The organism is Parabacteroides sp. HGS0025 (assembly GCF_000969845.1).
GTDB classification, from domain to species: Bacteria; Bacteroidota; Bacteroidia; order Bacteroidales; family Tannerellaceae; genus Parabacteroides; species Parabacteroides gordonii.
This window is the reverse complement of the sequence record NZ_KQ033902.1, coordinates 1,876,009-1,933,679: the sequence shown is the minus strand read 5'-3', so window position 1 is coordinate 1,933,679 and position 57,671 is coordinate 1,876,009. Positions and strand designations below refer to the sequence as shown.

Annotated in this window: 42 protein-coding genes and 2 tRNA genes (2 of these 44 only partly in view); 18 read left to right on the top strand and 26 right to left on the bottom strand. The window is 48.6% G+C overall.

Going from position 1 to position 57,671, the window contains the following annotated elements:
- Positions 1 to 867: the 5' portion of a YeiH family protein gene (locus HMPREF1212_RS07425; protein ID WP_046148934.1), read on the bottom strand. The gene continues 189 nt to the left of window position 1, outside the view; only the first 867 of its 1,056 coding nucleotides appear in the window; the start codon lies at positions 865 to 867; its stop codon lies off the left edge, out of view.
- 373 nt (positions 868 to 1,240) lie between these two features.
- Here HMPREF1212_RS07425 and HMPREF1212_RS07420 point away from each other — a divergent pair, with 373 nt between their 5' ends.
- Both HMPREF1212_RS07420 and HMPREF1212_RS27115 read left to right on the top strand, forming a co-directional pair.
- A complete protein-coding gene (locus HMPREF1212_RS07420) occupies positions 1,241 to 2,023 on the top strand; it encodes a DUF4469 domain-containing protein (RefSeq protein WP_046148933.1) in 783 nt (260 codons plus the stop codon).
- Positions 2,024 to 2,181: 158 nt separating this feature from the next.
- The gene (locus tag HMPREF1212_RS27115) at positions 2,182 to 4,857 is read left to right on the top strand and encodes a DUF6383 domain-containing protein (RefSeq protein ID WP_198293257.1); all 2,676 of its coding nucleotides are present in this window, start codon (positions 2,182 to 2,184) and stop codon (positions 4,855 to 4,857) included.
- A 47-nt stretch (positions 4,858 to 4,904) separates the two neighbouring features.
- On the opposite strand, the gene HMPREF1212_RS07410 is transcribed toward HMPREF1212_RS27115, so the two are convergent.
- Complete coding sequence (locus HMPREF1212_RS07410; RefSeq protein ID WP_028728424.1) at positions 4,905 to 5,789, bottom strand: LysR family transcriptional regulator; 885 nt, start codon at positions 5,787 to 5,789, stop codon at positions 4,905 to 4,907.
- A gap of 87 nt (positions 5,790 to 5,876) precedes the next feature.
- Here HMPREF1212_RS07410 and HMPREF1212_RS07405 point away from each other — a divergent pair, with 87 nt between their 5' ends.
- The gene (locus tag HMPREF1212_RS07405) at positions 5,877 to 9,170 is read left to right on the top strand and encodes an AsmA-like C-terminal region-containing protein (RefSeq protein ID WP_046148931.1); all 3,294 of its coding nucleotides are present in this window, start codon (positions 5,877 to 5,879) and stop codon (positions 9,168 to 9,170) included.
- Here the strand turns inward: HMPREF1212_RS07405 and rfbB are convergent, their stop codons facing one another.
- Together rfbB and rfbC are read right to left on the bottom strand one after the other, a co-directional pair.
- A complete protein-coding gene (rfbB, locus tag HMPREF1212_RS07400) occupies positions 9,171 to 10,310 on the bottom strand; it encodes a dTDP-glucose 4,6-dehydratase (RefSeq protein ID WP_046148930.1) in 1,140 nt (379 codons plus the stop codon). It lies immediately after the preceding gene.
- A gap of 8 nt (positions 10,311 to 10,318) precedes the next feature.
- Entirely contained in the window at positions 10,319 to 10,879 is a 561-nt protein-coding gene (rfbC, locus tag HMPREF1212_RS07395) for a dTDP-4-dehydrorhamnose 3,5-epimerase (protein ID WP_028728421.1), read from the bottom strand.
- Between the two features lie 157 nt (positions 10,880 to 11,036).
- On the opposite strand from rfbC, the gene HMPREF1212_RS07390 reads away from it, so the two are divergent.
- Both HMPREF1212_RS07390 and HMPREF1212_RS07385 read left to right on the top strand, forming a co-directional pair.
- Positions 11,037 to 11,108 (top strand) — tRNA-Cys (locus tag HMPREF1212_RS07390).
- Positions 11,109 to 11,143: 35 nt separating this feature from the next.
- Positions 11,144 to 11,215, top strand: a tRNA-Cys gene (locus tag HMPREF1212_RS07385).
- Between the two features lie 77 nt (positions 11,216 to 11,292).
- Here the strand turns inward: HMPREF1212_RS07385 and HMPREF1212_RS07380 are convergent.
- Entirely contained in the window at positions 11,293 to 11,595 is a 303-nt protein-coding gene (locus HMPREF1212_RS07380; protein WP_046148929.1) for a hypothetical protein, read from the bottom strand.
- Positions 11,596 to 11,615: 20 nt separating this feature from the next.
- Positions 11,616 to 12,206, bottom strand: coding sequence for a protease inhibitor I42 family protein (locus tag HMPREF1212_RS26280; protein ID WP_157316956.1), 591 nt, complete (start codon positions 12,204 to 12,206; stop codon positions 11,616 to 11,618).
- Between the two features lie 328 nt (positions 12,207 to 12,534).
- Here HMPREF1212_RS26280 and HMPREF1212_RS07370 point away from each other — a divergent pair, with 328 nt between their 5' ends.
- Together HMPREF1212_RS07370 and HMPREF1212_RS07365 are read left to right on the top strand one after the other, a co-directional pair.
- Positions 12,535 to 14,007 (top strand): RimK family protein, encoded by a 1,473-nt coding sequence (locus tag HMPREF1212_RS07370; RefSeq protein WP_028728418.1) that lies wholly within the window; start codon positions 12,535 to 12,537, stop codon positions 14,005 to 14,007.
- A 4-nt stretch (positions 14,008 to 14,011) separates the two neighbouring features.
- Positions 14,012 to 14,479, top strand: a complete 468-nt coding sequence (locus HMPREF1212_RS07365; RefSeq protein ID WP_028728417.1) for a GNAT family N-acetyltransferase — start codon at positions 14,012 to 14,014, stop codon at positions 14,477 to 14,479.
- Between the two features lie 21 nt (positions 14,480 to 14,500).
- Here HMPREF1212_RS07365 and HMPREF1212_RS07360 read toward each other — a convergent pair whose 3' ends face one another.
- Complete coding sequence (locus HMPREF1212_RS07360; RefSeq protein ID WP_046148928.1) at positions 14,501 to 16,489, bottom strand: glycoside hydrolase family 97 protein; 1,989 nt, start codon at positions 16,487 to 16,489, stop codon at positions 14,501 to 14,503.
- A 122-nt stretch (positions 16,490 to 16,611) separates the two neighbouring features.
- Here HMPREF1212_RS07360 and HMPREF1212_RS07355 point away from each other — a divergent pair, with 122 nt between their 5' ends.
- Positions 16,612 to 18,342 carry an SGNH/GDSL hydrolase family protein gene (locus tag HMPREF1212_RS07355; protein ID WP_046148927.1) on the top strand — a complete coding sequence of 577 codons (1,731 nt, stop codon included), beginning with the start codon at positions 16,612 to 16,614 and terminating at the stop codon, positions 18,340 to 18,342.
- 8 nt (positions 18,343 to 18,350) lie between these two features.
- A complete protein-coding gene (locus HMPREF1212_RS07350; RefSeq protein ID WP_046148926.1) occupies positions 18,351 to 19,208 on the top strand; it encodes a BRO-N domain-containing protein in 858 nt (285 codons plus the stop codon).
- Positions 19,209 to 19,226: 18 nt separating this feature from the next.
- Here HMPREF1212_RS07350 and HMPREF1212_RS07345 read toward each other — a convergent pair whose 3' ends face one another.
- From HMPREF1212_RS07345 to tsaD, 4 genes are all read right to left on the bottom strand, one after another.
- Positions 19,227 to 20,579 carry an MATE family efflux transporter gene (locus tag HMPREF1212_RS07345; protein WP_046148925.1) on the bottom strand — a complete coding sequence of 451 codons (1,353 nt, stop codon included), beginning with the start codon at positions 20,577 to 20,579 and terminating at the stop codon, positions 19,227 to 19,229.
- Between the two features lie 88 nt (positions 20,580 to 20,667).
- The gene (locus tag HMPREF1212_RS07340) at positions 20,668 to 21,222 is read right to left on the bottom strand and encodes a Crp/Fnr family transcriptional regulator (RefSeq protein WP_028728413.1); all 555 of its coding nucleotides are present in this window, start codon (positions 21,220 to 21,222) and stop codon (positions 20,668 to 20,670) included.
- Positions 21,215 to 21,703 carry a CinA family protein gene (locus HMPREF1212_RS07335; RefSeq protein ID WP_046148924.1) on the bottom strand — a complete coding sequence of 163 codons (489 nt, stop codon included), beginning with the start codon at positions 21,701 to 21,703 and terminating at the stop codon, positions 21,215 to 21,217. Before HMPREF1212_RS07335 ends, HMPREF1212_RS07340 begins: the two co-directional genes overlap by 8 nt.
- 388 nt (positions 21,704 to 22,091) lie before the next feature.
- Entirely contained in the window at positions 22,092 to 23,111 is a 1,020-nt protein-coding gene (gene tsaD / locus HMPREF1212_RS07330; protein WP_028728411.1) for a tRNA (adenosine(37)-N6)-threonylcarbamoyltransferase complex transferase subunit TsaD, read from the bottom strand.
- Between the two features lie 142 nt (positions 23,112 to 23,253).
- On the opposite strand from tsaD, the gene HMPREF1212_RS07325 reads away from it, so the two are divergent.
- Complete coding sequence (locus HMPREF1212_RS07325; protein ID WP_198293256.1) at positions 23,254 to 27,738, top strand: translocation/assembly module TamB domain-containing protein; 4,485 nt, start codon at positions 23,254 to 23,256, stop codon at positions 27,736 to 27,738.
- Here the strand turns inward: HMPREF1212_RS07325 and HMPREF1212_RS07320 are convergent.
- The 3 genes from HMPREF1212_RS07320 to mtgA are packed head-to-tail and all read right to left on the bottom strand — an operon-like array spanning position 27,695 to position 30,035.
- The gene (locus HMPREF1212_RS07320) at positions 27,695 to 28,630 is read right to left on the bottom strand and encodes a tRNA dihydrouridine synthase (protein WP_046148922.1); all 936 of its coding nucleotides are present in this window, start codon (positions 28,628 to 28,630) and stop codon (positions 27,695 to 27,697) included. The genes HMPREF1212_RS07325 and HMPREF1212_RS07320 overlap by 44 nt on opposite strands.
- Positions 28,630 to 29,295, bottom strand: coding sequence for a lipoyl(octanoyl) transferase LipB (lipB, locus tag HMPREF1212_RS07315; protein WP_046148921.1), 666 nt, complete (start codon positions 29,293 to 29,295; stop codon positions 28,630 to 28,632). The genes HMPREF1212_RS07320 and lipB overlap by 1 nt, the downstream gene beginning before the upstream one ends.
- On the bottom strand, positions 29,241 to 30,035 hold the full coding sequence (gene mtgA, locus HMPREF1212_RS07310) for a monofunctional biosynthetic peptidoglycan transglycosylase (RefSeq protein ID WP_046148920.1): 795 nt from the start codon (positions 30,033 to 30,035) through the stop codon (positions 29,241 to 29,243). The genes lipB and mtgA overlap by 55 nt, the downstream gene beginning before the upstream one ends.
- 333 nt (positions 30,036 to 30,368) lie before the next feature.
- On the opposite strand from mtgA, the gene HMPREF1212_RS07305 reads away from it, so the two are divergent.
- Positions 30,369 to 31,925 carry an ATP-binding protein gene (locus tag HMPREF1212_RS07305; protein WP_046148919.1) on the top strand — a complete coding sequence of 519 codons (1,557 nt, stop codon included), beginning with the start codon at positions 30,369 to 30,371 and terminating at the stop codon, positions 31,923 to 31,925.
- Between the two features lie 165 nt (positions 31,926 to 32,090).
- Here HMPREF1212_RS07305 and HMPREF1212_RS26275 read toward each other — a convergent pair whose 3' ends face one another.
- From HMPREF1212_RS26275 to HMPREF1212_RS07280, 5 genes are all read right to left on the bottom strand, one after another.
- The gene (locus HMPREF1212_RS26275; RefSeq protein ID WP_052724934.1) at positions 32,091 to 35,090 is read right to left on the bottom strand and encodes a GLUG motif-containing protein; all 3,000 of its coding nucleotides are present in this window, start codon (positions 35,088 to 35,090) and stop codon (positions 32,091 to 32,093) included.
- A gap of 3 nt (positions 35,091 to 35,093) precedes the next feature.
- Positions 35,094 to 37,937 carry an alkyl/aryl-sulfatase gene (locus HMPREF1212_RS26270; protein ID WP_052724933.1) on the bottom strand — a complete coding sequence of 948 codons (2,844 nt, stop codon included), beginning with the start codon at positions 37,935 to 37,937 and terminating at the stop codon, positions 35,094 to 35,096.
- A gap of 35 nt (positions 37,938 to 37,972) precedes the next feature.
- Complete coding sequence (locus tag HMPREF1212_RS07290) at positions 37,973 to 39,958, bottom strand: GLUG motif-containing protein (protein WP_046148918.1); 1,986 nt, start codon at positions 39,956 to 39,958, stop codon at positions 37,973 to 37,975.
- 250 nt (positions 39,959 to 40,208) lie between these two features.
- Positions 40,209 to 40,997 carry a DUF4469 domain-containing protein gene (locus HMPREF1212_RS07285; protein ID WP_046148917.1) on the bottom strand — a complete coding sequence of 263 codons (789 nt, stop codon included), beginning with the start codon at positions 40,995 to 40,997 and terminating at the stop codon, positions 40,209 to 40,211.
- A gap of 45 nt (positions 40,998 to 41,042) precedes the next feature.
- Positions 41,043 to 41,240, bottom strand: coding sequence for a hypothetical protein (locus HMPREF1212_RS07280; RefSeq protein ID WP_028728403.1), 198 nt, complete (start codon positions 41,238 to 41,240; stop codon positions 41,043 to 41,045).
- A 149-nt stretch (positions 41,241 to 41,389) separates the two neighbouring features.
- Here HMPREF1212_RS07280 and HMPREF1212_RS07275 point away from each other — a divergent pair, with 149 nt between their 5' ends.
- Genes HMPREF1212_RS07275 through HMPREF1212_RS07260 form a run of 4 tightly spaced genes read left to right on the top strand, consistent with a single transcriptional unit; the run spans position 41,390 to position 44,009 of the window.
- Positions 41,390 to 42,940, top strand: a complete 1,551-nt coding sequence (locus tag HMPREF1212_RS07275; protein ID WP_046148916.1) for an ATP-binding protein — start codon at positions 41,390 to 41,392, stop codon at positions 42,938 to 42,940.
- A 24-nt stretch (positions 42,941 to 42,964) separates the two neighbouring features.
- Entirely contained in the window at positions 42,965 to 43,273 is a 309-nt protein-coding gene (locus HMPREF1212_RS07270) for a DUF3791 domain-containing protein (RefSeq protein WP_046148915.1), read from the top strand.
- Positions 43,267 to 43,785, top strand: a complete 519-nt coding sequence (locus HMPREF1212_RS07265; protein WP_046148914.1) for a DUF3990 domain-containing protein — start codon at positions 43,267 to 43,269, stop codon at positions 43,783 to 43,785. The genes HMPREF1212_RS07270 and HMPREF1212_RS07265 overlap by 7 nt, the downstream gene beginning before the upstream one ends.
- On the top strand, positions 43,782 to 44,009 hold the full coding sequence (locus HMPREF1212_RS07260; protein WP_046148913.1) for a DUF3791 domain-containing protein: 228 nt from the start codon (positions 43,782 to 43,784) through the stop codon (positions 44,007 to 44,009). Before HMPREF1212_RS07265 ends, HMPREF1212_RS07260 begins: the two co-directional genes overlap by 4 nt.
- Before the next feature lie 15 nt (positions 44,010 to 44,024).
- Here the strand turns inward: HMPREF1212_RS07260 and HMPREF1212_RS07255 are convergent, their stop codons facing one another.
- The 5 genes from HMPREF1212_RS07255 to HMPREF1212_RS07235 form a co-directional block, all read right to left on the bottom strand.
- Positions 44,025 to 45,848 carry a helix-turn-helix transcriptional regulator gene (locus tag HMPREF1212_RS07255; RefSeq protein ID WP_046148912.1) on the bottom strand — a complete coding sequence of 608 codons (1,824 nt, stop codon included), beginning with the start codon at positions 45,846 to 45,848 and terminating at the stop codon, positions 44,025 to 44,027.
- Between the two features lie 91 nt (positions 45,849 to 45,939).
- Positions 45,940 to 47,487: a D-xylose transporter XylE gene (xylE, locus tag HMPREF1212_RS07250; RefSeq protein WP_028728400.1), complete on the bottom strand. Its 1,548-nt coding sequence runs from the start codon at positions 47,485 to 47,487 to the stop codon at positions 45,940 to 45,942.
- Between the two features lie 133 nt (positions 47,488 to 47,620).
- Entirely contained in the window at positions 47,621 to 48,949 is a 1,329-nt protein-coding gene (xylA, locus tag HMPREF1212_RS07245; protein WP_046148911.1) for a xylose isomerase, read from the bottom strand.
- 25 nt (positions 48,950 to 48,974) lie between these two features.
- Positions 48,975 to 50,480 (bottom strand): xylulokinase, encoded by a 1,506-nt coding sequence (locus tag HMPREF1212_RS07240; protein WP_046148910.1) that lies wholly within the window; start codon positions 50,478 to 50,480, stop codon positions 48,975 to 48,977.
- 11 nt (positions 50,481 to 50,491) lie between these two features.
- Positions 50,492 to 51,232, bottom strand: a complete 741-nt coding sequence (locus HMPREF1212_RS07235) for an NUDIX hydrolase (RefSeq protein WP_028728397.1) — start codon at positions 51,230 to 51,232, stop codon at positions 50,492 to 50,494.
- A gap of 267 nt (positions 51,233 to 51,499) precedes the next feature.
- Between HMPREF1212_RS07235 and HMPREF1212_RS07230 the strand changes: the two genes are divergently transcribed.
- Both HMPREF1212_RS07230 and HMPREF1212_RS07225 read left to right on the top strand, forming a co-directional pair.
- Positions 51,500 to 53,323: a TrkH family potassium uptake protein gene (locus HMPREF1212_RS07230; RefSeq protein WP_028728396.1), complete on the top strand. Its 1,824-nt coding sequence runs from the start codon at positions 51,500 to 51,502 to the stop codon at positions 53,321 to 53,323.
- Positions 53,324 to 53,336: 13 nt separating this feature from the next.
- The gene (locus HMPREF1212_RS07225; RefSeq protein WP_028728395.1) at positions 53,337 to 54,023 is read left to right on the top strand and encodes a potassium channel family protein; all 687 of its coding nucleotides are present in this window, start codon (positions 53,337 to 53,339) and stop codon (positions 54,021 to 54,023) included.
- Positions 54,024 to 54,072: 49 nt separating this feature from the next.
- On the opposite strand, the gene HMPREF1212_RS07220 is transcribed toward HMPREF1212_RS07225, so the two are convergent.
- Positions 54,073 to 55,341, bottom strand: coding sequence for a hemolysin family protein (locus HMPREF1212_RS07220; RefSeq protein ID WP_046148909.1), 1,269 nt, complete (start codon positions 55,339 to 55,341; stop codon positions 54,073 to 54,075).
- Between the two features lie 96 nt (positions 55,342 to 55,437).
- Between HMPREF1212_RS07220 and HMPREF1212_RS07215 the strand changes: the two genes are divergently transcribed.
- A complete protein-coding gene (locus HMPREF1212_RS07215) occupies positions 55,438 to 56,559 on the top strand; it encodes a Card1-like endonuclease domain-containing protein (RefSeq protein ID WP_046150274.1) in 1,122 nt (373 codons plus the stop codon).
- Between the two features lie 395 nt (positions 56,560 to 56,954).
- Here HMPREF1212_RS07215 and HMPREF1212_RS07210 read toward each other — a convergent pair whose 3' ends face one another.
- Positions 56,955 to 57,671 carry the 3' portion of a sugar phosphate isomerase/epimerase family protein gene (locus HMPREF1212_RS07210; RefSeq protein WP_028728392.1) on the bottom strand. 219 nt of this gene lie beyond the right edge of the window, so only the last 717 of its 936 coding nucleotides appear in the window; its start codon lies beyond the right edge, outside the window; its stop codon occupies positions 56,955 to 56,957.

The window sequence follows — 57,671 nt, the reverse complement described above, 5'->3', positions numbered from 1 at the left end:
GGCATGGGGAAGCAGGTCGAACGAATTGAAACCGATCACGGCCAGGAACCCGAAAGCAAACCAAGGTATAGTAATCTTACCACGTTTAGCCGCAACAGTTCCATTACCTTTCACTGCTCCGGCCACAGCCTTCACGCCCGTACGAGCCAAAGCAAAGCTCATGATCACCAACACCGGAGCCAACATCATCACGCGGATCATCTTTACGATAACAGCCGCATCCGATATTTCCTTTCCCATCGCATTACCGGCTCCCACCACGTGGGCCACCTCATGCAAAGTCGACCCTGTATAGACACCCATCTGTTGCGGGTCTAAATCCAGAAAACCGGCACGGTATAAAGCAGGATAAAGAAACATGGAAATCGTACCGAAGATAACCACCGTCGAAACAGCAACCGCCGTCTTATGCGGCTCGCTCTTCACAACCGGTTCGGCACCCAGTACAGCCGCCGCACCACAAATGGCACTACCTGTAGCCGTCAGCAACGACAGGTCTTTATCCATCTTCAACAACTTACCGAGCAACATACCGATCCCGATCGTAGCCCCTACAATGATCACATCCACCAAGATAGCCGGTAAGCCGATCGCCACCACACTCTGGAAGGTCAAACGGAAACCATACAACACGATACCCGCCCGAAGCACCTGTTTCGTACAGAAAAGGATACCCGGAACCCAGGTTTCCGGCAAATGATTACGCAGGCTGTTGGCATACAACATACCCAGGATAATACCCACGATGAGCGGGCTGAATGAAAGATCTTTGATAAACTGGAACTCTGCAATATAGAAAGCAGAGAAAGAAAAAAGGGCGATCAACAGGACGCCATGAAGCACATTACTCCGTTTTTCACTAAACATATCATTTATTATTTAATATATAACTTGCTTAACCGCCGGCAAAAGTAAAGGTTTTTTACAGGATAACATCTTTATTATTTTTTATGGATCATAACCCCTAGTTATCAGCTAAAATTTGATTTCACGTAATACTAATATAATGAAGATATTAGATGAATAGTAAATGGAGTGAGTTCGGGAAGAACTACGTTAATTATGGTCGCAAAGATAGGTATTTATGCCAAAAATAAGCATAAATAGCACTTGATTTTTAAGCTTCATGTAAAACATATACGAAAAAAGGAGATATTTAGCTGTTTGAACCACTTGTTTCTGACAGAAAATATCTTTTTCTCACCCTAGTTCTTCCCGAACTAATCAAATTCAAAGCATCATGGCAAACAATGAACCAAAGAAACGCAGCATCATCGGTAATCTGACACCGAACAAGATGACAGAACGTGAAGATGACTTCACATTCAACACTATTTACGTAGCCAACCGTACGATAAAAGACCTTTGCCGACTCGCAGCCGCCAATAAAAGCAAGTTCAGCGCAACCGAACTCGAAAGTGCTTACAACGATTTATACGCTCAGGCGAAGGAAGAGCTCTACTCTGCTTCTACCGTAGAATTCGGTTTCAGCAACAATTCATTGAGCGCAGACGGGTCCTTTATCGGCCCCGAAGCCAAGTTTAATCCTGAGGTCAATCACGTTGTTTTACATAGCTCTCCGCGTGCCGAGATACGCGATGAGATGAAAACGATAGACGTGATCGTGAATAAGGTGGAAGAAGGCATGCCGACCATTATCAAAGTTACCGACGTGGTTACCGGCGCGATAAATGGCAAAATAACTGCCGGCGGTAACCTCAACGGCGAAGGCAAGCGTGTCCGCATTGCCGGAGAAGAAGGAAAGCCGGTCGGTTTCTTCTTCATTGCCGAACAAGACGACACAAAAACAGCCGTTCCGATGACGTCGGTTTCACGTAACGAACCGACACATTTCTCGTTCACGATCCCGGCACTGGCCGACGGAAAGTATTATCTCGAAATAGCCACCCAGGCCGGAAGCAACAGCAAGACCCTCGTCAAAGAGGTGCGCCGCAGTCGTTTCCCCTATGTGCTTACCGTAGGTGCCGGTAGTGGCGAAGACGACCGTCCGGTCATCGAGTAACCCATCCTCATCTCCCCTCTCCACACAGACGGTAGCCGTCTCCGAGGGGAGATGCCACCCGTCTCCGGTCGCAGACGCTTGTCGTCTCCCCTCGGAGACGGGTGACGTAAATTTTAGTAATCAATTTTCAATCATATATGCAAAAAGAATTTATAGGTATGAAACAACAGATGCGATCGATAACTTTATTTTGTCTGCTGATGCTTTTATACACAGGGAAAGGCTATGGACAAGCAAAACTAAAGACAAATATCGGAGATTCAGGCCTGACAATAGTCACCGAAGGGAGCAGTCCGGATGATTATGAATATACATTAACAACAGATGACTTTTATCACGTAAATGTATTAACGATTAAAAGTAGCAAACCGATAACTATTTCGGGAACTTCGTCCGATAATATAACAATAGCAGGAGGTGTAATAGCAAATGTAACAATCGATGGGCTATCGATCAAGAATGGCAAACAGGATGGCCCGTTCTCTGTTTCTCCCGATGCCACACTAAACTTAACGCTGAAAGGCAAAAACGAATTAACCGCAGAAAATCCGGACAAAAGCGGTCTCAGTGTTCCCGAAGGAGCTACATTATTCATCCGGGGAGAGGGGGAATTAACGGCAATAGGATGTTCGAGCGGTGCCGGAATCGGAGGAAATTACGATACAAGCTGCGGCAATATTACTATTGAAAGCGGAACGATTACGGCTAAAAATACCGACGATGGACCTGGTATTGGTGGGAGCTATAACAGGTCAACTAACACAAACAATGGTTCCATAACAATAACCGGAGGAAATATTACAGCTATAGGAGGATCTAAGTCAGCCTGTATAGGAGGATATGGTGGATATAATGGAGCGGGGACTGCCGGGGCCGGAACCATCCTGATCACCGGTGGAGTGATCACGGCCTTGGGAAATGGCATCGGTGGAGGTGACAATAACACAGATGGTAAAATCACTATCTCCGGAAATCCCGTCATCAAGACAGGGAAGATTAATGCGACAAATACAGAGAAAAATGGCGGTATTTTGTTTATTGGCGATAATGAGACAGAGTTAAAGAATGGATCTGTATACGGTAATACTATTCTTCCTGATGGCTATATAAACGAAGAAGGGACTACACTTACAATACAGGATGGAGCTTCTTTAATTATTGAGAATGACAAAACGCTGGTTAATAACGGGACAATAAAAACAGAGGGAAGTGGAACACTAACTAACAATGGTACAATCCATAACACAGGGACAGTTCCCAACGGTGTTGATGGAGTGTTATCCCCCTATCCCACTATAAAAATAAACGATATTCTACCGGCGAGCTATACTTATATCGGATTAGCTATCGAACCGACACCTACAGTAACCGACCAAAATAGTGGTAATACGTTAACACTGAATACTGATTATGTACTTACTTATTCCAATAACGTAAATGTAGGGACTGCAACGGTAATAATTGCTCCCCAAAAGAATAAATACTTCGGTGGCAGTTCCGTTGAAAAGCAATTTACAATCACCGCAGGAACCCTCACTGTCACCCCGGAAGACGGACAGGTTCTTTATCAGGATGAGTCCACCACTTATTTTCCAACCTATACTTATAGCGGTCAGGTCAGCGGAGAAACTCCCGCGTTTACCGATCATCTGAAATGGGACAACAGCGACAAGAAAATTAAAAGCGGCAATCTGGCACTTGCCGACAACAATGCCGGAAACTTCAAAGCATCCAATTATACACTAACGGTTGATGAAACCAAATCATTCACTCTGATTGCCGAGAATATAGCAGATAAAGAAGCTACTCCGGAAGCCGAAACCGGAAGCTCGAAGGTCGGCGATTGGTACACCGGAAATGTCATTATCAAAGCCCCTACCGACTTCAAGATCAAACAGACCGGAGTTACGGAGTTACGCAGTACAGACGACTGGACAGCCACCTCCCTCACCTTCGACCGGGAAGGCAAGCACACCGTCCGCTACCAATTGAAACGCGACGGACGCACCAATCCCCTTACCGAGAAGTCTGTCGATATCAATCTCGATAAGTCCGCCCCTACCATCGGTGAACCCGTAAAAGGTGCAGACGGCAAGAGTTTTACCCTCGAAGTGGGTGATGCATATAGCGGCATCGCTTCTATCACCTACAATCTAAACAGCGCAGGCGAAACAACCGTCAGCGACTTTACACAAGGTGACAAGAGCTATACACTTTCCCTCACCCCGCTGGACTACGGCACGCATAGTATAGCGGTAACCGTTACCGATGTGGCCGGACATTCGACCACCGACACCCGCAGTATCGAACTGAAAAAACCGGGGAATTCCGATCAACCGGTAGTGAAACCCGACCCAATCTACTATACCGTAACGATCCCGGCTGTTGAAGGAGCCACGACCGACCCGGTGGCGGGTGAGTATCAGGTGGAGTCATGGAGTAGTTTCCGCTTTTATCTCACCCTCGATAGCGATTATAACCAATCGGAACCCGTTGTAACAACCGACCGCGGTGAAACGCTGATACCGCGCACTTCCGATGGTGCCTACATTGTGAAATACGTGCGTGATAATGTAGCGATATCTATCGACGGCATCGTGAAGAACCCCGATCCGGTAGCGAATGAGGAGTTACAGACGGAAGGTATCCGTATCTATGCCGGAGGCGGTTATCTGCATATACAAACGCCGAAGCCTGAAAAAGTGTATATCTTTACGCCCGACGGACGTTTGAAAACAATGCTACCTGTTACCGATAGCGGGGAACGGATAGCATTACCGAAAGGTGTCTATTTCGTAAAGGCAGGAGAAAGAGTATATAAAACGGTATTGTAAAGCCGAAATCTATAAATAAAGAAGGGGCTGTTGAAACAGCTCCTTCTTTATTTATAGGTCTCCGTATACCGCATAAAGCTCTCTTCCAATCCCCCACTCTGCCCCATCAGTTGCACAAAAGAGAACATCCGCTCGGCAGAGAAATCAGTCACATCGATCACCTTAAATACTCCCGACATCAGTTCGCGGGCTACGGCACGCACCGAAACGATTGCCAGCGCATCCGAATTCTCCAGGAAAAGCTTGATACTCTCCGTGCTTCCCAGCTGCATTAATACTTTCAAGTGGGATAATTTGATCTGATGTTCGCCTAAAGCCGACTCCAATACGGCCAACGTACCCGAACCATTCTCACGAAGCACGAGGGGAAGGGTACATAACTGTTCGAGCGTCAGCTCCTCGTAATGAGCCAGTTTGCTTCCGGTATGGGTGATCACCACTAGTTCATCTTTCATGAAAGGGGTATAATGGAGCGAACTCTGACGGGCATATCCTTCCACCAGCCCCAGCGTGATCTTTCCGTCGCGGAGAGCCTTTTCTATATCATGGCTGTTCCCGTTAAGCAGCGACACGCGGATATCCGGGAACTTGCGGACAAAGGACGACAGGATAGGCGGCAGCACATATTGCGCGATCGTGGTACTGGCTCCCAGACGCAACTCTCCACAGACATTATCCGTAAGCAGGTTCATTTCAAAATCCAGTTGCCGGTAGGCGGCCAGCAGTGTATTGGTGTGCGACAATAACAGTTCCCCGGCACGGGTCAGCACAATGCGGTTGCCTGTACGGTCGAAAAGCGGGGTTTTATATTGCACTTCCAGTTCATGAATATGTTTGCTTATGGCAGGTTGACTGATAAACAATTCCTTCGACGCTTTTGTAAAGCTCAGGTTAGTCGCTACGCTATAAAATACCTTCAGGCGAAAATCCATATCCCTTATAATTTTTAAATAAACTTATCAGGGACAAAGATATGAGTTTATTTACATACTTTTGTATGACCATAACATGAAGGCATTATGAAGATAAGCAAAAAAGCACTAACAATCGTCGCAATCATTCTCGTTACCCTGTTCTTTATCCTTCCGGGTATCGGATTCAGTATACTTAACTGGGGAGTTCTTCCACCGGAGAGGTTAACTCCACTCGTTATCGAACAAACGAACAAATTCCTCGACGCCCATCTGGACTGCGAGCGGATCGAGCTGACCTATTTCGAAACGTACCCGCACCTGGGGATCAAACTGATCAACGGGCACCTGATCTCGCATGCCGCCGAAGACTCGACCGCCCATGTCGAGGAACTGGCTATCCCGTCCGACTCGCTGCTGGCATTTAAGAAAGCAATCATTTCGCTCCGCCCAACCGACTATCTGTTCGGGGGCAAGATCACGATCGGCGAAATAAATATAGAAGAACCCCGCTTTTATGGCTATGTCAACAAAAAAGGAGCCGCCAACTGGGACATTTATTCGAGTGAACCCGACTCTACCGAAACCGATAAGAAGCCTTTACCACCTATCGACCTGCAGAAAGTACGCATCACCAACGGCCGTTTCACCTACGACGACCACCAGGGCGACCTGTTTGCCGAAATAAACGGCTTCTTCCTCAACCTGGACGGTTCGCTGACCAATGGGGAAAACAAACTGGATATCGAAACCGGCTCCACTTCCATCCTCTTTAGTAGCCCGACCTATACATTAGAGAATAAACTGGCATTGAAACTGAAAAGCCAGCTCCTGCTCTCGGACAACTTCAACACAGTTACCCTGAATAATGCCGAGTTGCTGGTAAACAACCTGCCTTTCACCGCCGACGGTTCCATCAGCAGCCTGCCCCTGCTGAAACAGACCCGGATCGATATGGAAGTCGGGCTTAAGATATCCGATATGAACGACCTGCTTCATTTCATCCCCGATGCTTATTTCCAAAACCGGGACAAGACACTGGCGAAAGGTTCTATTATTATGGAAGGGAATATACATGGCTTCCTGGGCGACAGTATCGCGCCGTCCGTCAACCTGTGTTGCAAGATTGAGAACGGTTCTTATCATATGAAAGGGCTCAAACAGGGTATCGACACCCTGCAAATGGATATGGATCTGCATCTGAACGGGCTGTACCCCGACTCCTCGTTCGTCTCTCTCGAACAACTGACACTGAAAGGCTTAACAACCTCTCTCGATATGCAGGGCAAAGTCACCAACCTGCTCACCTCACCGAATGTTGATGCCAATATAAAGGGAAAGATCGACTTTACCCGCCTGGCGAAAGAGTTCCTCAACCCGGATACATTGCTTGTACAAGGTGTAATGGATGCCGACCTTTCCGCATCGTTCAATGTGGACGATCTGTTGAACAGCCAGTACGGAAAGATACATGCCTCCGGCCGGCTGAATATAGATACGCTGAAAGCTTACAGCCAACCGCTGGGGATGGATGTATTCATCACCAAGGCTCATTTTTCTGTCGACTCTACCGGGGCGAGCAGTTCTTACCTGGATAACAAAGACCTGCTAAGCATGTCGATGTCGGTCGATAGCCTGAACGTTAAATATCAGGAAGCCATCAGTACCAATATAAGTAAGTTGGCCATACAGGCAAAGACCTCTCCTGTAATAGACACGACCGCCGTTATCCCGATGACGGGACAAATCAGGTTCGACTACCTGCGTACCCGGTTACCGGACTCTGTATTGCTGGTTGCCGGACGGACGGTATTGAAGGGGGGAATCAAATCTTCGGACTCCGACAAGCGGATACCAACGGTCGGAGCCACGATCTCTGTCGATACCCTCCGTTATTTCAGTATCCCGATGCGCACCGGTATGATACTCTCTGAAAATACGTTTAACCTGCAGGCTTTACCTTATCGCGATGCCATGCGCCAGCGTAGGCTTGCCCGGACAGACACCACGCGCATTAACACGACAAGACGTGTACGCCGTCCCCGGACGGCAGGCAACCCGGCCCAAACAGATTCAACCGACGTCACCACCCAGTTGTTACGGCAATGGGAAGTACGCGGCAGCCTGTCATTCAAACAAATGCGCGGATTCAGCCGTATGATGCCTATTCCTATAAAAATAGATCAGACTACGATGAAGTTCAACACCAACGACATCACTCTCACCGATGCCCGCCTGCATCTGGGTAAGAGTAATTTCGTGTTGAACGGAGAGATCAATAAGATACGCCAGGCGATGTTGCGGGGCGGCAAGCTGAAAGGAAAGTTCTCCCTTACCTCCGATTATATCGATTGCAACCAGCTAATAAAAGCCATGAACTCCGGAATGCAATATGCCGAACAGCACGGTTCCACAGATCAGGAAAGCCTGAGTGCAGAAAGCCTGGCTACGCTGGATACCCACACCTTGCAGGATTCCATAACGGTAGCCTCGCTCGACACGACCGACCAGGTATTTGTCATCCCGGCCTACCTGGATATGACGCTTCATACCGATGCCAAAAGGATAGACTTCAAAGATGCGGAACTTAGCAATGTTGAAGGTGAAATAATTATCCGCGACCAAAGCATCAACCTGAGCAACCTGGCCATGAATTCGAATATCGGCCGTGGTAACATGACGATGTTCTATACGGCAAAAGATAACAGCGGTGCCTCCGCCGGGTTCGATCTCGATATGGAGGATGTTATGGTCGAAAAATTGATCAGCCTCTATCCCGCTATCGACACATTGGTTCCGATGCTTCGTTCGTTCGAAGGGGTCGTAGACTGTCAGATCACGGCTACCTGTAAGATGGACTCTACCATGTCGATCGAACTGCCGTCATTGCATTCGGCCTGTTACCTGCATGGAGAGAATATGGTGTTGCTGGATGGCGAAACATTCACCGAGATTTCAAAAACGCTTATGTTTAAGAATAAGAAACGTAACGTGATAGATAGTATTTCCGTCGACCTGGCTATCAAGGATAACAAGATAGAAGTATTCCCTTTCCTCGTCGAAATGGATCGTTACAAAGTAGCCGTCGGGGGGACGCACAACCTGGATATGACATTCAACTACCATCTGTCGGTATTGAAATCGCCTGTCCCGTTCAAGCTCGGTATAGACATAACCGGCAATCTGGACGACTTCAAATATAAGATCGTGAAATGCCGTTACAAAGACCTCTTTAAGCCTGCCAAAGAAGCTGAACTGGACAGCACCCGTACCAACGTAAGGAAGGAGATACGCGAGTCGATCCGTAAACAAATAAAAGAGACTGCTCCCGAACTGGTGAGCAGCCTCTCATCTTCTAATCAAATATCAACACCGGCTATGGAAGAAACCGGTGTTTTATAGTCAACGGCCAGAGTACATCTGGTCGTAATATTTCATGTAATCGCCACCGGTGATATCTTCCACCCACTGTTGGTTTTCCAGATACCAGCGGATTGTTTTTACGATACCGACCTCAAAACTGGTTTCAGGTGTCCAGCCTAATTCCTCTGAGATCTTTGTCGGGTCGATAGCATAACGCTGATCGTGTCCGAGGCGGTCTTTAACGAATGTGATCAGGCTGTCATTGATCCAGTCGATCGAGATTTCACCGTCCGGGCCGATCTCTTTCTTCTTCAGCATCTGACGATATTCGGGTTGCTCGGTCATTAACCGGTGGATCGTACTGATAGTCAGCTTAACGATTTCAATATTCTGCTTTTCGTTATGGCCGCCTACATTATATACCTCACCTACCCGTCCGCGATGGATCACGGCGTCGATAGCCTTGCAATGATCTTCAACATACAGCCAGTCCCTTACATTTGTCCCGTCGCCATACACTGGCAGTGATTTACCTTCCAGTATATTCTTGATAATAAGCGGGATCAGCTTTTCGGGGAAATGATACGGGCCGTAGTTATTAGAACAACGGGTGATGCTTACCGGCATTTTATAGGTATCGGAATAAGCCTTCACAAACAGGTCGGCACTGGTCTTGGACGCACTGTACGGACTTCTCGGATCCAACGGGGTTGTTTCGTGGAAATAGCCTTCAGCTCCCAGGCTGCCATATACTTCGTCGGTCGAAACCTGATGGAAACGGACACCTTCCCGCCATTGGGGATAACCGGTTTCGTCTTTGCCTGTCACCCAGGCCTTGCGGGCGGCATCGAGCAAGTTTTGCGTACCTAATATATTTGTAACAAGGAATAACTGCGGATCTTCAATACTACGGTCTACATGACTTTCGGCAGCAAAGTTAACCACATAATCGAAGTTATACTTTGCAAAAAGCTCATCGGCCAGCGCCCGATCACAAATATCTCCTTTTACGAATTCACAACGTTTGCCATCGATATCTTCTGCAATCGTACCCAGATTACCTGCATAAGTCAACAGGTCGAGAACCACGATCTTTATATCCTGATGTTCCGCCAGCATATATTTGATAAAGTTAGCACCAATAAAACCGGCAGCCCCGGTAACCAGATAAGTCTTCATCGTCCGTATTATTTAAATGTAAAATTATATTCCGCCTCACTCAACAGAGGGGCTTTTGTATCTTTCTCTGATAAATTCACAGCCTTTATGTCTGTGATCCCCCAGTCTACACCAACCGTCGGGTCATCAAACCGGAGACCTCTTTCATGGCTCGGCATATAAGGATTATCTACCTTATAGGTAAAAATCGCTTCTTCACTCAGCACATGAAACCCGTGGGCAAACCCTTGCGGGATAAAGAACTGCCGTTTGTTTTCCGCAGAAAGCTCGACAGATACGTATTTGCCGAAGGTCGGAGATCCGGCACGCAGATCGACAGCCACATCCAACACACGCCCTGTTATCACCCGAACCAACTTCGACTGCGAATAAGGAGCCAACTGGTAGTGTAAGCCTCTGAGCACTCCTTTCGAAGAACAGGATTCATTATCCTGAATAAAATTTACCTTACCAATGTTTTGTTCAAATTCAGCTTGTTTAAAAGCTTCCATAAAATATCCCCGTGCATCATTAAACACCTTTGGTTCAATGATCCAGACACCGGGTATTTCCGTTTCTATATAATTCATCCCTTTATATTTATACTAACAGGAGACAAAGTAACTTCTTTTTCCTTAGTTCTGCAACTATCAACGCCTGCAAAAAGAATGAAAAAGATTTGCATATTCAAAAGATAATACCTTTCTTTGCACTCGCAAAAACGATAAGACATCATTTGAAACAAACGGTTCCTTGGATGAGTGGCTTAGTCAGCGGTCTGCAAAACCGTGTACGGCGGTTCGAATCCGCCAGGAACCTCACAAAAATGATAATCGTTCGAGCAAAACAAATCCGGTTCCTTGGATGAGTGGCTTAGTCAGTGGTCTGCAAAACCATGTACGGCGGTTCGAATCCGCCAGGAACCTCGAAAAGCAAAGAAGGTGTCTTTTTCGGACACCTTCTTTTTTTATTTCGATTAAAACACAGAGTTTTTTTAATCTTACTAACCTTCCAGACCAATATTGAAAAACAATGTCGTACCTGTCGTACGATAAGTAGCCGCTGCGGAACTATTACGAGAAAATCTCACATGCTTGGAAGCTTGTTTAGTTTTTCCTAAAATAGCATGAACCTCTACCCAAACTTCTGTTCCGTCCGGGATATTGTACCTTGTCAAATCAATAGTTCTTGACTGCGGATTCGGATAACGTTCTGATAAATCAGATTTTCCACCCTCCCATACTACACGAAACTCTTGTACAAAACCAGCTGCATTTACACATGCAATTTTGCTTACTTCTTGCATAATAACTCTATTTTTTATTATTAATCATTCAAAAACGGAACAATCTTGGTAATCATCACCTCGCCACCGTAGCAAGGCAATGTCTGATGAATATACACCATCGCATGAGACTCACGCGGAGGGTTCGTTACAGTCGTAGACTTACAGATATAACGGTAATTGACACCTTCCACTATCTGAGTCGCTACCGACAGAGGTTCATACATAACTCCACACAGCCCTTCCATCGCTTTCCGAAAAACTACAACTTCTTCCGGGGATAAGTCATGCTGATCACTCCAGCCCCCAGCCGTCAACCGGTCGACATTGTCTTCCTTTATTTCAACAGGCAGCACTTGTTCATACAGAATATCCGATTCAGAAACATGTGTATGAGCTAATTGATAAGCAGCCATTCCAGGGAACACCGCTTTAAAAACAAAAACTTTTTTTCCAGGTGCTCCCATTAAGCCTGATTCCGGTTTTATCACATCTTCATCCAAGAGGATTAAACCACCTTCCAAACGTGATAAATAACAGTTCGCACCCGTACTAAAATTAACTTCACGTTCTACCGTAAACGTCTCATACAATTTCAGACCTCTACCTTGAGAATTTTCCTTTTTTTCCATGTTCATAATATTTAAGATTATGTAATAAGATAGCCCTTAAACTATCCGTATCTTCACCAGCAAATAAAAAGGAAAAATTAATCAACGCAAAGAATATCAAACTTTTTGAGGTGACAACAGGTGTATTGTCATAAGACAAAAGAGATGTCACCCCTCCATCATACCGCTGTCATCAACTTGTCACCTTATTTTAACCATCTTTCATCCTCCTAAACGACCGTCGGGAGCATTAACAAACAATTTTATCTCACCCCAATTATAAAAGGATTTATTAGCATTGCAGATTGATTTATTTAGCTATTTTTGCGCACTTATTTAATATTCATCTATGAATAATGTGCTAATTCTGTTAGATAGCTTAAATGATTGGAAACCTTATTATAAAACCAGTAGCATACTGGCCGTTTCCGATTATTTGAAGAACAAATCTCTCCAGAAAGAAAAGGGGAGTAAGTTCGTAATAAACCTTAGTAATGACTACAGTTATAACTCGGAAGGGTATTACTGTTCACTACTGGCCCAAACCAGGGGGCACAAAGTGATCCCCGGAGTAGATATCATCAACAAACTGGAAGCCGGTGCGGGTGTCCGGATGGATCGGAATTTACAAAAACTCTGTTATCAGTGGATACAGAAGAATAATATTACCGATGAGATCTGGTATCTGAATATCTATTTCGGCACCTGTAAAGAAAAAGGACTGGAAAAGATAGCCCGGTTCATTTTCGAAAACTATCCGGCTCCCTTGTTAAGGATCAGCTTGAATACCCGTCCAAAGAACCAGATCGAAGGGATCCAGTTTTTATCGTTGGAACAACTGGATGATGAGGAACAGAACTTCTTTGCTGAAGCACTCGACCGTTTCAACAAGAAAGTGTGGCGCGCTCCTCAAACCGTAAAATCAGCCCGGTACAGTCTGGCCGTATTATACGACCCGGAAGAGAAATTCCCGCCCAGCAACAAACAGGCGTTGAATAAGCTGCTTGAAGTAGCCAAAAAGATGGATATACATGCCGAGCTGATCACAGAAGAGGATGCGACCCGGCTGATGGAGTTTGATGCGTTGTTTATCCGTACGACGACTTCACTGAACCATTACACGTTCCGTCTTTCGCAACTGGCGAAGCAGAACGGCATGGTGGTGATAGATGACCCGTTATCCATTATACGATGCACTAACAAGGTCTATCTGAATGAATTGTTCGAGAAGGAAAAAATACCGGCTCCGCTATCCATGCTGATTTTCCGGTCGAACGAAAACACTTTTGAACAGATCAGCAACCAGCTGGGCTCTCCGTTCATCCTGAAAATACCGGACGGTTCCTTCTCTTTCGGTATGAAGAAAGTGACAAATGAAACGGAGTTGAAAGCGGCACTCGATTTGCTGTTCGACAAATCGTCCATCCTGCTTGCCCAGGAGTTTACCCCTACCGAATATGACTGGCGTATCGGTATCCTCAACGGTGAGCCGCTGTATGCCTGCAAATATTATATGGCCAAAGGGCACTGGCAGATCTATTGTCATTATGACTCAGGAAGAAGCCGCTGTGGACTGGTTGATACGATTCCTATTTACCAGGTACCCCGTAAAGTGCTCGACACGGCTGTCAAAGCGGCTTCGCTTATCGGTAAAGGGTTGTATGGTGTCGATATGAAGCTGGTCAACGACCGGGCAATGGTTATCGAGATCAATGATAACCCGAGTATCGATCATGGGATTGAAGATGCCGTACTGGGGGATGACCTGTATTACAGAATACTGAATCACTTCGGTCGTACACTGGATATGAAACACTTCTAGCAGAATGGATACGGAGATCATTGTCAGACAGGCGGTCATTACAGACCTCGATGCGATACTGGAAATAGAAACGACCTGTTTCGGTGCAGACAGCTTTTCCAGGAAACAGTTCATTTATCTTATCACCCGGGCAAAGGGGATATTTTACGTCGTAATATATGAGGAGAAGGTTATTGCCTATATCTCATTGATCTCGAATGCCCGCACCCGCAATCTCCGTATCTACTCCGTTGCCGTACATCCCGGTTCAAGAGGGAAGAAACTGGGGCAAATGCTGATAGACAAAGCGGTTGAGTTTGCAGAGCTCCGGCAACTGAGAAAAATAACGCTGGAAGTGAATGTTACTAACGAACCGGCCATCGGTTTGTATCTGAAAAACAAATTCGAACCAACCCACATAATCGCTAATTATTATGCGGATGGTTCGAATGCTTATTATATGCAGAGAAAGATAGCCGGTGACAAGATATGATCTTGCCAACCGGCATCTTACTTATTTATATATCTTCGCAGCATATCCTCCGCCCGGAGCCATTTTGATCTTCAGCTTGCGGTTGGCAGGAACCTGCAGGACTTCCTTCTTATAATCGCAGGCGGCACGGTCGGCGTTGATACCGTCTTTAAATAATTCCAGTTTATAATCGCCATCTCCCAGGAAAGAAAGATCCAACTCCATTTCGCGCGGATCCCAGTTGGTCAAAGCGCCTACATACCAGTTACCGCCATGTTTACGGGCAATCGCCACATATTCGGAGACTTTACCGTCCAACACTTTCGTTTCTTCCCACACAGTCGGGATGTTGGCGATAAACTCGGTACATTCCTGTTCACGCATATAGTTGGAAGGGTTATCGCAAAGCATATTCAACGGTGATTCAAAGATCACGTAAGTAGCCAATTGGCGGCAGCGGGTTCCCTGGCTCATCGGTTCGGAATTGACAGGGCGGTAATTGTTGCGGGTGGCATTCCGCATAGCTCCCTGGGTATAATCTACCGGGCCGGCAACCATACGGATAAACGGGAAGGTTACGTCGTAAGTGACCATATCATAAGAAGTAGGCGACCATTTCAACTGTTCCAGCCCATTCACACCTTCATAATTGATAACGTTCGGATACGTACGCTGCAAGCCGGTCGGTTTACAGATCCCGTGGAAATCAACCATCATTTTATATCGGGCACAAGTTTCGGCCGAACGATAGAGGAAGTCTATTATCTCCTGATCGTCACGATCCATAAAGTCCACTTTGAAACCTTTTACCCCCATATCGGCATACTGTTTCACCACGTTCTCCATATCACGGTCGAAAGCATAATAACCTGCCCAAAGGATAATTTCCACATTTTTAGACTTGGCATAAGTTACGATTTCCTTCAGATCGATCTCCGGGATCACCTTCAGCAAGTCGGCTTCCAGGTTGACTGCCCAACCTTCATCCAGGATCACATACTCGATACCATGCTCGGAAGCGAAGTCGATATAATATTTATAGGTATCGTTATTGATGCCGGCACGAAAATCAACATTATAAATATTCCAGTCGTTCCACCAATCCCAGGCAACCTTACCCGGCTTGATCCAGGAGACATCGCTAATACGGCTGGGGGATGCCAGGCGATACACCATATCGCAATCAGCCAACTGGCCGTCGTTTTCAGACACTACGAATACACGCCAGGGGAAAGAACGGGTACCTTTCGTCTTAGCAATATAATTCTCACGTTCCTTTACCAACATCTGAAGACGGTTATGCCCGCCCTGTTCTTTCCGTTTAGGATAAGGGGCATGGACGGATTTCAAAGATGGCTTATCGGTGGAGTTGTTCAGGAACATACCCGGATAATCTTCCAGGTCGGCTTCCGTGATACATAGCTTCTTTCCGTTTTCGAGTTCAACCAGGAAAGGCAGGATCATTAAACGCTGGCTGTTCAGCTTAGTGATCGGCTCATTTACATACGGCTGCTCGAATGAGTTGGAGAATTGCTCTTCAAAGGTCGGCTTCGTACTGTTCACGTAAGGAGCAAAAGTCTTGTGGTCGGAAGAGAAATTATAAGTGGCATTCTCGTCCGTTACAATGATGTCCCCTTTCTTCCTGGTCATAAAACGGTAAGCGAGACCATCGTTATACAAACGGAAGGCGATGCTGTAATCGCCCCGGAAAGCGATAGTCATTTCATTATAGACATCCGCCACTTCCGATTTCTTATATAAAGGAGAAGGAATAACCTTATCAACCGAACCTTTCGTCACTTTCGACACTTTCGGATTTGCTCCCAGAACTTCGCCGTTCTGCAAAGTCATCGAGATAACAGAGGGTGCCAACACTTCCGTTCCATCATGGGTCAATGAAAATCCGACTTCATCCCCAACCTCAACTACGACTTGTAATTTTCTGTCCGGTGACTGTAACTGATAGCTCTTTTGAGCCATCAAAGACATACTTCCTATCAGCAGGAAGGCTAACAGTGCTTTTACTTTCATGGTATTTAACTTTTTGTTTAGTGGCAGCAAATATACGGGAATAAACAAAAACAGCATTTCCGAAATTGTACTATCTTTGTCAATATTGTATCAAAAGTACTATAAAAACACGATAACAACCTATGAAACGACTCATTTCCTTATTAATTCTGTGTATGACATTCTTCGCTGCCGAAGCGCAGTGGAAATGGCAAGATCCGATGAAAGCAGGTTTTCCTGTAGTACAAAACCAGGGATGGCCCGGAGAGATCGGTTATAAATATGTGCGTTTACCGGATAGGGCAAAAGACCAGGTAAGGCCTCCCGTTTGGAACCTGTCCCGTAATGCTGCCGGATTAGCTATCCATTTTTACTGCAATTCCCCGGAGATAACTGTCCGTTACCAAGTCAGCGGATCACACAGCATGCCTCATATGCAGGCTACCGGCGTTTCCGGACTCGACCTTTACAGCATCGACAGTGAGGGTCAATGGGGTTTCTGTTTCGGCAATTATTCTTTTGGCGACACGATCCAATATAGTTATAAAGGTTTAGGCAAAGATAAATATCATGACCGTGGATTTGAATACCGTCTTTACTTACCTTTATACAATACGGTAGAATGGATGGAGATCGGTACACCGGAAGAAAGCGAACTGACGTTCATCCCGCAATCGCCCGAAAAGCCGATCGTACTTTACGGAACCTCCATCGCCCAGGGAGCTTGTTCGTCCCGTCCGGGCATGGCATGGGGCAATATCCTGCAACGTTCGCTGGGGTATCCGCTTATCAATCTGGGATTTTCGGGCAATGGCAAGCTGGAAAAAGAAGTATTAAACTACGTGATCAAACAGGATGCCCGCCTGTATATACTGGATTGCCTTCCCAACCTCACGCAGAATACGGAACAGGAAGTGACCGACCTCGTGGTAGCAGCCGTCAAGCAGATCAGAGCCACCCGCAACGCTCCTATCCTGCTTGTCGAGCATGCAGGCTACAGTAATGCGCCTACAAACAAAGCCCAGTATGAATTATATACCCGCCTGAACGAAGGTTCACGCAAAGGTTTCGAGAAATTACAGTCTGAAGGGATCAAAGACCTGTATTACCTGACGCATGACGAATTGAATTATTCGCCGGATGCCTGGGTGGATTATGTACATCCTTCCGACTTGGGGGCAGAAGCGCAGGCAACAGCCGTGGAAAAGAAAGTGCGCGAAATCCTTCATATTCCGGTAGGCAACCTGCCGACCACCCGCCCGGTGACCCAACGCCGCGAACCGAACAATTACGAATGGCAGACGCGCCACCGCGACCTCCTCGCCTGGATCGGCAATCATCCTCCTAAGGCAGTCATATTGGGTAATTCTATCACTCATTTCTGGGGAGGAGAACCGGCCGCCCCCCGAAGCAACGGTTCAAAAAGTTGGAAAAAGATCATGGAGCCTGCCGGATTCCAAAACCTGGGATATGGTTTCGACCGGATAGAAAACGTGCTCTGGCGCGTTTATCATGGCGAACTGGATGGATATGAAGCAGAGAAAGTTGTCCTGATGATAGGCACAAACAATATGGGAATAAGCAGCGACCGTGAAATAGTGGAAGGCCTCCGGTTCCTACTGTCCGCCATCCGCGAACGCCAACCGAAAGCCTCTATCAAAGTCATGGGTATCCTACCCCGCCGGGAACATGAGGATTGGGTAAAGAATATAAACCGACAGATCCAAACAATGGCTGGCGAGGAAAACTGTCTGTTCAGTGATGCCGGAACAGCCCTGCTCCTGCCCACCGGAAAGATCGACGAGTCGCTCTTCAATGACGGCCTGCATCCCAACGAGAAAGGATATCAGTTAATAGCTAAAACGATAAAATAAGATAAGATATGACACAACAGAATGCAATCAAAATCTTTGAAGAAAAGAAAGTACGTACCGTATGGGATAGCGAAACGGAAGAATGGTTTTTTTCCATAGTGGATGTAATTGCCGTATTGACGGATAGTGATAATCCACGTCGTTATTGGAGTGACCTGAAACGTAAGTTACTAAAAGAAGGAAGCCAGTTGTACGCTAAAATCGTACAACTGAAAATACCCTCAAGTGATGGCAAATATTACAAAACCGACGTAGCCACCACCGAACAGCTTTTCCGTCTGATCCAATCCGTCCCCTCACCTAAGGCAGAGCCGTTTAAGCTCTGGATGGCTCAGATCGCAAAAGAACGATTAGATGAAATGCAGGATCCGGAACTGACAATCGACCGGGCTATGATGGAATATAAAGCATTGGGTTATTCAGACAACTGGATCAACCAACGTCTCAAAAGTATTGAGATCCGCAAAGACCTGACCGACGAATGGAAACGCCACGGCTTGGAGGAAGGCGTGCAGTTTGCCACTCTCACAGATATTATTTATAAGACATGGGCAGGAAAAACAGCGAAAGAGTATAAGCAATTCAAAGGTCTGAAGAAAGAGAACCTGCGTGATAATATGACTAACAAAGAATTAGTATTGAACATGCTTGCTGAACTTTCAACGAAAGAGATCTCGGAAGCCATAGGCCCGGACTCTTTCGATGAACATGCAGATGTAGCGCAGCAAGGTGCTACTGTAGCACGCAATGCCAGATTAGAACTGGAAGAAAAGACAGGACAGCCTGTGGTCACCCCTCTCAATGCCAAAAATATTCTATCTCTGAAACAAGATAAAAAAGAAAATAAAAAGACCGGAGAAGAGTAGACCTCAAAAAGGCCTACCTTATTGTTTCAACGAACGGCGTACCAGCCAGAAAGAGACAGACAAGGTACAAACCTCAGCTATCGGTACATCATACCAGATCGCATCGATACCGAACACAGCAGGGAGGACAAGTATTCCGATCCCGACAAATATGAGTCCTCTCAAAGCTGAAATAATAATGGATATCTTGGCATTCCCAATCGCGGTAAAATAGCTGGATGCCAGAATATTCAGCCCACACAACAAAAAGGCGAAACAATAGATCGAAACACCCCGCGAAGCGATCGCAAACGCTTCACTTCCGTGATCCTTGAAAAAGAGCCCGATCACCTGCTCGCCAAACAGCAACAGCAACAGGAATAAACTGATCCCGATCAGCGAATTAGTCCGTGCCGCCAACTTCAGGATCGACTTGATACGCCCCTGCTGCCGGGCCCCGAAATTATATCCGATAATAGGAATGATCCCATCCGATATGCCCAGGAATACAGTCGTTCCGATAAACAATATATAATTGATTGCCGTAAACGCAGCCACCCCACTCTCCCCCAGATACCTCATCATGGTAATATTGAAGAGGAAAACCGTGATCGCCACCGACAACTCCGACATTCCTTCGGACGAACCGTTATAGAAAGCGTTCCACACCAGCCGGCGATCATAGCGTCCACGCTGCACGGCTACCACTTCATGGCGCGAAAACAGACGGGGCAAATTGAAACAAGCACCTACCGTAAAAGCAATACCGGTAGCCAAACCGGCTCCCATAACGCCCCATCCCAACCTGGCAACAAACACGATATCCAAGATAATATTCAGTATCACCGTCAGCCCCATGACAGAGGTCGCATACAGCGGATGACCCATCGCCTTGATGATATAGTCACCGAAAAACATCGCACACAGCAGCGGGAAGAACGGTACAAGCGCCCGTATGTAACCAACCGCATCGGGTAGCAACACTTCGTTCGCACCCAAAAAAGATGCAATCTTTCCTGCTGACAAAAAAATCACCAGGCTCACCACCACCGACATTCCCAGCAAAAACAGGAACACCGAGCGTAAGGCATTATTCGCCTCCTGCTTATCTCCTTTTCCGAGGCTGATACTAACAAGAGTCTGCCCCCCGATACCCATCACGATCGCAAACGCAGATATCAAACTATAACACGGCAAAACAAGATTCACACTGGCCAACGCATTGGCACCGACGAAGCGTCCAAGCACAATCCCGTCGATCACAGATTGTATACCCAGGAACAATAATCCCACAACGCCGGGAAGTGCATACTTAAAAAATAAACGGGGAATTTCACCTGTCAACAATAATTTCTCCCTTTCCTGGCGGAAGAGAGCTTTGTCCTTATTCATAAATCAACTCACTTTTGGTTTCCGGCTGCAAAGGTAGTGAGCTCTTTTCAGATAAAAATTACCATAAGATAATTTCGGCAGGTGCTTTTTATTTAGAAGACGAACGTATACGGCTCAGCGATTGCGGGGTGATCTGGAGATAGGACGCGATATGCTTGAGAGGCACACGCTGGAAGAGTTCAGGGTTACTGCGCAACAAGGCTTCGTATTGCTCGCGGGCATCACTCCAACTATCATTAATGAAGTAATTTTCATACTCCCGGAGATAATAGTCGAGCAGCTTCAGCCCCCAGATAGCGATGTCATGGGAATGTTCGAAAAGCTCCTCCAACCGCCGGGCGGGGATGCGGAGCAAGTCCGAGTCTTCCACCATTTCAATATTATAGGCTGCGATATCACGATAGACAAAGTTGATCATTTCGCCATCCGAAGCGAACCATAGCGTGATGTCTTTCGTCTCTCTTTCGACATAAGAACGGATCAGCCCCTTCCTGACGAACCACACGAACGGGTCACGGTCGCCTTCCCTGACAAGCAAATCGCCTTTCGGGAAAGAAACCTCATCCATTTCATCGACCAGAAGCCGGATCGCTTCGTCCGACATCGGATAGACCAGTCGTTGTTGTTCGATGAATTTATCCATTCGACTTCTGTAAAAGTTCAAGCAACATCGTCAAAGCGGTATCGGCTGCCGACTGTATGTTTTCAGCCCGTACCGTGCCGAAATGGTAACAATGTGAAACGACCCGGTCTTTCAAAGCCGCAGCGATCCACACCGTACCGACAGGCTTTTCAGGCGTTCCGCCACCCGGCCCCGCAACGCCCGAAGTAGCCACCGAGCAATCGCACCCCAGGGTACGGATAGCACCCAGCGCCATCTGCTCCACTACTTCACGGCTCACGGCACCATGAAGACGCAAACTCTCTTCCGAAACTCCGAGCACATTGTGTTTCACCTCGTTACTGTAGGAGACAACACCGCCGACAAAATAATCGGAACTGCCTGCTACCAGGGTAATCATATTGGCGATGCGTCCGCCTGTACAACTCTCCGCCGTACCCATCAGCAAACCTCTCGAACGCAGGAGTTCCCCTAGTTGGCTGGTTATTGAATTATTATTCATATCGTTTATTAATTTATAGCCAGATCACTATCTTTTTCTCCCAAAGCTATGACTAAATTTCACCCGGATACAGACTTTTAGTTGCCAGGATGCCCGTTTCACCCGGTTTTACACCCCCATCCCGACGATGCTCACACCCGGGTGTCGAAGGTGTCGAGACCCGGATGTCAAGCAACTTTTGTCACTATCTTACTGAACTTTAGTCATATACTTACTAAAAACAACATACTGTCTATCCAACTTTTTAAGCAGGGAGTGATAGTAGTGTGATAGATGAGTGATAGTTGAAAACACATACTATCACCCTATAACAATCACGTTCACAGCATATTGCGACAAAAAGTGATAGTGTGATAGTATATTTCTATTCAACCCTTAAGTAGTTCTCTTAAATAACAACCCTTGAGAAAGGAACCGCGTCCATCGGACAGAAATCCTTGTCAAGGTATTTATAGTAACCGGTAATGGCTACCATCGCAGCGTTGTCTGTTGTAAACGCGAACTTCGGGATATGCACTTTCCAACCAAACCGCTTGGCATGATCCAGGAAAGCATCACGCAAACCGGAGTTTGCAGAAACGCCACCGGCCACAGCCACCTCTTTTATATTCAAGTCTTTGGCTGCCTTACGCAACTTATCCATCAGGATGTCGATCACCGTCGACTGCAAAGAGGCACACAGGTCTTGTTTGTTCTTTTCGATGAAATCAGGATCTTCCTGTAGCTTATCCCTCAACGTATAGAGGAAAGACGTTTTCAGTCCGCTAAAGCTATAATCGTATCCGGGAATATGCGGCTTGCTGAATACGAAGGCCTTCGGATTACCTTCGTTAGCCAGGCGGTTTACCACCGGGCCTCCGGGATATCCCAGCCCCATCACCTTCGCACATTTATCGAAGGCTTCGCCCGCTGCGTCGTCTATCGTCTGCCCTATCACCTCCATGTCGTTATAAGCATTCACTTTGATGATCTGCGAGTTACCGCCCGACACCAGCAAACACAGGAACGGGAACGAGGGAGCATGATCGTCTTCGGGCGTTTCCTTGATAAAGTGAGCCAGCACATGCGCCTGCAAATGGTTGATCTCGATCATCGGGATGTCCAAAGAAGCGGCAAACCCTTTGGCAAAGGAAGTACCGACCAGCAGGGAGCCCATCAGACCCGGCCCGCGGGTAAAGGCAATCGCATCCAGTTCCGACTTATCGATGCCGGCACGCTTGATCGCCTCGGCAACCACCGGAATAATATTCTGCTGGTGTGCACGTGATGCCAACTCCGGAACCACACCACCATAAGCTTCGTGAACAGCCTGGCTGGCGATCACATTCGACAGCATCACGCCGTCACGTATTACGGAAGAGGAAGTATCATCGCAAGATGATTCTATCCCCAATATTGTTACACTCATACTCTTCTCTTATTTTTTGTGCAAATTTAATGATTTCTATCGCGATATTGTTGTAGATTTGTGCTTAAAATATAGTAAAGATATCAGAGGACTCAAATACATAATCATTACCCTACTTACTCTGCTCTGGATATTCTATGCAATGCCCTTCATTCTGTTGAAGATACCGTATGTTCAACACCAGGTTTCCAACATTGCATCGACCGAATTATCCAGTCACCTCGGTGTGCCCGTAAAGATAGGAAACGTAAATATCGAATGGTTCAACCGGCTGGTTCTCGACAACTTATACCTGGAAGACCAGGAAGGGGAAACCTTGTTTGAAGCCAACCACGTAGCAGCAGGCTTCGAGGTATTGCCCCTGCTGAAAGGCAAATTCGTATTCTCGACCGTGAGGCTGTTCGGTTTCTCGGTCAATCTGAAGAAAAAGACACCCGATGCCCCGCTCAACCTCCAATTCGTGATCGATGCTTTCGCCAGCAAAGACACCTTGAAGAAGAACCCGAATATCGACCTGCGTTTCAACTCGATACTGATCCGCCGGGGAAACTTCCGCTATGATGTGGAAAGCGAAGCCCCCACGCCCGGCAAGTTCAACGGTAAGCATGTGGACATCAAGAACCTGAGTGCCAAAATATCCCTGAAAGCATTCAATAAGGACAGCTTGAATGCCAACATCAAGAAGATGAGTTTCGACGAGGCTTCCGGTTTTGAGTTGAACAAGCTTACGATGAATATCATCGGTAACCGCGACAGTGCTTTCATCAACAACTTCGAGATAAAACTACCGGAGACAGACCTGAAGATCAGCCGTGCCCAAATAGGCATGCAAGAGATCAAGAATGCCACCGAACTGCTCAACCAGGCTCCGCTGGAACTCAATATCTCCCCTTCCCAGATTTGCCTGAAAGACCTGTCGCCTTTCGTCCCCGCCTTCCAGAATTTCACGGAGACGATCGAGCTGTCGGCCGAGGCGTCCGGCTACATTAATAATATCGACCTGAAACGGCTGACACTCCGGTACAGCGACAAGATGCTTTTCGTAGGAAAAATGGAGCTGAAAGGGATCACCCACCCCGAAGAGGCCTATATATTCGGACAGGTCAATAAAATGTATATCACCACCGACGGTATAGCCGGACTGGTGAACAACTTCAACAAGAAGCCCGTCACACTTCCCGATCCGGTCGTCAAGCTCGGCACGGTTAACTTTACCGGTGAGATATCCGGCTTTTTCGATAACCTGGTTGCATTCGGGAAGTTCTCGTCAGCCATCGGTTCCGTACAAACGGATATGATATTCGGTAGCGACAAGGAGAACGGCATCACGGCCTATCTGAAAGGACATGTTTCAACCCCCGGTTTACAACTGGATGAGTTATTCAACGAAGGGAACCCGTACGGGAATACAAAGCTCAGCATCTCGATCGACGCCAAACAGCACAAACACAGCGGTTTCTTCGGAAACATAAAGGCAAACATCGACGAGATCGAATACAAGAAATATACCTATAACGACATCCACCTTTCCGGTAATTTCAAAAAGAACAGTTTCGACGGAATGGTGCAGGTGAACGATCCGAACGGTCAGCTTTATGCCGAGGGTATGTTCAGGCATGAAGGACAAAACTCCATGTTCAACTTTACGGCCAACTTACAGCATTTCCGGCCGGACAGCCTGAACCTGATCGACAAATACGAATCGCCGGATATCTCGTTATCACTCAACGCCGACTTCACGGGTAACAATATCGACAACCTCGAAGGGAACATCACGATAGACAGTCTGTCGTTCAAAACCGCCCCGAGCAGTTTCTTCCTGAAGAAGTTCCAGGTAACCGCTTCGGGGCATTCGCTCGACCGGCACCTGACGATCTCTTCAGATATCCTGAACGGGGAAGTGACCGGAGCCTATTCCTTTAAAACGATTGTGCCGAGCTTTATGAATACTTTCAAGGGATACATACCGGCTCTGATCAACGCGACGCAGAAAAAACAGAAGGTGGAAGAAAACAACTTCTCCCTGCTCCTTACCGTCGAAAACACCGACAGCATCTCCAAAACGTTGAAGCTGCCTTTCACTATGGTAAGCCAGGGACGCATCACCGGCCATTATAACAACCTGTACAACAAATTCCGCTTCGAAGCCTTCCTGCCGAAGTTCAAGCTGGGCAATTCGATGTTTGAATCCGGTTACCTGACTTGTGACAATCCGGCGGAAGACATAACCCTGCAACTGAAAGCGGTCAACTACAACCAGAAGGGAACCCGTAACTATCTGGATCTGAAAGCAGATGCAAAAGACAACCGGATCAATACCCTGGTAGGATGGGCGAACAATAAAGAGAAAGTGTTCAGGGCCGAACTGTCTGCCTCCGCCCTTTTCACGGAAGAAGAGCATGAAAAAAAGCCCAGTACGCTGCGGACTAATATATCCCTGAACGAAAGTCCGCTGATACTGAACGACTCTATATGGAAAATCAACCCTTCGGAGATAACAATAGCTGACGGCAGGATAGATATCGACAACTTCAAAGTATCCAACGAGCAACAATATCTTCGTTTGGACGGTAGCATTTCCAGCAATCCGGCCGACACGCTGCTGATGGATCTGAAGGAAGTGGAGCTCAGCTACATATTCGACATCCTGAATATCCCCGTCCTGCAATTTGCCGGGAAAGCCACAGGAACCTTTAATATATGTGACTTGTACGGCAGTCGTATGCTGAACACCGACCTGGAAATAAAAGACTTCTCCTTCAACCAGGTTGCACTCGGCCGCCTGAACCTGTTCAGCGAATGGGACGACGAGCAGCAAGGCATCCTGATGCTCGGCAGTATCTATAAGAACGATACGACATGGACTGACGTAAGCGGTTACATTTTCCCCGTCGGGAAGAATGCCGGCCTGTCGCTGTTCTTCGGGGCAAACGACCTCAACATCGCTTTCCTCCATCCTTTTGTGGATAAGGTAGCCAAGAATATACAGGGACGCGGTTTCGGAAACGTCCACCTGCACGGCCCCTTCAAAGCACTGACCGTAGAAGGAGATGCCTACGTGGAAGACGGCGGACTGGGTATCGAATATACCAATACCTATTATACCTTCTCCGACTCCATCCATCTGGATGCGGGCTCCATTAACATGAGAGACCTGAAAGTGAACGACAAGTTCGGCAACTCGGGGATTGTCAACATGCACGTCTATCACAACCATTTCAAGGATGTCAGCTTCGATGTGAACGTCAAGACAAACAACATGCTGGTGTTTGATGCTACCCGTAAATTAAACCCGTTGATCTATGGTACGGTGTTTGGTAGCGGAACGGCTTCCATCAAAGGAAACGACAAGCTGATCAACTTCGACATTAATATGCGGAACGATCCGAAGACGACCGTCACACTCGACTTCATGAATAATACAACGGCTGCCGACTACGATTTTATCACTTTCGTCGATAAAAAGAAGCTCAAGGATGCCGCCGCCAACGGCACACTCCCCTACGATTCACTGAACGTCGCGTCCAACGTAGAGGAAGAGGGAGCCGAGCTGCGCATGAACTTCCTGCTCGATATCAACCCGGATGCCAATATCGAACTGATCATGGATCCGATAGCAGGCGATAAGATCACCGGGAATTGTAGCGGAAGCATGCAAATTGAATACGGCACGAAGACAGACCTGCGCATGTATGGGAATATGGGTATCGTAAGCGGTAACTACAATTTCAGCCTGCAACAGATCATACACAAGGACTTTAAGATACGCGACGGTAGTTCGATCGACTTCCGCGGCGATCCCTTCGATGCCACGATGCATGTTAACGCGATCTATAACCTGACAGCCAACCTGCGTGACCTGGATGAAAGTCTTGCCGGACAAAGCGCGCGAACAAACGTTCCGGTAAACTGCGTGCTTAACCTGGACGGTATGTTGCGCAACCCGGCTATTTCATTCGACCTGGAGCTGCCCGGTTCCAACGAAGAGATAGAACGACAGATGAAATCGCTGATAGACACAGAAGATATGATGACCCGGCAAATCATCTACTTGCTGGTGCTGAATAAGTTCGATACCCCAGAATATAATCGTGGCGTCGGCACCTACCGTTCAAGCGAACTGAGCGCCGTAGCTTCATCTGCCCTCTCATCCCAAATATCCAGTATCCTGAACAGTCTGACCGACAAGGTGCAGATCGGAACCAACATCCGTACCAGCGAAGACGGCATACAAGACACCGAAGTCGAAATGATGTTGTCGAGCCAATTGCTTGACAACCGGTTGCTGCTTAACGGAAGTTTCGGCTACAAGAACAGGACTGCCGAAGCTAGTCAAAAGAATGATTTCATAGGAGAATTCGATCTCGAATATAAGCTCACCAGAAGCGGGGAGATCCGCCTGAAGGCTTACAACCACTCCAACGATATGTACCGTTATCTGAAGCAGTCGCTAACCACACAAGGGGTAGGTATCATGTTCAAGAAGGACTTCACCCACCTGTCGGAATTCTTCCGCAGAAGGAAAAGACTGCCGCTTATGCCGCTTGCCCCTGCCGATACGGTTCCGCCGATGAGAACGGATACTACAACGATAACAGCTCCTTCACAGCCGAATAATAAGCAGTAAGGTTGTTGCTTTTCAGCACCTTCTTTCGCAGACGCTTTTCCGCATCCGGCAGAAGATACTCCCAAAGGGTTTTCAGTTTAGCCAGTATCTGGTGGTCGCCGCCTTCCAGACGCGAAGTGTATTGTTCAGCAAGGAGCTGATGAAAGGTCGCAAGCTTTGTCCGTTTCTCTGCTTCCGGCAATGTTTGGCCGGTAAGATATTCGGTTGCCAGCCAGGGGTGCGACAGTAATCCCCGTCCCAGCATAACGCCTTTCAGGCTGGGGTAACGGTCTGTTACCGAATAGATATCTTCCAGGGTATTCAGGTCGCCGTTATAAATAAGCGGATGGGTACATGCTTCGTAGAAACGGGAAAAGCCATCCATATCCACCGTCCCTTTATACTGTTGAACCCCGATCCGCGGATGCAACGTGACATGGGTGAAAGGCAGAGCGTTGATGTGGGGCAAAAGAGATAACGATTCGTCCGGCCGCTCCCACCCCAGCCGGAGCTTCAGCGAGAAGCTCATTTCCGGAAACTCCCGGAGCGTGTCCAGCAGTGCGACGGCTTCCTCTTTATAAGGTAATATCCCCGATCCCCGGTGCAGACGGGCCTGCATAGGAAAAGGACAGCCCATATTTATATCCGCCTGCCTGTATCCCTGCTCCCGGAAGAAGGCGGCGATACGCCGGAACTCATCGGGTGTAGCGGCTATCAGTTGGGGTATGACCGGAATGTCCCGGTTATGTTCGGGAGACACGTCACGCAGTTCTTTGTTGCGGAAACCCTCTTTCTCCACACGCACAAAAGGGGTGTAATAATTCTCCACCCCACCGAATATACGGTGGTGGACTTCCCGGTACACGGCATCGGTATATCCTTGCAAAGGGGCGAAATGTATTTTATAATCCATCAGGGAAACAGTTCTGAGAATAATGAATGAAGTTGTGTTTTAGCCAGTTCGAAATCCTGCTTTCCGCCTAATTCCTTTTCCAGCGAAGTGACGCCTTTATCGGTGAAGCCACAAGGGTTGATCAGCGAGAAATAGCTCAGGTCGGTATTGATATTCAGCGCAAAGCCGTGCATGGTGACATACCGGCTGCTCTTCACTCCGATGGCACATATCTTACGGGCACGGCCTTTTACTTCGGGGTCGATCCAGACGCCGGTCGCCCCTTCCAACCGCTCCCCTTTTATCCCATAGAGAGACAGGAAGCGGATAATGACCTCTTCCAGGGTGTGGATATACTGTTTCAGTCCCAGTTGCCAGTGTTCGAGGTCGAATACCGGGTAACCGGTGATCTGTCCGGGGCCATGATAGGTAATATCCCCTCCCCGGTTCGTGTGGAAGAAGGAAATGCCCCTCTGTTTCAGTAGCTCGGCAGGGATCAGCAGGTTAGCGTCTTTTCCGCTCTTGCCGATCGTCAGCACGGGTTCATGTTCGCAGAAAAACAGTTTATTCTCTCCCTGTCCGCCCCACACCTTGGCATGCAGCAGTGTCTCAAACGCTTCCGTTTGAACCTTTAAAGCGTCGGCATAAGCGATACGTCCGAGGTCGTGAAAAGTGAAGCTCTCCATTTCTTTCTCTTTTTTATTTTACCATCTTTATTTTCTATCTCTCCGGCACCGTGGCCCATCTGTATCTTTATCAGCTTACCCATCAGGGAAAGGATCTGCCCCTGCCGCTTCAACATGTAGGGAGAAGGTTTGCCGGAATTGAATTTCCGCGGATTGGGTAGTGAAGCAGCTATCAACGCCGCCTCGCCCGCACTCAACCCGGCTGCCGGCTTCTTGAAATGAGCCTGTGCCACCGCCTCGGCCCCGTAGATACCATCCCCCATCTCTATGGAGTTGAGATAGACCTCCATGATGCGTTCCTTTCCCCATATCCATTCGATCAATAGGGTGAAATAGGCTTCGATCCCTTTCCGGATATAGCTTTTCGTAGGGAGAAGGAATACGTTCTTGGCTGTCTGCTGTGAGATCGTGCTGGCACCCCGGACACGTTTCCCTTTCTCGGCTTCGTCGCGGGCCTTCTGTATCTGCTCGATATCGAAGCCGTTATGGTCGAGGAACAGGTTATCTTCCGAAGCGACCACCGCCTGCACCAGCGGTTGGGCAATCTCCGACAACGGCACCCATTTATGGTCGAGCTTGAAGGGTTTGCCGGCCTTATACTGGTCATACAGGCGTGTCAGCATCAAAGGCGTATAGTAAACGGGGATGAACTTGAAAGCCACCACCGCCAACAGACTGGATACAAACAGGAATATAAGGATATTCCGGCACCAGATTAAAATTCGTTTTATAAAAGGCATACTGTTCAGTCTTCTTTAGTGACGGCAAACTTACAAAAAGTAATGGTAATGACAGGCTTTGTTACAGGTTTATTTATGACAGATTGTTTATGTCCAAATAGGCCTAAATCTTTCTATGTTTTAAACACCTACCTTACCGCCACCTTTCGCACCGTCGCCTCAACCTGTACGATCTAGATATTCGTCGCTGTCGAGCAGGCAGCCTTCGGGCGTAAAGATGCGAATAGTGGGAAAAAAACGTGCCGGGGGAAGAATTTGGGGGAAGACTGAAGGAGGTTACAGAGGGAAAATGTATCTTTGTAACTGTGAAATCCTAAATACCCGTCAAAGATCATGAGCATAAAATATCCTATCGGAATACAGAACTTCGAGAAACTCCGCAAAGACGGATATCTCTATGTCGACAAAACAGCCTTGATGTATCAGTTGGTGGATCGTGGCAGTTACTACTTCCTCAGCCGCCCGCGCCGTTTCGGCAAAAGCCTGCTGATCTCCACCCTCGAAGCCTACTTCGAAGGCAAGCGCGAACTGTTCGAAGGGTTGGCGGTAGAAAAGCTGGAAAAAGACTGGGTGAAACGGCCGGTGTTGCATCTGGATCTGAATACGCAGAAATATGATACTCCGGAAAGTTTAGTGGATATTCTCAATGCGACCCTGACCAGGTGGGAACAGATGTATGGCAGCGAACCGTCTGAAGTAGGGCCGGCCTTGCGCTTTCAAGGTATCATCCGCCGGGCTCATGAAAAGACAGGCCACCGCGTTGCCATCCTTGTCGACGAATATGACAAACCGATGTTGCAGGCTATCGGAAATGAGGAACTGCAACAATCGTTCCGCAGCACGTTGCAGGCTTTTTACGGCGCACTGAAAACGATGGACGGATATATCAAGTTCGCTTTCCTGACAGGCGTCACCAAGTTCGGTAAGATCAGCGTGTTCAGCGCACTCAATAACCTGAAGGATATGTCGATGGACGAACGGTACATCGACATATGCGGCATTACGGAACGGGAGATACATCTGTATTTTGAAGAAGTACTGCATGCGTTGGCTAATAAACAAGGAATGACGTATGAAGAAACATGCGCCGAACTGAAAGAGCGTTACGACGGCTATCATTTCACAGAAAACAGCATCGGTATCTACAACCCCTTCAGCCTGCTCAACACATTCGATCAACTGAAATTCGGCAACTATTGGTTTGAAACCGGTACGCCGACCTATCTGGTGGAGCTGCTGAAAATGCATAATTACGACCTCCACAACATAGAGAATGTAGAAACCGACGAAGATACGCTCAACAGCATCGACTCTTCTTCGACCAACCCGATACCGGTGATTTACCAGAGCGGTTACCTGACGATCAAGGACTACGACCGCCGTTTCGGCACGTACTACCTGGGTTTCCCTAACCGCGAAGTGGAAGAAGGGTTTATGAAGTTCTTGTTGCCTTTCTACACCGATACCGACAAGGTGGACGTTGCTTTCCATATCACAAAATTCGTCCGCGAAGTGGAGAACGGCGATTACGACGCTTTCTTCCGCCGCCTGCAATCCTTCTTTGCCGACACGCCTTACGAGTTGGTGCGCGACCTGGAACTGCATTACCAGAACGTGCTGTTCATCGTCTACAAGTTGATCGGTTTCTATGTAAAGGCGGAATACCATACTTCACAAGGGCGCATCGACCTGGTGCTGCAAACGGACAAGTTCATCTATGTGATGGAGTTCAAATTCGAAGGCACCGCCGAGGAAGCTCTCCGGCAGATTGAAGAAAAGAACTATGCCCTCCCCTTCGCCTCCGACCCGCGCAAGCTATTCAAGATCGGCATCAACTTCAGCAATGAGATGCGGAATATCGAGCGGTGGGTGGTGGAAACGGCTATATGATGCGAACAGTTCAGTTCTTGGCAGTTTTGAATGTAGTGTCGTTTGTAGGGGCGGGGTCTGCCCGCCCTTCTCCACCGGTTGTTATATTATTGTCGCAAAGGGCGGGCAAACCCCGCCCCTACAAAGCCTGTCATTTGGGTTCACATTTTTCTATGTTTTAAACCCCTACCTTACCGCCACCTTTCGCACCGTCGCACCAACTTGTACGATATAGATATTCGTCGGCAATTGCCGACGGTTCAGTCCCGGGACTGAACGGAAGCTGTCGAGCAGGCGACCCTCCGGCGTAAAGATGCGGACGGGCGACGACGGCAGGCCTTCGGGCAGGCGGATGCAGAGACAGGCGTTTTCGCTCCATATCTCCGGCTCGGGAGCGGCGGTGCGGATCGGTTCGTTGGCAACGGGAGGCGGGTTCTTCTCGATACCGTCGATGAAGATCTCCACGTCGGTGCGCACGTACTTCACCAGGTAGGCTCCGTCGGAGGTGCGGGGCTGAAGCGTCTCGCCACGGCTGGTGGTGACCACGGGTTGCGACTGGTTGTAAGCCGTATCCAGCGTGAGGTAGAAGCGGAAGGTACTCCACGACTCCACTTCGTAATCACCTGCAACGGGGTCGGTCACGGCTCCCGTTACAGACGGTAGCGTGACGGTGTAGTAGACCGTTGGGGCAGGTTCGGGTTCGGGTTCAGGATCAGGTTCGACCGGCGGCACGGGTTTATTCTCCAGATAATCGCTTGCCGGCAGGGTAGGCTGGCAGGAAGGGGATAGCCAGTCGGTGTAAGAAAGAAAGCCATCGGCATTGCCCTTCACTATCTTCAACTGCGGCAGGTTGCTACTACCGCCACCACTCCAAGACCATGCCTTACTCCATCCGTTGTCGGCGGCGGTAGGGTCGGGTATCAGATTACCTTTGAACGTATCGAGCCAAGTATCGGCACCGTTCACATCCTTATCGTTACCGTTGCTGACGACCTTCTTGTTTACCCGTATCGTAGAAGCGTAGTTGTCGGAGAGGGTGACAGATGAGGATACACCTCCGGCTATCCGGTTGCTCTGTCCTTCTTTTCCATTTACCTGTTCATTCAGGGCGAGGTTGTTTGAGAGCGTTCCAGTCTGAAAATTCCCGAAGATACCGCCGGCGTAGTTATCATCCGTCCCGTCTGCCGCCTCGACAGCTCCTGTGGCATAGGTATAGGAAATTACACCACCAGTAGAAGAATATCCGGCAATACCGCCGGCGTAGTTGCTGTAATCTCCCTTCGCCTTCACTCCGACAGTGGCATAGCAATGGGTTAGAGAAGAGTTAAGAGATCCCACTATACCACCGGCATCGGATAAAGTAACCTCAATCTGCCCGCTGTCACCCCTACCAGATCTTCCTTTCGCCATAACCTCCCCCTCTCCCACAACATAACAGTTGGAGATATTGCTAGCCCGTCCGGCTATTCCTCCGGCATAGGCGCTAGCTAGCGTTGAAGGAACAGCCTGTACCCCTTCCGGCGCCAGAACGACACCGAGGTTACGAAGGGTTCCAACCGAGGCATAGCCGAACAAGCCGGCATAGGCATATTTAGAGACAGCCGTCTCCACCTTCACCCTCAGCCCCTTCACGCAATGACCCTTGCCGTCGAAATTGCCGCGGAAAGGATGGTCGCGATTTCCTATCGGCGTCCAGTAATGGGCGGACAGGTCGATGTCGGCGGCGAGGGCGAAGTAGATGCCTTTGAAGCCGGAGTCGCTGTCGTCTTTATTCTCCAAAGTACCGCCAGACAAATTCTTATCTACCGTGAGGTTTGCTCCTGCATTCACCTGCTTTGCCAGATAGGCCAGTTCGGCTCTGTTGGCTATCAGGATGGGGGCGTCCCAAGATAAGCCGTCGCCACCATCTGTATTCACGATACTTCCGGCTATCAGGTGGTCAGAGGCGGGGATGGGTTGTTGGGGAGAGGTCTCAGAAGGCCAGTCGGAGTAAGTCGGATTGCCGCCGGAGTCTTCACCTTTCAGTTTCAGCTGGGGCAAGCTGCCGTCGGTAGGGAAAGTCCAAGCATTGTTCCAGTCATTGCTGCTATCTCCTTTCAGTTTTGTCTCAAAGTCTTTGAGGGTGATCTCGTCATTGCCATTGGCTTCATTTGCGGCGCTGCTGCTAATGGTCTGGCCGTTCACCTGTATCTCGGGAGAGGCGTAATTGGTGCCGAGAGTGGCATTTTCACCCTTTCCCCCAACTATCCGGTTACTATATGAGCTACCTCCTATTATCTGTCCATTGGCGGCCAAACTGTTTTCGAGTGTGCCCCCGTTCTCCAACCATCCGCAGATACCGCCGGCATAATCTCCTGTTCCCGCTTCAACATCTCCCGTGGCATAGGTGTGAGAGATCGTTGATCTAGAATTACCATACCCGACAATACCACCAACATGAACCTCACCTTTAGGTCCTACCTTTACATTTACAGTAGCATAACAATTAGCAAGCGAACCATCAGTGTCAAGATATCCTACGATCCCACCGACGCAATAGCCAAAGTTCAATGAAGAATGTATCTCAATCCTCCCCTCTCCCACTACATAGCAGTTAAAGATTTTATGAGCGCACCCGGCTATTCCACCGGCATAAACAACACGCTCCGTCGAATTTACCTGTATCCCCGCATCCGCCAGACGGACACCGAGGTTACGGAGGATTCCGACATACGTAGAACCGAACAAGCCGGCATAGGCTTCCCCACTAACGGTTTCGACCTTCATCACCTTCAGGCTGTTCACACAATGCCCCCGGCCGTCGAAATTACCTTTGAAAGAAGTAGTGTTCCCTATCGGCGTCCAATCATAACCCGACAGGTCGATGTCGGCGGAGAGGGCGAAGTAATAGGACATAAAGCCTCCTGCTTGACCTTTACCGGTCGGATCGATCGATTTGCCGTCACCATAATTGATAGACTGTTTGCTATTCACCTGCTGCGCAAAGTAGGCAAGCTCTTCGGCAGTGGCTATCTCGATGGCATCGTTCCAGGATGAGCCGTCGCCACCGTTTTGGTTTGCTATCTGAGTCGCACAATGGTCTTTCCAGTTATCCTGCCCTGCCGCCATCGGGGCAAAGAGGCAGAGGAAGAACAGTGCCGCCAGAAGGCGGCAGGCTGTTTGTCGGTAAGTTGTTATCAGTTTCATAATCTATCCTATTGTTTTATGTTTATAATCGTAAAGGAAACGATAGCACAGATAAAGGAAATGCAGGAGTTCGGAGCCGTAGAACTCTCCGTCTTGACCGATTCCCGGATTTTTATTACTCGTATCGCCATTTCCGCAAAATCGAATATTCTCATTGTAAATATACCGTATATCTTTATTTGTATCCATACATCCGAATACCTGTAAACAATACTTCTTCCAGGTATTCAGATCATCTTCATCGAAAGGATAATACTCGGCACCCCGACCTTCGCCTTTAGGGGTGGCTCCGTCAGGTCTTTCGCCTGGCTTTCTCCTGAAACGGTTCACGTAAGGTTCAACCATGTCGATACAGAACTTTACGAATTGGGTTCCGCTGTCCGGCACGTAGTTGCCTGCCAGGTATTTATAGCATTCATACAGGGTTTCGCAATACTGGTATTTGTAGAAGGTCTTATCGTAGCCGATCCCACCATACTCTTCTGCGGGAGTTTCCGAGAAAAAGTAAAGGTCGTCTATAATGCCGGCGTCTACCAGTTCACAACCGGTACTATTCCAGCAATCCTTATCATTATCCGACAGAAAATACGCTGTATCAAATGAGATGACACTTATATTATCATAAGACTCTTCGAGCATCCCGGCACATTTTTCCACCCACTGATAATACCGGTCGTTGCATGGCTGCATGATGTCGAAGGTAGCGTATCGGTTGATGTTTACCATATAGCAGAAGATTTGCTGCAATAAAGAGATAGCACGGTCGTCGCCCGTCAAGCCACCGACTATCTTCTTTATATTCGCATTATTACCGATATTGGCAATCAGCGAATAAAGGTTTTCTCTGGTTAGGATAACTTTCACAGGGCTTGAAATGTCCTCATCCAATATTTTCCGATAAAGCAATACGCCATACTCTACCGAAACATGGAACAATTGCGTATCATCAGAAGATTCAGAGGTCATAGAGGTAATTCCGAGATAGAAGTCGGTCGTTGCCGGTTTGGACTTTTGGCTCCATAAAGCCTCTGCACCGAGGGCCGAAGCCTTGTCGGTGTCGAGCACGATAGCCAGATAGTCGAGCAGCATTTCGTTAGACATATTGCGCATCATCGAACTGAGCGGCATTTTATAAGTACCATCGTCATTGAGCAACGGGGCAACCGACGGTTTCTGCTGCGGCGTGCCTTCGCGCACCTCCCCGGCTCCGGACAGGTAGCTGTTGCGCCAGATGCCCGACTCGGCCAAAAAGCCCAGTTGCTGCAACGAATCGGCCAGATAATCGCGATAGGATTCATCGTTGGGAGCCTTTCCCAACAGAAGCTGATAGCAGACATCGGCCACGAAACGATAATTGCCCTGCTTATATTCTGCCTCTATCTGCTTTACGAGATTTTCTGCCGGTTGAAGCAGCAGCGCGGCATACTTCTCTGCCCGTTCCTTTTCGGGCAACGGATCGAGGTGCACCGGATTGGCATCATACCAGCCCAGGTAGCGCTGGTAGACGGCACGGGCATTATGTTTGAGCGTGCCGTAGTAAGGACGCAGGTAGGGAGTGCACTCCAGCGGTTTGGGCAAACGCACCTTTTCGGCTATCTCGTCGGGTTTGAAGCCCTGGTTCATGTAGAGCAGGCACTGATCGTTGAGATATTTGTAGGCGGCGGCGGTACGGAAGAGGTATTCGTTTACGGCGTTCTCCTTATTTACGGCATTGACACGGGGCCAGTTGTGTGCCTGAAACACCACTTCGGCATCGGGCCAGAGGCTGAGTGTTTGCATCAGGAAGTCCGACCAGGCCTTGGCATCGCGTACCTGGGCACCCCGCAGGGTATAGAGGTTGTGGAGCGTGCCGTTGCAGTTTTCGGCCATCCAAAGGGCACGGTGAACCAGTTGACCGTCTTGATAAAACTCCAGATAGTTGTTCATCTCCGCCGGAGCCTCGGTGCCGGGAGTTAGCTGGAAGTAGAGGCGAACGTTGCCGAAAACGAGGTAACGCCGACCTGTTTCCTTTATGCCTTTGAAATCGTGATCATGGCTGTTCATAAAAACCTCGTCCACCTCAAAGGAGGGGCGCAAGTAACCCACCGTACCTTTCGACTGTCCCTGGCCGATACCGATGCTGATGCGTCCGCAGGGACAGGCAGCCAGACCGGTGCCGTACTGGTAAGAGGCACGGCGCCCCATTGCTACACCGGCATAGAGGTTTTCGCTTACAGCATGCTGCTCGAAACCTTTGGGAGCGTAGATAATTAGCTCGCCACCGTTGATATCCTTCAGGGTTTGCAGTCCGCCGTAGTGGTCGATATGGCTGTGGCTGACGATGACGGCTTCTATCGTCTCCTTACCTACTTTTGCATAATTGTTTTTATATTTCTTATCCAGATAGTCATTGAAGAGATCGACTGCCACCTGTGTGCATTCGCCGCTCATCAGGGTGTCGAAGATCAGCCACGACTTGCCGGTATATACAAAGGAGATGTTTGCCATATCGTAACCGCGCACCTGGAAGATGGGCATTTCGTCGTGTACCCGGAATACGCCGTTCAGATGGTTGTTGCGGCCGTTGTTCCAGAGGCTGGGATGGACGGTGTAGTTCCTGTCGTATTGTTTTTCCAGGAAGTCGTATTCAGCCTGGCTCCAGACTACTATTTTTTCATCCTTGTCTTCGTTATCATTGTGTTTGTATACAACACAATTGCCGTCGCCCGTATAATCGGGGGTATCCACTTTTTCAAGCGTAGTGTCGCCCAGCAGGATATATTGCGCTTCATTGCTTTTAGCAGTGAAATCGGTGACCACCGGCTGGCTGCCGATAGGGTTGTTGCTGATAAATGTTTTCTTTTCCATGATATGATATTTTTAGTTGTTTATGTTATAACGGACTATTTTACCGCTACCTTTCGCACCGTCGCACCAACTTGTACGATATAGATATTCGTCGGCAATTGCCGACGGTTCAGTCCCGGGACTGAACGGAAGCTGTCGAGCAGGCGACCCTCCGGCGTAAAGATGCGGACGGGCGACGACGGCAGGCCTTCGGGCAGGCGGATGCAGAGGCAGGCGTTTTCGCTCCATATCTCCGGCTCGGGGGCGGCGGTGCGGATCGGTTCGTTGGCAACGGGAGGCGGGTTCTTCTCGATACCGTCGATGAAGATCTCCACGTCGGTGCGCACGTACTTCACCAGATAGGCTCCGTCGGAGCTGCGGGGCTGAAGCGTCTCGCCACGGCTGGTGGTGACCACGGGCTGCGACTCGTCGTAGTCCGCATCCAATGTGAGGTAGAAGCGGAAGGTACTCCACGATTCCACTTCGTAATCGCCTGCCACGGGGTCGGTCACGGCGCCCTCTACAAAGGGTAAGGTGACTGTGTAGTAGACCGTAGGCGGTGGCGGTGGCGGCGTGGGATCCTCGTAATTGAAGCGGACACTCAGGTAGAGGTCGGCATCGGGCATCAGGATCGTGTTGCCGGAAAGAGTCCGCAGATTGTCGGCACTGCTGCCGGAAAGGTATTTCGAGAAACGGTAATTAGGGTTTTCCGTATACGAAAGCGTCAAGAGGGTGCCGGGGGCTATCTTGCTGTCGTCAGATAGTTTGTTTCCGTTTTTGTCTGTTACCTTCAGAGTCCCTCCGGTAGGAGAAACGATGTAAAGGGTATGCTTCGGAAGGAAATAGGGGGCGGCATCCGGGGGGTTACCACCCATGCCATTCAACTGTGGTAGCTTGCCGGACTCGAATGTCCAGTTATTAGCCCAGCCGCTGCTGGGGTCTCCCTTCTTCAGATCGGCTTCAAAGCTATTCAGACTGGTGTTGGCACCATTTTGGTTGGTAACCTGATTGTCGGGGAAAGTCTTGCCGCTTAGCTGCACCCAGGGGGAGGCATAGTTGAAGGCAAAGGTAACGCCTTTGCCATTTCCGGCTATCCGTCCCGCATTCAATCCATTAATCTTCGTATTCAGAGCCAGGCTGTTTGTTATACGTCCAGAGGAGTATCCACAAATACCACCGGCATAGTTCGCATTTTCTGCATCAACAGTTCCCGTAGCATAGGTATAGGAGATTTCACCTTTGTGTTCTAATCTACCGACAATACCTCCGGCATTGCACTGATTTCTTTGTAAACCACCGGTGCCCACATTCACAGTAGTGTAGCAGTGGGTGATAGTTACATTATCAAATGTTAATCCTACTAATCCTCCGGCATAGGCATTCTTTGGACCGGTAGCCATCACACACGCATCTCCCTCTACGTAGCAGTTGCTAATGGAACCTTTGCTTAAGTACCCCGCTAATCCACCGGCATAGGCAATGGATTCAAAGTTTGGTTCATAATCCGCCGTAAGCGTAGCCTTCACTCCCCCTTCTCCAAGCCGGATACCCAGGTTGCGGATAGTAGCTCCATCGTTGAGATAACCAAATAATCCAGCATAGGCTATACCTGCATCCTGTTCCACACTCACCACCAGTCCTCTCACTTCGTGGTTGCAGCCATCAAAGTGGCCTCTGAAGGGATTCATGGCACTCCCTATCGGCGTCCAGTAATGGTCGGACAGGTTGATGTCAGAGGAGAGGGCGAAGTAGCAGTCTTTAACTTTATCCGGTTCGATTGAGGCGCCGCCTTTATGGGTGATAGACTGGTTGCTATTCACCTGCTGCGCAAAGTAGGCAAGCTCTTCGGCGGTGGCTATCACGATGGCGTTGTCCCAGGATGAGCCGTCGCCACCGTCTGTGTTTGCTATCTGATTCACACCATTTAAATAGTCTTTCCAGTTATCCTGCCCTGCCGCCATCGGGGCAAAGAGGCAGAGGAAGAACAGTGCCGCCAGAAGGCGGAGAGCGGATTGCTGTTTTGTCTTTGTTATTGTTTCCATACATATTATAGTGTTAATGATTTATACTGATTGACTATCCAGTTCCCATGCCGGAATGGCTGTTTGCTGTAAAGAACCCGATCGGGCCGCTCCGTTCGACTGGGTCGAAAGGAAGCGGTCGAAGGGTTCGAAAGGGAGCGTTCGACCGGGTCGAAAGGAACGGTTCGATCGGATCGAACGGGGCGGTTCGAACAGGTCGAAGGGGTCGGTTCGATCGGATCGAACAAAAACGGGTGTCGTCCGGCTGCGTTTATTCGATCACCGGACGGTCGTCTTCGCCACCTCCTCCTGTGCCGCCCACCACCAGCGGAAGGGTATACGTAAGGGTACGCGATTGCTTGAGCTGGGTGTTGTTGGTGCTGAACCAGGTTTCGAGGGTGAGCTCGTATTCACCGTCGGCCAGATCAGCGGGAATGTTGAACATCAGGCGGCTGGGATCGTTGATACCGAACACGGTGATAGTGGCTGCCACGCTCTTGTCGGCCATATTGACCAGGGTGAGCGAGCCGAGCGAGAGACCGTCGGCTCCGACACAGCGTATCTTCGAGCCGGTGACGTCGAGCATACCGCCGGGGGTGATGGTGCCGTCGGTCTTGCCGGTGGTCACGTCTTTCACGAGTCCGAACTTGGCGCCGCCCATATCTCTTACCGTTCCCGAAAATTCGAGGGCTACGAGATCGGTCTCGGCGCGCATGGCGGCGGTGGGGTTCATGTTGATAACGGCCTTATTCTTCGCCGGGTCTACCAGGCCTGTCTTTCCGAGGAAAAGGCCGGTGATGGCGGGGCCATACTGCACGTTGTCTGTTATCACGATGTTGTTTCCACAAGCCAGTTGGCGGATTTTCGTTTCCACCAGTTTGGTGATGTTCACGATCGTGTCGATGCGGTATTCGGTGCGTTCTTCAGCGATCAATCGCGCCACGTCGGCCATGTAGAAAGTTTGGATCGGTTTCACCTTAGCGGCGAAGTCTTCCTTCACGTCTTTTGTCATCAGGTACTCTTCGAGGTCGAATTTCCACACATACTTTTTTGTTGCCATAATGGTACTTTTATATTGTTAATACTAGTGATATCTAAAATCTCGTCATTTCTCTTTACGTTCTTCCAGGATGCGTTCCACCTCCTGTATCTGATAGTAGAGCCGGCAAGCCACCACGATCAGTCCGGCAGCCACCACCATCAACACGACGATGGCAACCCAGAAGTAGCCTGAATCGTAGAATGTCACAAACCAATCGGGTACGGTGGTATTCCTATCACTGATGTGTTGTATTCCTATCATCTGCATTATTTTCATGCTGCAAGGTGGAGAAAAGGTGGGAGAATGTTGTAACATTTTGCAAAATGAGACAAAAAAGAGAGGGGGAAAAGGGAGAGACAGAAGAAAAATGTATCTTTGTAACTATGAAATCCTAAAAACCCGTCAAGATCATGAGCATAAAATATCCTATCGGAATACAGAACTTTGAAAGTCTCCGCAATGACGGATACTTTTATGTCGATAAAACAGCCCTGATTTACCAGTTGGTTAATAACGGCCGGTATTATTTCCTCAGCCGTCCGCGCCGTTTCGGAAAGAGCCTGCTGCTGTCGACCCTCGAAGCTTACTTCGAAGGAAAGAAAGAGTTGTTCGAAGGACTGGCATTGGAAAAACTGGAAACGGATTGGGTGAAACGGCCGATATTGCATCTCGACCTGAATACGCAGAAATATGATACTCCGGAAAGTTTAGTGGATATTCTTAACGCGACCCTGACCAGGTGGGAACAGATGTATGGCAGCGAACCGTCTGAAGTAGGGCCGGCCTTGCGCTTTCAAGGTATCATCCGCCGGGCTCATGAAAAGACAGGCCACCGCGTTGCCATCCTTGTCGACGAATATGACAAGCCGATGTTGCAGGCTATTGGAAATGAGGAACTGCAACAATCGTTCCGCAACACCTTGCAGGCTTTTTACGGCGCACTGAAAACAATGGACGGTCATATCAAGTTCGCTTTCCTGACGGGTGTCACCAAGTTTGGCAAGATCAGCGTGTTCAGTGCATTGAATAATCTGATGGACTTGTCGATGTGGGAAGATTATGCCGCGCTCTGCGGTATCACCGAGCAGGAGTTGCACAATAACTTTGAAGAGGGCATCAGCCAACTGGCACAGACGCAAGGCTTGACTTACGACGAGGCTTGCGACGAACTGAAAGAACGTTACGACGGTTATCATTTCGTTGAGAATTCCGTTGGTATATACAACCCATTCAGCCTGTTGAATACATTCGCCAAACGGAAATTCGGCAATTACTGGTTCGAGACCGGAACACCGACCTATCTGGTGGAACTGCTGAAAATGCATAATTACGACCTCCATAACATAGAGAATATAGAAACCGACGAAGATACGCTCAACAGCATCGACTCTTCTTCGACCAACCCGATACCGGTGATTTACCAAAGTGGTTACCTGACGATCAAAGGCTACGACCGCCGTTTCGGCACGTACTACCTGGGGTTCCCCAACCGCGAAGTGGATGAAGGGTTTATGAAGTTCCTGTTGCCTTTCTATGCCGACACCAATAAGGTGGACGTCGCTTTCCATATCACGAAATTCGTCCGCGAAGTGGAGAACGGCGATTACGACGCTTTTTTCCGCCGCCTGCAATCCTTCTTTGCCGATACGCCTTACGAGTTGGTACGCGAACTGGAGTTACATTACCAGAATGTGCTTTTCATCGTCTACAAGTTGATCGGCTTCTATGTAAAGGCGGAATATCACACCTCGCAAGGCCGCATCGACCTGGTGCTGCAAACAGACAAATTCATCTATTTGATGGAGTTCAAATTTGAAGGAACCGCCGAGGAAGCGCTCCGGCAGATCAATGAAAAGAACTACGCCCTCCCCTTCGCCTCCGACCCGCGCAAACTATTCAAGATCGGCATCAATTTCAGCAATGAGATGCGGAATATCGAACGGTGGGTGGTGGAAGAATAATAAAATAAAGAAAGGAGAATCAAAATGGAACGGTTACTGGAACTGACTGACATAGAAATACGCATGGGGTTCGCTGCATCGTGTATAGAAGCAGCAGCCAAACAGGTTGGCTGTACATACAAGGAAATGTATAGACGGATGAAACGTGTAGACTTGATAAACGGCTACATTCTCCGGCACTATGATACAATTCATACGGAAAGCCGGGAAAACATCACCGCTAATGTTCTTGAATGCCTGAATAACTGGGAAGCCAGTCAAGGTTTCACCGCTCCCAAAGGAACTAATCTTTATCTGTTGAAACAGCAGGAGAAAGGAAACGGCTCATGCTAAAAGTTTATCATGGCGCAACTTGCGCTGTCCCCCAACCTCTTTGTAATGCAGGACGTCCGAACCTGGATTTCGGACAGGGCTTTTACGTTACCGATTTACGGGAACAAGCTGTCGGCTGGGCACAACGCCAAAGCGCAGGACGTAACGTAAAACCGTTGCTGAATGTCTATGAATTAGACATAGAACGCGTTCGTTCAACCTATCGATGCCTTTATTTCGATGCTTACGATGAAGCATGGCTCAACTTTATAGCCAACAGCCGCAAAGGGCTGGAGCCGTGGAAAGGGTATGACTTTGTTGAAGGAGGTGTTGCCAATGACAGAGTGGTCGATACGGTCAACCTCTATTTGTTAGGCCTGATGACAGCAGATGTGGCTCTCGAGCGTCTGGCACAGCATTTACCTAATAACCAGATGTGTTTGTTAAGTCAACCGCTGGTAAGCGAATGTTTGCATTATGTAGCTACCGAATTATTGACTGCTACTGATTTTCAAAAGGATAGTAAATTATGAGTAACGATAATATCATAAAAGACATCATCCTATGGCAGCGCATAGGATGCATTGCTGTCCGTCTTTCGGAACGGCTGAATGTATCTCCCGAAGAAGCTTTCGATATCTTCTATGAAAGCGATACCTGCCAACGTTTCCATAATCCTGACACCGGGCTATATCTTTACGGTGACCTCTACATCGTAGATGAAGTGATACGCGAATTGCAGGATAAGCAAGGATAATCAATCTACATAAGTTCACCCCCTATTCTTCCGGAAAGTAGCCGGACTGATCCCCGTTTGTGCCTTAAAGGCGCGGTAGAAGGTTTGGCGGGTGGAGAAGCCGGAGTCGAAGGCGATGGTTTCAAGGGAAAGGTGGTCGTTAGCCGGGTTGGAAAGGAGACAGATGGCCTGACGGATACGACACTCGTTGATATAGGTGGAGAAAGGTTTGCCAAAGACGGAGTTTACGGCTTTTGAGATCATGTTGCGATGGACGCCGAGACGTTGGGCGACGCTTTCGAGGTCGAGTTCCGTGTCGAGGTAAATCCGTTCCCCGTCGATCAGGCGGGTAAGGCTGTCCATCAAAGTGATGTCGGCGGTATCGGCTTCTGCGGACGGGACTACGACGGGAGCTTGCTCCGCCCATTCACGGCTACAGGCAGCCAGTTTCCGGTAAGCCTGGTGTTTCTTACGATAAAGAACAGATATGACGAGCAGACCGATCAAGATAACGCCCGCCGTCACGCCCATGCTGACGGAAACGTTGCGGAAAGTATTGATCTGCATTTCCTTGAGGGCACGTTCCGACTCGAACAACTCCTGTTTGGCCCGAAGAACCAGAAGACCGCTGTATTTCTCATCCTGCCGGCGGTTGGCTACGGTGGTCGAGTCCATATAGGCGACCGACTGTTCCTTCTCACCTGTATAGGTATAATAGCGAGCCATCAGCGGATAGAGGTCGCACGAACGGTACGACATTACCCAGGGCCATTGTTCGATATGGTAAAGGGCACTGTCGATCATTGCCTTGCAACTATCCGGCTTGCCTGTTTCCAGATAACAGTCCGCCAACCCGACATAGATACCCGAGGTAAAGCTATGATCGCCCTCCGCCAGCGAGAATGGCAACGCAGCAGCATGCAAGGCAAGTGCTTCGCAGTATAGACCACGTTGGCGATAATTGGAGGCCAGGTTGCTCAACGCGATGCAGTCGAACATGGGACGCAACTTGACACGGTCTTTACACTCCAGCATGGAACGGAAATAATAGTCGGAAGTATCCAGTTCGCCGATATTACGGTAATAAAGGCCCAGTGCGTTGCGTGCCTGAAGGTTATAGAGATTGTAATAACGGGGAACAGGGGCATCCTGCAAAGCCGCTTTCAGGTAAGGGATAGCGATCTCATAGTCGCGAAAGTCGAAATAAAGGCGACCCAGGTCGTACCAGATGTTTTTCTCTTCCGCGGGATCGATATCACCGCCGACCACTTCCAGACGTTTGGCAATACGTTCGGCACAAAGAAAAGCGGTGTAATATTGTTCATGCAGATACAGTCTGCGAAGAATATAGATGAGCGCTCTCATTTCCATGGAAGGATCATTGCGGGCAACAGATTTATCGGCAAGAGCATAAAAGACCTTTACTTTCTTAGCGCGCTTTTCCGGCGTATTATCGGGAAGAGCAATCGCTTCGCCGTATTCCAGTTCGCGCCGGAGGATGCTCCCTCCGATCCGTTCGACTGTTTCGCGCATCCGGCGGACGGCTTCGTTACGGTCGGCATCTTCGGGGATGGCGTCGATGGCTTCTTCGTAATAGCGTTGCATCATATCCGCTATCGCTTCGTAGCCGACTTTTGCACAAAGGGCCAGAAGGCTATCGCGATCGGGGATTTTCGTTTCGTTGTTTTCCGGAAGATAGATACTGTCGGCTGCACGGGCCTGCATTTCAGGGATATAGCGCAGGTCGGAAGCGAAAGTACGTAAAAAAAGAGTATCGGCCTTACTCTCTGCTGCTCCGAAAGCGGCAGAAAGTAAAAGACCGATACCAATTAGTATATATATTGCTTTGCTTGTATGCATTCCGTTCCTTTTAAGATTAACTGGAAATGCAAATATAAGGTTTTTTAGTCAGGCACAAACATGGAAGACCGGAAAATCAATCATTCCATTATTACCTTTTCCAGTATTGTTCCATCTGTTCCAATGTTTTACCTTTCGTTTCGGGAACGAACTTCCAGATGAAAGCGGCGGCCAGGATACCCATCAGGCCGTATATCCAGTAAGCGACACCATGATTAAACGTTTCCGTCAGGTACTGGTTCTTGTCAAGCATCGGGAAAGTCCACGATACGAGGAAGTTGGCAATCCACTGTCCGGCAACGGCAATACTCATCACCGTCGAACGGATCGAATTCGGGAATATCTCAGCCAGCAACACCCAGCAGACAGGCCCCCACGACATGGCAAACCCTGCGGTGTAAACCAACATACAAGCCAGCGAACCGATACCGACGGAGTGTGTATAGAAAGTAGTCCCGAGTATAATCATGGAAACGGCCATTATCAACGCACCGATAATCATCAACGGACGACGGCCGAACTTATCGACAGTAAAGATGGCAAGCACGGTAAACGACAGGTTCACGGCACCGACAACGATCTGTTGCAACAAAGCAGCATCCGTAGCAGCTCCCATCGTCTTAAAGATCTCCGGCGCATAATAAAGTACCACGTTGATACCGACAAACTGCTGGAATCCGGACAACAGGACGCCTACCATAATAATAAGTACGCCAAACGAACGGATCGGGAACACCAGCGACACGAAGAAACTGCCGATCAGGGCGATCTCCAACGCACTTGTATTACCAGCCAGCTCCAATGCACCGTAAGCCAACAGGAACAAAACCAGCCACGCCCCCATAAAACGGAAGTACGGACGCATGGAAGGCGCCTTTTCCTTGAAACTATTCTTTATATCCACCAGCTCTTTCTCCGCCTCGTCTCTTCCCATCAGACGGTCGAGGATGGTCAATGCCTTTTCACCCTTACCACGCATCACCAGGTAACGGGGTGTTTCAGGTACGAACATCAGCAGGACAAAGAAGAGCACAGCCGGGATGATCTCGGAAGCAAACATCCATCTCCAGCCCTCCGTGTGCAGCCACGTAGCATCCCCCTGCAAAGCGATCGTGTAATTTACAAAATAAACGACCAGCATACCGAAGATGATAGCGAACTGGTTCCACGAAACCAGGTTACCACGACGGTCTGCCGGGGCGACTTCGGCAATGTACATCGGCGATACCATCGAAGCCAGGCCGACTCCGATCCCGCCTACGATACGGTAAGCGACAAACAAATACATATATGTATGATCTCCGCTACCGGGCATTCCCAGTCCGAATTCGGGCCATGCCGAACCTATCGCGGACAGCAGGAAAAGGACAGACGCCACGATCAATGTCGGCTTACGTCCATACCGCTGGCTGACCCAGCCGGCAAAAGAAGCTCCCAGAATACAACCGATCAGCGCACTGCTGACAACAAAACCTTCCAGCGAGTTAGCCTGGTCGAGAGGCAACCCGTAAGGCTCGATAAAAAATTTCCTTAGTGATTCTACCGTTCCGGATATAACGGCTGTATCGTATCCGAATAATAACCCTCCAAGGGTAGCAACGAGGGTGATACCAAAAATATAGCTATTGTTGTTTTTCATGTTTACCAGATTAAGAGTAACTTTTCCCCTCTCGAGAGGGGGCAGGGGGTGTGTTAATGCCAGTTATAGGACTAAATTTAACACCCCCCTTAATCCCCTCTCCAGAGGGGAAAGAGTTACTTCTTGTAACTAATTATATGTATAAATTGAGAATCATCTCATATAATTCCTGTTTGCCGCTGACCATCTTCGGTTCTCCGTCGCGGAGAGCGATCGTACGCAGGTCTTCCAGGGAAAGTTTGCCGTCTTCAAACGCTTTGCCTTCGCCACCATCGAAGCTGGCGTAACGTTCGGCACGCATCTTCGTGTAATCGGAGTTTTCAAGGATGGCAGCAGCCGTGATCAGGGCACGGGCAAACGCATCCATACCACCGATATGAGCCAGGAAGATATCGTCCAGGTCGGTCGAGTTGCGGCGGGTCTTGGCATCGAAGTTCGTTCCGCCGGTTGTCAGACCACCCCCTTGCAGGATGACCAGCCAAGCCTGAGTCAGTTCGTAGATGTCCATCGGGAATTGGTCGGTATCCCATCCATTCTGGTAGTCACCACGGTTGGCATCGATACTGCACAGCATACCGGCATCGACAGCAGCCTGCAATTCGTGCTCGAACGTATGTCCGGCCAGGGTTGCATGATTTACTTCGATATTCAGGGCGAAGTCTTTATCCAGGCCATAATGACGAAGGAAGCCGATTACAGTTTCCGAGTCGACATCATATTGGTGCTTGGTCGGTTCCATCGGTTTCGGCTCGATCAGGAAAGTACCTTTGAAACCATTCTTGCGGCCATAGTCGCGTGCCATCGTCAGCATCATAGCCAGATGGTCTTTTTCGCGTTTCATATCGGTATTGAGCAGGCTCATATATCCTTCGCGTCCACCCCAGAACACATAGTTTTCACCGTCCAGCGCGATACAGGCATCGATCGCATTCTTGATCTGCGTACCGGCACAAGCCACGGCCGAGAAGTCAGGATTAGTGGCAGCCCCGTTCATATAGCGTTTGTTGCTGAACACGTTGGCAGTAGACCATAACAGTTTTTTTCCGGTTGCCTGCTGAAGCCCTTTGGCATGGCCTACCATCGTATGAAGGTCTTTTTCAAACTGAGCCAGCGTGGAAGCTTCGTCCACCACGTCCACATCATGGAAACAGTAATAAGGGATGCTGCATTTTGTCATAAACTCGAACGCTGCATCCATCTTATATTTGGCACGGCTGATCGGGTCGGCAGCAGCATTCCAGGGGAATGTTTTCGTACCACCGCCAAACTGGTCGCCCCCTTCGGCACAAAGCGTATGCCAGTAAGCCATTGCAAAACGAAGATGATCCTTCAGTGTTTTACCCATCACCACCTTGTTTTCGTCATAATAATGAAACGCCATCGGGTTCTTTGACTCGCGTCCTTCAAACTGAATCTTTCCTATTCCGGGGAAGAATTCTTTTTCGCCTTTATAAAAATTCATGAGATTAATAGTTTAATGATTTATATTACATTGGTATATTGTTATCTGCCATCAGCTTATCCAACCGTTCTTTCCAGGTTGTGTATGCGGCGCAATACTTATCGGCCTTCAGCCCGTCAGGTTCGATCACGTTGATCTTCTTCAGAGAGGCAAACGCCTCTTCGGGCGACTGATAAATGCCTGCACCGATACCGGCGCCCTTGGCGGCACCTACCGCCCCGTTGGTGTCGTAAAGCTCGATCACCGTTCCGGTCACACCCGACAGGGTATCACGGAAAACAGGACTCAGGAACATATTGGCATTCCCGGCACGGATCACATCGATGTCGATTCCCATTTCGTTCATGATATCCATCCCGTATTTGAAAGAGAACACGATCCCCTCCTGTGCGGCACGGGCGATATGGGCTTTACTATGCGTATTGAAGTTCAGGCCGTGGATAGAGCAATCTATCTCCCGGTTCTGCAACATACGTTCCGCCCCGTTGCCAAACGGCAGGATAGACAAGCCGTCCGACCCGATAGGAACACCGGCAGCCACCTCATTCAGCTCAGGATAAGTGATACCTTCCGACGCAACATTCTTCTTCACCCACGAGTTCAGGATACCGACCCCGTTGATACAAAGCAGTACCCCCAGGCGGGTCTGCTCCGGAGAGTGGTTCACATGGGCAAACGTATTTACACGCGACAACGTATCATAATTGACTTTACCGTTCACACCGTACACCACGCCGGAAGTACCTCCCGTCGCAGCGATCTCGCCCGGGTTAAGAACGTTCAGCGACAAGGCGTTATTCGGCTGGTCACCCGCACGATAAGTGACAGGCGTGCCCTTCTTCAATCCCAGTTCGGCGGCAACGGAGCCCAGCAGTTCCCCCTGAAGGCCGAACGTCGGACGTATCTCCGGGATCAGGTCGTTGCTGAAACCGAAATAAGTCATCAGGTCGGCCGACACCTTTTCATTTTTGAAATCCCAGAAGATGCCTTCCGATAACCCGGAAGTGGTAGTAACGATATCCCCCGTCATCCGCATGGCGATAAAATCTCCCGGCAACATAAACTTATGTACCGAGCGGAACAATTCCGGTTCGTACTCCTTCACCCAAGCCAGTTTCGATGCTGTAAAGTTTCCGGGCGAGTTCAGCAGATGCGACAAGCATTGCTTCTCCCCTATATTTTTAAAAGCCCGTTCGCCATAAGGTACGGCACGGCTGTCGCACCAGATTATGGACGGACGCAAAACCTCCATCTTCTTGTCTACCAGGACAAGCCCGTGCATCTGGTAAGAGATCCCGATCGCCTTTATATCCGTTCCCTGGATACCGGCTCCGGCGATAGCACCCTGTATCGCTATCTTCAGATATTTCCACCAGTCGTCGGGCTCCTGTTCCGCCCAACCGGGTTTCACGGCTTTGATGGGCGCCTCTTCTTTCGGATAAAAATCAGCCCCGACCGTCAGCCCTGTATTTACATCCACGATGGAAGCCTTCACCGAAGAACTTCCTATGTCACAACCTAATAGATACATATTCCTGCGGTTTAATTCTTATTAAAGTTTGAATGCATCTTATTATATTTCACCTTATCGAAACGATAATAGCGGGCGGCACGGTGGGCAACACCTTCTTCTACCTCATCGGTAGCCACCACATAATCCAGCGAACTCATTTTCTTGTGGAAGTTGCGGACATCCATTTCCTTATTATAGATGATCTCGTACGTGCGTCTTAACTGGTAAGCCGTAAACTTCATCGGGAGATAATCGAATACGATAGACGGTTCCTTTTCGATCCAGTTGCGGATCTCCTCGACAGCCGCTTCGATAATCTCTTTATGGTCGAACGGCAAAGCCGGCAGCGCATCGATCGGGAACCAGGCAAGTGAATTATATTTATTAGTAGGATTCGATTTTCTTCCGATCTTGGTCAACGCCAGATAAGCGACTGTCACAATCCTTTCGATCTTGAGTTTCATGGCATTTTCCAGCCACTGCATATCGTCTTTGTTTTTTGTACGTGAAGGGGATCCGAAGCTGCGGAACTGTTTCAGGGGGACACGTTTCAAACCGGTCGCTTCGTGGAAAACACGGTAAGCGGCAGTATCAAGATCTTCGTTCTCAAAGATCAGGCTTCCCGGCAACTTATAATGTTTTTCGTCACTTTCGTCTATTTTTCTCTCAACTAACAACACACAAAGCGTATCGTCTTTTACCCCCAGAAGGACGCAATCGACAGATACATGCGAGTAAAGCATCTTTTTATTTTCCATACGTGTTTCCATAATATTACATTAAACCGCCACAAATATAAGCAATTTCTTAAATATCAAATAAACAAAATCACTTTTTCACTATTTATAAGACTCTATTTATCTGACATTTTACTATCTTACCTGATACAATAACAGTTACAAGCCATAGTGTAAACGTAACAATATTGTGGGATTCAGGCCGATAGATTCTATTTAACATGCTTTACCTAAACTTTTTAAACTATTCGGGTAACAAAATACTTTTATTAATACTTTTGTTACAGATTAAGATTCATCATGGATATAAAACACATACAGTTCACCTGCCGGATGTACTGGGCCAACATGAAAGGCCTGCTGAATATCGTGGCAGAAGGTTTCATCCTCCTGGCATCTATTGCCTCTTTATTCGTACTTATCTACCAATTCGGATTCCAGCAGACGGGCGAAACGATACACAGCCTGTACCTGAGCCGTATTTATATACTGCTTGCTTTCTTTATCGGGATCACGTTGCGGTACATCGTCCGGTTCAACGAGATCATACAGGAGAAACTATTATACCTGGATATCGGGATCTATTTCCTGCTTTTCGCCGTCCTGTCGGCAAAAGTATTTTTCAGGGATGTCATGGAGCAGTCGCTTCCCTACCTGAGTTTCCTGTCGAGTCCCCTGTTTGTTTACATAATGATCCTGTTGTTGAGCGTGATCCACCTGTCGAGGCAGACGTTCACGCTGATGCAGACACACATAAAACCGTCGCTGCTGTTCCTGCTCAGTTTCATTTTTGTGATCCTGATCGGAGCCGGGCTACTGATGCTCCCGAACGCGACGACCCGCCCGATCCATTTCGTGGACGCCTTGTTTACCGCCACGACGTCGGTCTGCGTAACCGGGCTTACCACGGTCGATGTGGCAACCACCTTCACACATATAGGACATATCATCATTATGATCCTGATACAGATAGGCGGGATCGGGGTAATGACCTTCACCAGTTTCTTCGCCCTCTCCTTTATGGGACACTCGTCGTTCACCAGCAAACTGGTGCTGAAAGATATGCTGAACGAGGATCGTATCGGCGGGCTGTTCAAAGTGATCCTGAACATCCTCTTCGTCACCTTCTTCATCGAAGGAGTAGGGGCTTACTTTATTTATATGGATATCAGGGGGACACTTCCGGGCGGGAACACCCAGGGGGATATATTCTTCGCTATTTTCCATGCGGTGTCCGCTTTCTGTAACGCGGGGATCTCCACCCTCAGCGGAAACATGTGCGACCCGGTAGTCGTCCATAACTACAACCTGCATGTATGGATCTCGCTGCTGATCATCTTCGGCGGACTCGGTTTCCCGATCGTGTTCAACTATCTGAAGTTATTAAGGCATTTTATCGTGAATACCTTTATGATAGCCATCGGGCAACAGAAGCATTATATCCATACGCCGCGTATCATCAATATACATACTTATATAGTAGTGATCTGCACCCTGACCCTGATAGTAGGGGGAACAGCTTTATATTATCTTTTCGAAGTAAACAACACGCTGGCCGGACTCCCGCTGAAAGGAAAACTGGCCGACTCGTTGCTTGGCGCCGTTACTCCCAGAACCGCCGGGTTCACCATCGCCAATATGGATGCACTCCGCCCCGTTACGCTGATGATGACGCTTATCCTGATGGTTATCGGTGCCGCCCCGATGTCGACCGGCGGCGGATTAAAAGTGACGACCGTGTTGGTAGCAATCCTTACAGCCATCAACGTGGCACGCGAAAAAGAGAAAGTGGAAATCCGCAAACGTGAAATATCCCCGTCCACCATACGCCGGGCATTTGCCACGATCGTGCTCTACTTCCTGTTCGCTTCGCTGGCGGTATGGATCCTGTCGTATACCGAAGAAGGGACTCCGGTCTTTACACTTACCTTCGAGGTTGTATCGGCATTGAGCACGGTAGGGTCGAGCCTCAACTTCAGCCCGCTACTGTCTACACCGGGCAAGCTGATCATTATCAGTGCCATGCTGATCGGACGTATCGGCGTACTGACCTTTGTGGTCAGCTTTATCAGAGAATACAAAAAGAGGGATTACACATATCCCCAGGAAAATATATTAATGTAATAAAATAAGCCTTATGAAATTTCTTGTAATCGGATTAGGTAACCTCGGACGCGCCATAGCGGAAAACCTCACCCGTATCGGCGATGAAGTGATAGGTGTCGACATAAACCTGCATAAAGTAGAGGCTGTGAAGCAAACGATCTCCGGCTCCGTCAGTCTCGACACGACCGACCGCGACGCATTGAACACGCTTCCGCTAAACGAAATGGATGCCATCTTCGTGACCTACGGCAAGAACTTCGGTACGTCGGTGCAAACGGTCGCCTTATTGAAGAGCCTGGACGTCAGCCGACTGATCGTCCGTTCGATCTCCCCCATCCATGAAACGGTGATCCGCTCCATCGGCGTTTCGGAAATCATCCGGCCCGAACAGGATTATGCGGCCACGTATGCCTCCCAAAGTTTGTTGGGCGACTTGTTCCAGCGTTGGTACCCCGTGACGGAAACGCATCACCTGTATAAGATAAAGACACCGGGGACGCTGGTCGGACAGACGTTGAAAACGATCGACTTCCAAACAAATTTCGGCATCCGCCTGGTAGGTATCGAGCGGTCGCGTGAAGTCAGGAACCTGATCGGATTAAAGCAAACCCAATATGATGTGGTCGATCCGCTGACGGACGACCTGGTATTGGAAGCAAACGATATACTGATCTTATTCGGTAAGATGGAAGTGCTCCATAAGATCAAGGAGTTATAAAAAAGCGGTTCCTTCGGGGAACCGCTTTTTACTTTCAATCATATCTTTATCAATCTATTTTCGAAACCAACACTTTGTCGATACGGGCACCGTCCATGTCTACGATCTCGAACTTGAAAGTGAGCCAGGTCAGCGTCTCCCCCGTCTTTGGAACCCGTTCGAGGATTTCGAGGATCAGACCGCTTAAGGTGTTGTAATCGTGCTCGGCGTAAAGGTCTTCCATATCGAAGTATTCGAGGAAGTCGTAGAAATTATACTGTCCGTCCACCAACCAGGTACCATCGGCACGCTGCGTGATCTCGGCCTCTTCACCCACTTCGGGCACCTGCCCGATCAAGCCTTCCATAATATCCTTCAAGGTCACGATACCCTGTACGCCCCCGAACTCATCCGTCACGATGCCATATTTCACGCGGGCCACTTTAAACTGCTCCAAAGCATTATACACACTCTGGTTCTCCGGAAGATATTGCGCCGGGCGTATCACCTCCTCCAACGAGAAGTCAGGTTCATCAATCCGTCCGAACAGGTCTTTGAGATAAACAACTCCTTTGATATTATCAAACTTTTCGGAAGCAACGGGGTAAATATTGAATAAATTTTCCTGCACCTTTTCACGGATCTTCTCGATACTGTCGGTCACATCCAGCCATACCAGGTCACTGCGGTGTGTCATGATCGAACCGACGTTACGGTCGCCGAGGTTAAAGACGCGCTCCACGATGTCTTGTTCCACCTCCTGCACTTCACCTCCGTCAAAACCTTCTTTCACGATCGCCTTGATCTCCTCTTCCGTCACTTTATTCTCTTCGTTCGCTTTGATTCCGGTAATTTTTATAACCAGGGCAGTGCTTTTCGACAACAACCAGACAAAAGGCAAAGCCAACTTCGACAAAAGGTACATCGGTTTGGCCACCAGCATCGAAACCCGTTCGGCATAGCCCATACCGATACGTTTCGGCACAAGTTCGCCCATGATCAGTGTCAGGTAAGTTACTATAATAACGATGGTAGTCTTCGACAGTCCCAGGGCATAGGGTTCGAGTGCAGGCACGTGGCGTACCACTTCAGCCAGGTTGGCCGCAAATGCTTCTCCCGAATACAAACCGGTCAGGATACCGATCAGCGTAATCCCTATCTGGATAGTCGACAAGAACCGGTCTGGTTCGCCGGCCAGCTTCAAAGCTGTTTGCGCAGATTTATTCCCTCTTTTTGCTTCCAGTTCCAACCGGGCCTTGCGGGCAGACACCAAAGCGATTTCAGACATAGACAAAATACCATTCAACAAGATAAGGCCGATAATAATAAATATTTCCATTTGCTATATACACAGCGATTGATTAGGCAACGAAGATATGAATTATATCGAAATTAATGCTACATTTAGCACTTTAATTCATTTATGATTTACAACATGAAACATCAGATCATCTTACTTGGAAAAGATATAACCTCCGTGTATCACGGAATAAAAGAATTTGCCCCGGATCACGTACACCTGCTATGCACCAACGAAACGCAGCAAGTGGCAGAGCCGTTATTCCCGCTCCTTCCCGACTCCATCGGCCACACAGTATACCGCACCGAGCCCTACAACGGCGAACATGTGCGCACCGTATGCCGGAAAATACACCAGGCTTACCCTTCCGCCGACTTCGCCTATAACCTTTCGGAAGGCACCAAACTGATGGCTTTCGCCGCTTTCACGATCGCAAAGGAATACAACGTCCCGGCCTTTTACCTCACCCAGCTGGGCGATCTGGTCTGGCTCGACAACTTTGAGATGCGCCCGATGAAAAGCAAGCTGGACAACAAGGAGATACTAGGCCTCAGCGGAAACGTACTCACCGAATACCAGGATGCGAAACAGCTGAGCGATACCGACATACAAGCCTCTTCGCTGATCAAGCAGTTCATCGAACAATATCCGAAGGAACATACTATGATCCAGAAATTCTTTAACATATTCTGTGAACGCGACACCTCACGCCTGCCCGCATCGCGAGTCTTTAAGAACGGATTACGTTTCAAGCAACGACAGGGAAGCCTGCTGATCGCACAGGAAAACCATGTACTGCTACGGCTATCTACCCCGAACGCCTGCATGTTGTTCTTCAAGGGGCGTTGGTGGGAAACACTGGTCGCCCACAAGGTAAGGACATGGAGCCAGCGGCACCCCAACCGCCCCGAAGTATGGCAAAGCGTCATCTTCCGGACAGAAGGGAACAACCCGCGCACCAAAAACGAGGTGGACGTATTACTCAACAACCAGCAGCAATTGATTTTTATAGAATGTAAATCGGGACTGGTCACCCAGAACGATGTATATAAGGTAGATGCCGTTCGTGAGACGTATGGCGGGGATATTTCCCTGGCTGTCCTGGCCAGTTATTACCCGGTAGAAGATAATTTGCAGGAAAAGTGCAAGGATTTGCAGATAAACCTCTTCGCCCCTACCTATATCGAAGACCGCATCGACCACCTGAACACCTTACCGGCCTGGCTGGAGAAGCTTTCCAACTCGCTGCAACTATAAAAAAGAAGCCGTTCTACCTTCTCAGGCGGAACGGCTTTTATCAATCGATAAGTTTTTGCTAATCTAATACATATTAGAAAACAATATCGGGAGATAGATACTTACACTTATTCTAAATTCTAAACTTCATCATCAAAATTAACTGGAAGGAATTATCAATTCCCTCACGTCAACAAATAGTGCAAAGGTTATGCCAAAAAAGAATACCACATCAGAACACATCACAGACTCCTAATTATAAGCATATTACAAAAACAAAGAATGCAAAATGCCCAAAACAGCAAGTGTGGACAAAGTGTGGAAGTGTGGAATTTTTCCCCACCACACTATGGGGAATTGCAAAGAAAAAGCCGGTACAGTTTCCCGTACCGGCTCTCCTATCTATCATTCTGTCATTATTTTACGAACGGTGCCTCCAGCAGATAATCGGCACAGCCTTTCACTCCGTCAAATTGTGAACGTCCGTCCGGCATGCCTTCCAGCTCCACATAAAATTCTTTTATCTTATTCTCGTTGGCCTGTTTGAAGATCATTTCGAAATTCATGAAACCAGATTGTCCGAGGATCGCCCGGTCTTTGATATGCAACAGCTTGATACGGTCGGCATATTTCTTCATGTATTCCACCGGATCATTCTGTCCGATCACCGTCCAGTAAACATCCATTTCAAAAAAGACCAGGGAAGGATCAGTGCCTTTCAGGAACAGGTCGTAGATAATGTCGCCTTTATTGTGGCGGCCGAACACAGCCTCTTTTCCACCGGGCACCACCTTTGCAAATTCAAAATCATGGTTATGGTAACCAAACGGAATGCCTGCCGCCTTTATGACCTTTCCGGCTTCGTTGAAGATATCGCATACATAGCCCACTTCTTCCACGCTGCGGGTGCTGGGTTGTCCGGGTTGCACGAGATACTTCACACCCAGTTTGGCATGGTCGTCGGCCGTTTTCTTCCAGAATTCCATAATAGACTGGCGGTTCTCCGGGGTATATGTGCCTGTGGGCGGATTAACATGCGAGCTGGTGATCTTCAATCCGTTATCCTCAGCTATCTTTTTGAATTCCATCATGTCCATACCGCTGATCTTCCCGTCGTTATATCCGGCAAGTTC

Coding starts and splice junctions, on each gene's coding strand:
- xylE (WP_028728400.1), bottom strand. CDS start 47,487: ATGAAAAACAACAATAGCTATATTTTTGGTATCACCCTCGTTGCTACC.
- HMPREF1212_RS07350 (WP_046148926.1), top strand. CDS start 18,351: ATGACACAACAGAATGCAATCAAAATCTTTGAAGAAAAGAAAGTACGT.
- HMPREF1212_RS07255 (WP_046148912.1), bottom strand. CDS start 45,848: ATGCATACAAGCAAAGCAATATATATACTAATTGGTATCGGTCTTTTA.
- HMPREF1212_RS07365 (WP_028728417.1), top strand. CDS start 14,012: ATGGATACGGAGATCATTGTCAGACAGGCGGTCATTACAGACCTCGAT.
- HMPREF1212_RS07290 (WP_046148918.1), bottom strand. CDS start 39,958: ATGGAAACAATAACAAAGACAAAACAGCAATCCGCTCTCCGCCTTCTG.
- HMPREF1212_RS07270 (WP_046148915.1), top strand. CDS start 42,965: ATGGAACGGTTACTGGAACTGACTGACATAGAAATACGCATGGGGTTC.
- HMPREF1212_RS07320 (WP_046148922.1), bottom strand. CDS start 28,630: ATGGATTATAAAATACATTTCGCCCCTTTGCAAGGATATACCGATGCC.
- HMPREF1212_RS07240 (WP_046148910.1), bottom strand. CDS start 50,480: ATGTATCTATTAGGTTGTGACATAGGAAGTTCTTCGGTGAAGGCTTCC.
- HMPREF1212_RS27115 (WP_198293257.1), top strand. CDS start 2,182: ATGAAACAACAGATGCGATCGATAACTTTATTTTGTCTGCTGATGCTT.
- HMPREF1212_RS07340 (WP_028728413.1), bottom strand. CDS start 21,222: ATGGATAAATTCATCGAACAACAACGACTGGTCTATCCGATGTCGGAC.
- HMPREF1212_RS07325 (WP_198293256.1), top strand. CDS start 23,254: ATGCCCTTCATTCTGTTGAAGATACCGTATGTTCAACACCAGGTTTCC.
- HMPREF1212_RS07285 (WP_046148917.1), bottom strand. CDS start 40,997: ATGGCAACAAAAAAGTATGTGTGGAAATTCGACCTCGAAGAGTACCTG.
- rfbC (WP_028728421.1), bottom strand. CDS start 10,879: ATGAATTATATAGAAACGGAAATACCCGGTGTCTGGATCATTGAACCA.
- HMPREF1212_RS07405 (WP_046148931.1), top strand. CDS start 5,877: ATGAAGATAAGCAAAAAAGCACTAACAATCGTCGCAATCATTCTCGTT.
- HMPREF1212_RS26275 (WP_052724934.1), bottom strand. CDS start 35,090: ATGAAACTGATAACAACTTACCGACAAACAGCCTGCCGCCTTCTGGCG.
- HMPREF1212_RS07380 (WP_046148929.1), bottom strand. CDS start 11,595: ATGCAAGAAGTAAGCAAAATTGCATGTGTAAATGCAGCTGGTTTTGTA.
- HMPREF1212_RS07420 (WP_046148933.1), top strand. CDS start 1,241: ATGGCAAACAATGAACCAAAGAAACGCAGCATCATCGGTAATCTGACA.
- HMPREF1212_RS26270 (WP_052724933.1), bottom strand. CDS start 37,937: ATGGAAAAGAAAACATTTATCAGCAACAACCCTATCGGCAGCCAGCCG.
- HMPREF1212_RS07370 (WP_028728418.1), top strand. CDS start 12,535: ATGAATAATGTGCTAATTCTGTTAGATAGCTTAAATGATTGGAAACCT.
- HMPREF1212_RS07335 (WP_046148924.1), bottom strand. CDS start 21,703: ATGAATAATAATTCAATAACCAGCCAACTAGGGGAACTCCTGCGTTCG.
- lipB (WP_046148921.1), bottom strand. CDS start 29,295: ATGGAGAGCTTCACTTTTCACGACCTCGGACGTATCGCTTATGCCGAC.
- HMPREF1212_RS07305 (WP_046148919.1), top strand. CDS start 30,369: ATGAGCATAAAATATCCTATCGGAATACAGAACTTCGAGAAACTCCGC.
- HMPREF1212_RS07260 (WP_046148913.1), top strand. CDS start 43,782: ATGAGTAACGATAATATCATAAAAGACATCATCCTATGGCAGCGCATA.
- HMPREF1212_RS07355 (WP_046148927.1), top strand. CDS start 16,612: ATGAAACGACTCATTTCCTTATTAATTCTGTGTATGACATTCTTCGCT.
- rfbB (WP_046148930.1), bottom strand. CDS start 10,310: ATGAAGACTTATCTGGTTACCGGGGCTGCCGGTTTTATTGGTGCTAAC.
- HMPREF1212_RS07230 (WP_028728396.1), top strand. CDS start 51,500: ATGGATATAAAACACATACAGTTCACCTGCCGGATGTACTGGGCCAAC.
- HMPREF1212_RS07225 (WP_028728395.1), top strand. CDS start 53,337: ATGAAATTTCTTGTAATCGGATTAGGTAACCTCGGACGCGCCATAGCG.
- HMPREF1212_RS07360 (WP_046148928.1), bottom strand. CDS start 16,489: ATGAAAGTAAAAGCACTGTTAGCCTTCCTGCTGATAGGAAGTATGTCT.
- xylA (WP_046148911.1), bottom strand. CDS start 48,949: ATGAATTTTTATAAAGGCGAAAAAGAATTCTTCCCCGGAATAGGAAAG.
- mtgA (WP_046148920.1), bottom strand. CDS start 30,035: ATGCCTTTTATAAAACGAATTTTAATCTGGTGCCGGAATATCCTTATA.
- tsaD (WP_028728411.1), bottom strand. CDS start 23,111: ATGAGTGTAACAATATTGGGGATAGAATCATCTTGCGATGATACTTCC.
- HMPREF1212_RS07275 (WP_046148916.1), top strand. CDS start 41,390: ATGAGCATAAAATATCCTATCGGAATACAGAACTTTGAAAGTCTCCGC.
- HMPREF1212_RS07280 (WP_028728403.1), bottom strand. CDS start 41,240: ATGATAGGAATACAACACATCAGTGATAGGAATACCACCGTACCCGAT.
- HMPREF1212_RS07345 (WP_046148925.1), bottom strand. CDS start 20,579: ATGAATAAGGACAAAGCTCTCTTCCGCCAGGAAAGGGAGAAATTATTG.
- HMPREF1212_RS07410 (WP_028728424.1), bottom strand. CDS start 5,789: ATGGATTTTCGCCTGAAGGTATTTTATAGCGTAGCGACTAACCTGAGC.
- HMPREF1212_RS26280 (WP_157316956.1), bottom strand. CDS start 12,206: ATGGAAAAAAAGGAAAATTCTCAAGGTAGAGGTCTGAAATTGTATGAG.
- HMPREF1212_RS07265 (WP_046148914.1), top strand. CDS start 43,267: ATGCTAAAAGTTTATCATGGCGCAACTTGCGCTGTCCCCCAACCTCTT.
- HMPREF1212_RS07215 (WP_046150274.1), top strand. CDS start 55,438: ATGAAACATCAGATCATCTTACTTGGAAAAGATATAACCTCCGTGTAT.
- HMPREF1212_RS07235 (WP_028728397.1), bottom strand. CDS start 51,232: ATGGAAACACGTATGGAAAATAAAAAGATGCTTTACTCGCATGTATCT.
- HMPREF1212_RS07220 (WP_046148909.1), bottom strand. CDS start 55,341: ATGGAAATATTTATTATTATCGGCCTTATCTTGTTGAATGGTATTTTG.